General features: G+C 69.8%; 52 protein-coding genes, 2 tRNA genes, 1 pseudogene and 1 riboswitch (1 of these 56 only partly in view). Of the genes and pseudogenes, 33 read left to right on the top strand and 22 right to left on the bottom strand.

The features are described 5' to 3' along the window. Positions 1–548, top strand: partial view of a DUF4185 domain-containing protein gene (locus FPZ12_RS26155; protein ID WP_144757543.1) — the 3' portion only. Its footprint begins 433 nt before the window's first position; only the last 548 of its 981 coding nucleotides appear in the window; its start codon lies beyond the left edge, outside the window; its stop codon occupies positions 546–548. On the opposite strand, the gene FPZ12_RS26150 is transcribed toward FPZ12_RS26155, so the two are convergent. After that, the gene (locus FPZ12_RS26150; RefSeq protein ID WP_144757544.1) at positions 545–1,159 is read right to left on the bottom strand and encodes a GH25 family lysozyme; all 615 of its coding nucleotides are present in this window, start codon (positions 1,157–1,159) and stop codon (positions 545–547) included. The genes FPZ12_RS26155 and FPZ12_RS26150 overlap by 4 nt on opposite strands. Positions 1,160–1,317: 158 nt before the next feature. Here FPZ12_RS26150 and FPZ12_RS26145 point away from each other — a divergent pair, with 158 nt between their 5' ends. The 4 genes from FPZ12_RS26145 to FPZ12_RS46070 are packed head-to-tail and all read left to right on the top strand — an operon-like array spanning position 1,318 to position 4,694. Next, positions 1,318–2,496 carry an efflux RND transporter periplasmic adaptor subunit gene (locus FPZ12_RS26145; protein ID WP_144757545.1) on the top strand — a complete coding sequence of 393 codons (1,179 nt, stop codon included), beginning with the start codon at positions 1,318–1,320 and terminating at the stop codon, positions 2,494–2,496. Further along, the gene (locus FPZ12_RS26140; protein WP_144757546.1) at positions 2,493–3,185 is read left to right on the top strand and encodes an ABC transporter ATP-binding protein; all 693 of its coding nucleotides are present in this window, start codon (positions 2,493–2,495) and stop codon (positions 3,183–3,185) included. Before FPZ12_RS26145 ends, FPZ12_RS26140 begins: the two co-directional genes overlap by 4 nt. After that, the gene (locus tag FPZ12_RS26135; protein ID WP_144757547.1) at positions 3,182–4,375 is read left to right on the top strand and encodes an ABC transporter permease; all 1,194 of its coding nucleotides are present in this window, start codon (positions 3,182–3,184) and stop codon (positions 4,373–4,375) included. The genes FPZ12_RS26140 and FPZ12_RS26135 overlap by 4 nt, the downstream gene beginning before the upstream one ends. Positions 4,376–4,385: 10 nt before the next feature. After that, on the top strand, positions 4,386–4,694 hold the full coding sequence (locus FPZ12_RS46070) for a hypothetical protein (RefSeq protein WP_208026009.1): 309 nt from the start codon (positions 4,386–4,388) through the stop codon (positions 4,692–4,694). Positions 4,695–4,738: 44 nt separating this feature from the next. Here the strand turns inward: FPZ12_RS46070 and FPZ12_RS26125 are convergent, their stop codons facing one another. The 3 genes from FPZ12_RS26125 to FPZ12_RS26115 all read right to left on the bottom strand — a co-directional run bounded on the left by FPZ12_RS26125 (position 4,739) and on the right by FPZ12_RS26115 (position 7,204). Then, positions 4,739–5,506: an ABC transporter permease gene (locus tag FPZ12_RS26125; protein WP_144757548.1), complete on the bottom strand. Its 768-nt coding sequence runs from the start codon at positions 5,504–5,506 to the stop codon at positions 4,739–4,741. Continuing rightward, the gene (locus FPZ12_RS26120) at positions 5,496–6,485 is read right to left on the bottom strand and encodes an ATP-binding cassette domain-containing protein (protein WP_144757549.1); all 990 of its coding nucleotides are present in this window, start codon (positions 6,483–6,485) and stop codon (positions 5,496–5,498) included. Before FPZ12_RS26120 ends, FPZ12_RS26125 begins: the two co-directional genes overlap by 11 nt. An 83-nt stretch (positions 6,486–6,568) precedes the next feature. Further along, positions 6,569–7,204 carry a PadR family transcriptional regulator gene (locus tag FPZ12_RS26115; protein WP_144757550.1) on the bottom strand — a complete coding sequence of 212 codons (636 nt, stop codon included), beginning with the start codon at positions 7,202–7,204 and terminating at the stop codon, positions 6,569–6,571. A gap of 48 nt (positions 7,205–7,252) precedes the next feature. On the opposite strand from FPZ12_RS26115, the gene metG reads away from it, so the two are divergent. The 6 genes from metG to FPZ12_RS26085 all read left to right on the top strand — a co-directional run bounded on the left by metG (position 7,253) and on the right by FPZ12_RS26085 (position 15,312). Beyond that, positions 7,253–9,052 carry a methionine--tRNA ligase gene (metG, locus tag FPZ12_RS26110; protein ID WP_208026008.1) on the top strand — a complete coding sequence of 600 codons (1,800 nt, stop codon included), beginning with the start codon at positions 7,253–7,255 and terminating at the stop codon, positions 9,050–9,052. Beyond that, entirely contained in the window at positions 9,042–9,875 is an 834-nt protein-coding gene (locus FPZ12_RS26105; protein ID WP_144757551.1) for a TatD family hydrolase, read from the top strand. The genes metG and FPZ12_RS26105 overlap by 11 nt, the downstream gene beginning before the upstream one ends. Before the next feature lie 220 nt (positions 9,876–10,095). Then, on the top strand, positions 10,096–11,544 hold the full coding sequence (locus FPZ12_RS26100) for a resuscitation-promoting factor (RefSeq protein WP_243770032.1): 1,449 nt from the start codon (positions 10,096–10,098) through the stop codon (positions 11,542–11,544). Positions 11,545–11,943: 399 nt separating this feature from the next. Then, positions 11,944–12,804 (top strand): 16S rRNA (adenine(1518)-N(6)/adenine(1519)-N(6))-dimethyltransferase RsmA, encoded by an 861-nt coding sequence (rsmA, locus tag FPZ12_RS26095; protein WP_144759304.1) that lies wholly within the window; start codon positions 11,944–11,946, stop codon positions 12,802–12,804. 66 nt (positions 12,805–12,870) lie between these two features. Continuing rightward, a riboswitch (SAM riboswitch) is annotated at positions 12,871–12,958 on the top strand. A 203-nt stretch (positions 12,959–13,161) separates the two neighbouring features. Further along, the gene (locus tag FPZ12_RS26090) at positions 13,162–14,172 is read left to right on the top strand and encodes a methionine ABC transporter ATP-binding protein (RefSeq protein ID WP_144759307.1); all 1,011 of its coding nucleotides are present in this window, start codon (positions 13,162–13,164) and stop codon (positions 14,170–14,172) included. Positions 14,173–14,238: 66 nt separating this feature from the next. Further along, complete coding sequence (locus tag FPZ12_RS26085) at positions 14,239–15,312, top strand: MBL fold metallo-hydrolase (RefSeq protein WP_144759310.1); 1,074 nt, start codon at positions 14,239–14,241, stop codon at positions 15,310–15,312. Here the strand turns inward: FPZ12_RS26085 and FPZ12_RS26080 are convergent. Then, complete coding sequence (locus tag FPZ12_RS26080; RefSeq protein ID WP_144759313.1) at positions 15,297–16,733, bottom strand: MFS transporter; 1,437 nt, start codon at positions 16,731–16,733, stop codon at positions 15,297–15,299. The two genes, FPZ12_RS26085 and FPZ12_RS26080, sit on opposite strands and share 16 nt — an antisense overlap. A 134-nt stretch (positions 16,734–16,867) precedes the next feature. On the opposite strand from FPZ12_RS26080, the gene FPZ12_RS26075 reads away from it, so the two are divergent. Genes FPZ12_RS26075 through FPZ12_RS26060 form a run of 4 tightly spaced genes read left to right on the top strand, consistent with a single transcriptional unit; the run spans position 16,868 to position 21,885 of the window. Beyond that, entirely contained in the window at positions 16,868–17,446 is a 579-nt protein-coding gene (locus tag FPZ12_RS26075; protein WP_144759316.1) for a TetR/AcrR family transcriptional regulator, read from the top strand. A 9-nt stretch (positions 17,447–17,455) separates the two neighbouring features. Continuing rightward, positions 17,456–18,418, top strand: a complete 963-nt coding sequence (locus tag FPZ12_RS26070) for a 4-(cytidine 5'-diphospho)-2-C-methyl-D-erythritol kinase (protein WP_144759319.1) — start codon at positions 17,456–17,458, stop codon at positions 18,416–18,418. Beyond that, on the top strand, positions 18,418–20,181 hold the full coding sequence (locus FPZ12_RS26065) for an ABC-F family ATP-binding cassette domain-containing protein (protein ID WP_144759322.1): 1,764 nt from the start codon (positions 18,418–18,420) through the stop codon (positions 20,179–20,181). Before FPZ12_RS26070 ends, FPZ12_RS26065 begins: the two co-directional genes overlap by 1 nt. A gap of 18 nt (positions 20,182–20,199) precedes the next feature. Beyond that, entirely contained in the window at positions 20,200–21,885 is a 1,686-nt protein-coding gene (locus tag FPZ12_RS26060; protein ID WP_144759325.1) for a fatty acyl-AMP ligase, read from the top strand. A 299-nt stretch (positions 21,886–22,184) separates the two neighbouring features. On the opposite strand, the gene FPZ12_RS26055 is transcribed toward FPZ12_RS26060, so the two are convergent. The 3 genes from FPZ12_RS26055 to FPZ12_RS26045 form a co-directional block, all read right to left on the bottom strand. Continuing rightward, a complete protein-coding gene (locus FPZ12_RS26055; RefSeq protein ID WP_144759328.1) occupies positions 22,185–22,562 on the bottom strand; it encodes a DivIVA domain-containing protein in 378 nt (125 codons plus the stop codon). Between the two features lie 135 nt (positions 22,563–22,697). Further along, the gene (pth, locus tag FPZ12_RS26050; RefSeq protein ID WP_144759331.1) at positions 22,698–23,291 is read right to left on the bottom strand and encodes an aminoacyl-tRNA hydrolase; all 594 of its coding nucleotides are present in this window, start codon (positions 23,289–23,291) and stop codon (positions 22,698–22,700) included. Then, complete coding sequence (locus FPZ12_RS26045) at positions 23,288–23,896, bottom strand: 50S ribosomal protein L25/general stress protein Ctc (protein ID WP_144759335.1); 609 nt, start codon at positions 23,894–23,896, stop codon at positions 23,288–23,290. The genes pth and FPZ12_RS26045 overlap by 4 nt, the downstream gene beginning before the upstream one ends. A gap of 257 nt (positions 23,897–24,153) precedes the next feature. Between FPZ12_RS26045 and FPZ12_RS26040 the strand changes: the two genes are divergently transcribed. After that, positions 24,154–25,176 (top strand): hypothetical protein, encoded by a 1,023-nt coding sequence (locus FPZ12_RS26040; protein ID WP_144759338.1) that lies wholly within the window; start codon positions 24,154–24,156, stop codon positions 25,174–25,176. A gap of 546 nt (positions 25,177–25,722) precedes the next feature. Here the strand turns inward: FPZ12_RS26040 and FPZ12_RS26035 are convergent. The 5 genes from FPZ12_RS26035 to FPZ12_RS26015 all read right to left on the bottom strand — a co-directional run bounded on the left by FPZ12_RS26035 (position 25,723) and on the right by FPZ12_RS26015 (position 30,972). Beyond that, on the bottom strand, positions 25,723–26,565 hold the full coding sequence (locus FPZ12_RS26035; protein WP_144756311.1) for a TIGR03621 family F420-dependent LLM class oxidoreductase: 843 nt from the start codon (positions 26,563–26,565) through the stop codon (positions 25,723–25,725). A gap of 60 nt (positions 26,566–26,625) precedes the next feature. Beyond that, a complete protein-coding gene (locus FPZ12_RS26030) occupies positions 26,626–27,606 on the bottom strand; it encodes a ribose-phosphate diphosphokinase (protein ID WP_144756314.1) in 981 nt (326 codons plus the stop codon). Continuing rightward, complete coding sequence (gene glmU / locus FPZ12_RS26025; protein ID WP_144756317.1) at positions 27,596–29,077, bottom strand: bifunctional UDP-N-acetylglucosamine diphosphorylase/glucosamine-1-phosphate N-acetyltransferase GlmU; 1,482 nt, start codon at positions 29,075–29,077, stop codon at positions 27,596–27,598. The genes FPZ12_RS26030 and glmU overlap by 11 nt, the downstream gene beginning before the upstream one ends. Before the next feature lie 44 nt (positions 29,078–29,121). Continuing rightward, the gene (locus FPZ12_RS26020; protein ID WP_144756320.1) at positions 29,122–30,798 is read right to left on the bottom strand and encodes a GGDEF domain-containing protein; all 1,677 of its coding nucleotides are present in this window, start codon (positions 30,796–30,798) and stop codon (positions 29,122–29,124) included. A gap of 102 nt (positions 30,799–30,900) precedes the next feature. Then, positions 30,901–30,972, bottom strand: a tRNA-Gln gene (locus FPZ12_RS26015). A 165-nt stretch (positions 30,973–31,137) separates the two neighbouring features. On the opposite strand from FPZ12_RS26015, the gene FPZ12_RS26010 reads away from it, so the two are divergent. Next, positions 31,138–32,082: an acyl-CoA desaturase gene (locus FPZ12_RS26010; protein WP_144756323.1), complete on the top strand. Its 945-nt coding sequence runs from the start codon at positions 31,138–31,140 to the stop codon at positions 32,080–32,082. Between the two features lie 92 nt (positions 32,083–32,174). After that, entirely contained in the window at positions 32,175–32,768 is a 594-nt protein-coding gene (locus FPZ12_RS26005) for a TetR/AcrR family transcriptional regulator (RefSeq protein WP_144756351.1), read from the top strand. Here FPZ12_RS26005 and FPZ12_RS26000 read toward each other — a convergent pair. The 7 genes and pseudogenes from FPZ12_RS26000 to FPZ12_RS25975 form a co-directional block, all read right to left on the bottom strand. Continuing rightward, positions 32,754–33,698, bottom strand: coding sequence for an SDR family oxidoreductase (locus FPZ12_RS26000; RefSeq protein ID WP_144756326.1), 945 nt, complete (start codon positions 33,696–33,698; stop codon positions 32,754–32,756). The genes FPZ12_RS26005 and FPZ12_RS26000 overlap by 15 nt on opposite strands. A 20-nt stretch (positions 33,699–33,718) precedes the next feature. Further along, on the bottom strand, positions 33,719–34,162 hold the full coding sequence (locus FPZ12_RS25995) for a MerR family transcriptional regulator (RefSeq protein WP_144756327.1): 444 nt from the start codon (positions 34,160–34,162) through the stop codon (positions 33,719–33,721). 19 nt (positions 34,163–34,181) lie between these two features. Then, positions 34,182–34,694, bottom strand: a complete 513-nt coding sequence (locus FPZ12_RS25990) for a helix-turn-helix transcriptional regulator (protein ID WP_279537834.1) — start codon at positions 34,692–34,694, stop codon at positions 34,182–34,184. Between the two features lie 133 nt (positions 34,695–34,827). Beyond that, positions 34,828–35,028: pseudogene (locus tag FPZ12_RS47135) on the bottom strand (hypothetical protein); the annotation flags it as partial. Positions 35,029–35,048: 20 nt separating this feature from the next. After that, complete coding sequence (locus FPZ12_RS46065; RefSeq protein ID WP_208026007.1) at positions 35,049–35,381, bottom strand: alpha/beta hydrolase fold domain-containing protein; 333 nt, start codon at positions 35,379–35,381, stop codon at positions 35,049–35,051. 87 nt (positions 35,382–35,468) lie between these two features. Beyond that, positions 35,469–36,641 (bottom strand): PQQ-dependent sugar dehydrogenase, encoded by a 1,173-nt coding sequence (locus tag FPZ12_RS25980; RefSeq protein WP_144756329.1) that lies wholly within the window; start codon positions 36,639–36,641, stop codon positions 35,469–35,471. A gap of 4 nt (positions 36,642–36,645) precedes the next feature. Then, on the bottom strand, positions 36,646–37,413 hold the full coding sequence (locus FPZ12_RS25975) for a helix-turn-helix domain-containing protein (protein ID WP_144756331.1): 768 nt from the start codon (positions 37,411–37,413) through the stop codon (positions 36,646–36,648). 75 nt (positions 37,414–37,488) lie between these two features. Between FPZ12_RS25975 and FPZ12_RS25970 the strand changes: the two genes are divergently transcribed. From FPZ12_RS25970 to FPZ12_RS25950, 5 genes are all read left to right on the top strand, one after another. Next, positions 37,489–38,430 (top strand): LLM class flavin-dependent oxidoreductase, encoded by a 942-nt coding sequence (locus FPZ12_RS25970; RefSeq protein ID WP_144756333.1) that lies wholly within the window; start codon positions 37,489–37,491, stop codon positions 38,428–38,430. 68 nt (positions 38,431–38,498) lie between these two features. After that, complete coding sequence (gene mfd, locus FPZ12_RS25965; protein WP_144756353.1) at positions 38,499–42,053, top strand: transcription-repair coupling factor; 3,555 nt, start codon at positions 38,499–38,501, stop codon at positions 42,051–42,053. Positions 42,054–42,495: 442 nt separating this feature from the next. Further along, positions 42,496–43,446, top strand: a complete 951-nt coding sequence (locus FPZ12_RS25960; protein WP_243770029.1) for a hypothetical protein — start codon at positions 42,496–42,498, stop codon at positions 43,444–43,446. Next, positions 43,443–44,396, top strand: coding sequence for a nucleoside triphosphate pyrophosphohydrolase (locus FPZ12_RS25955; protein WP_144758950.1), 954 nt, complete (start codon positions 43,443–43,445; stop codon positions 44,394–44,396). The genes FPZ12_RS25960 and FPZ12_RS25955 overlap by 4 nt, the downstream gene beginning before the upstream one ends. A 767-nt stretch (positions 44,397–45,163) precedes the next feature. Beyond that, positions 45,164–45,829: a lytic transglycosylase domain-containing protein gene (locus FPZ12_RS25950; RefSeq protein ID WP_144758953.1), complete on the top strand. Its 666-nt coding sequence runs from the start codon at positions 45,164–45,166 to the stop codon at positions 45,827–45,829. 16 nt (positions 45,830–45,845) lie between these two features. On the opposite strand, the gene FPZ12_RS25945 is transcribed toward FPZ12_RS25950, so the two are convergent. Then, positions 45,846–46,250 carry a tetratricopeptide repeat protein gene (locus FPZ12_RS25945; protein WP_144758956.1) on the bottom strand — a complete coding sequence of 135 codons (405 nt, stop codon included), beginning with the start codon at positions 46,248–46,250 and terminating at the stop codon, positions 45,846–45,848. A gap of 86 nt (positions 46,251–46,336) precedes the next feature. Between FPZ12_RS25945 and FPZ12_RS25940 the strand changes: the two genes are divergently transcribed. From FPZ12_RS25940 to FPZ12_RS25910, 7 genes are all read left to right on the top strand, one after another. Further along, positions 46,337–46,786, top strand: a complete 450-nt coding sequence (locus FPZ12_RS25940; protein ID WP_144758958.1) for a VOC family protein — start codon at positions 46,337–46,339, stop codon at positions 46,784–46,786. Positions 46,787–46,881: 95 nt separating this feature from the next. Beyond that, positions 46,882–48,168 (top strand): phosphopyruvate hydratase, encoded by a 1,287-nt coding sequence (eno, locus tag FPZ12_RS25935; protein ID WP_144758961.1) that lies wholly within the window; start codon positions 46,882–46,884, stop codon positions 48,166–48,168. Between the two features lie 8 nt (positions 48,169–48,176). Beyond that, on the top strand, positions 48,177–48,746 hold the full coding sequence (locus FPZ12_RS25930; protein ID WP_144758964.1) for an FtsB family cell division protein: 570 nt from the start codon (positions 48,177–48,179) through the stop codon (positions 48,744–48,746). Positions 48,747–48,770: 24 nt separating this feature from the next. Next, on the top strand, positions 48,771–49,277 hold the full coding sequence (locus FPZ12_RS25925) for a DUF501 domain-containing protein (protein WP_144758968.1): 507 nt from the start codon (positions 48,771–48,773) through the stop codon (positions 49,275–49,277). A gap of 105 nt (positions 49,278–49,382) precedes the next feature. Beyond that, the gene (locus FPZ12_RS25920; RefSeq protein WP_144758971.1) at positions 49,383–50,525 is read left to right on the top strand and encodes a lytic transglycosylase domain-containing protein; all 1,143 of its coding nucleotides are present in this window, start codon (positions 49,383–49,385) and stop codon (positions 50,523–50,525) included. Between the two features lie 9 nt (positions 50,526–50,534). Beyond that, positions 50,535–51,488, top strand: coding sequence for a Ppx/GppA phosphatase family protein (locus tag FPZ12_RS25915; RefSeq protein ID WP_144758974.1), 954 nt, complete (start codon positions 50,535–50,537; stop codon positions 51,486–51,488). Positions 51,489–51,594: 106 nt separating this feature from the next. Next, on the top strand, positions 51,595–53,316 hold the full coding sequence (locus FPZ12_RS25910) for a S8 family serine peptidase (RefSeq protein WP_243770028.1): 1,722 nt from the start codon (positions 51,595–51,597) through the stop codon (positions 53,314–53,316). 62 nt (positions 53,317–53,378) lie between these two features. Here the strand turns inward: FPZ12_RS25910 and FPZ12_RS25905 are convergent, their stop codons facing one another. Further along, positions 53,379–54,854, bottom strand: a complete 1,476-nt coding sequence (locus FPZ12_RS25905; RefSeq protein ID WP_144758977.1) for a S10 family peptidase — start codon at positions 54,852–54,854, stop codon at positions 53,379–53,381. A 40-nt stretch (positions 54,855–54,894) separates the two neighbouring features. Here FPZ12_RS25905 and FPZ12_RS25900 point away from each other — a divergent pair, with 40 nt between their 5' ends. From FPZ12_RS25900 to FPZ12_RS25890, 3 genes are all read left to right on the top strand, one after another. Then, positions 54,895–55,587, top strand: coding sequence for a uracil-DNA glycosylase (locus tag FPZ12_RS25900; protein WP_144758980.1), 693 nt, complete (start codon positions 54,895–54,897; stop codon positions 55,585–55,587). Positions 55,588–55,685: 98 nt separating this feature from the next. Further along, positions 55,686–57,011, top strand: coding sequence for an NAD(P)/FAD-dependent oxidoreductase (locus FPZ12_RS25895; RefSeq protein ID WP_144758983.1), 1,326 nt, complete (start codon positions 55,686–55,688; stop codon positions 57,009–57,011). Between the two features lie 31 nt (positions 57,012–57,042). Continuing rightward, positions 57,043–57,116: transfer RNA gene (locus tag FPZ12_RS25890), tRNA-Leu, on the top strand. Positions 57,117–57,162 lie beyond the last annotated feature (46 nt).

Genomic DNA, 57,162 nt, shown 5'->3' with positions numbered 1-57,162 from the left:
TCGCGGTTTCCGGCGACGGCGGGGTCACGTGGGAGAAACCGTGGGGAGCGCGCTGGATCAACCGCGCCGAGCGCGACGATCCGTTCCAGATGGCCGCGCTCGCCCGCGAGGGTGAGTACGCCTATCTTTTCGGTACCACGAACGGACGACACGGTGACGCCTATCTGGCCCGCGCGCCGATCGGCCGGATGCTGGACGCCTCCGCATACGAATACCGCACCGAAAGCGGTTGGTCGCCGGACGAATTCGCCGCCACGCCCGTGCTTCGCGGCCCCGTCGGCGAGTTGTCCGTCGCGTACAACACGTATCTCGGCAAGTGGCTCGCCCTGCACCTCGACGACCCGGGCGGCGCGATCCTGCTGCACACCGCGGACAACATCGACGGACCGTGGTCTCCCGGCCACATCGCCGTGCCCGGCAGGGAGTTTCCCGGTCTGTACGGCGGTTATCTGCACCCGTGGGCGCTCGACGGCCCGGACATCTACTACCTCATGTCGCAGTGGGGTCCGTACAACGTCTTCCTCATGCGCACGAGGCTGAATCTTTAGAGCACCACGTCGCCCATGGTGAACGGGTAGACGAGTGAATCGAACCCGATCGGTCCGTCCAGGCCGGGTTTGTCGTCCGCCGCGTTGTGCTGGTGCAGGCCCAGCCGCGGGTGGAACCAGCCCGGCCTGCCCGGGATCCCGTTGTGCCGGTTCACCCACAGCACCACTTCGGCGTCGGCCCACTTGTCCGGGCGCAGGGTGTGCAGCCAGTGTTCGTACGGCGCGTAGACGAGCACGCGGCGAATTCCGGCGGCCTGGCGCACGGCCTTGATCCACGCCTTGATGAAGCGATCGCCGACGCCGGGCACTTCCACCTCCAGCGCCGGGGCCAGCGCGCCGGGGCCGAACACACCGAGCTGTTTACCCAACCGGACGCAGTGCTCTGCCTGGTCGTGCGGCGCTCCGGGGCGCGCGTAGTGCCGGATGCCCGCGCGCACCCCCGCGCGCTGCGCGGCGAGGATCTGCTGTTCGGCTCCGGCGTCGCTCCAATTGACGTTTTCGGTGACCGTGATGGAGGCGAAAAGGACGGAGTCCGCCCGGACCGCGTCCCAATCGGCCACGGTCGCATGCAGCGACAGGTTGATCCCGCGCTCGTTTCCGTCCTCGGTCAAACCTCAGCCTTCGCACTCCCCGTGAACACTGTCCCGCCACTCTAGGTGGGAAAAGCCCTGGATGCGGGATTGACGCACCCGATGAACCGGACACACCCACAGCAAGTACACAGGTTGGCCAAAGCTGGCCCCTATGAAACTGCCGGAATCTTTCCCGCATGACACGGCGTCGAACGTGGATCATCAATGGCGGGCTCGTACTGTTGCTGGTCGGTGCGGGTTACGGGATCTACGCGGGGTTCGCCCCGGCAGCAGAAGAAGCGAGCTCCACGCAGGCCCGCACAACACCAGTCAGCCTCGGGAACGTCACGGAGACGGTTTCCGCCTCCGGCACCGTCGCGAGCAGTTACACCGCGAACGCCGACTTCAGCACTTCGGGCAAGGTCGCCACGATCAAGGTCGCTGTCGGCGACGTCGTGAAGAAGGGCCAGAAGCTCGCGACGCTGGATGCGACGGAGGCCAACGCGCAGTTGAAGGTCGCCCAGAGCAATCTCGATGTGGCGGAAGAAAACCTCGACAACGCGGAGTCCAGTTCCAGCAGCAGCGCGCAAGGCGGCCAGACGGAGAGCACGACCTCGTTGCAGTCGAAGGTCGATCAGGCCGAACTTTCCCTGGAACAGGCGCAGGAAGCCGTCGACGCGACGGTGCTGACCGCGCCCGGTGACGGCACGGTCACCGCGATCAACGGCGCCGTCGGTCAGCAGACCGGAAGCAGCAGTGGTTCCGCCGCGTCCGGATCCAGCGACACCAGTTCCAGCAGTAGCAGCAGCGGGTTCATCGTGCTGACCAACATGTCGAGCATGGTCGTCACGACCTCCGTCGCCGAGGTCGACGTGAGCAAGGTGCGAGCGGGCCAGTCCGCGACCGTGACCGTGAACGCGCTGCCGGACACGGAAATCAAGGCCACTGTGGCGAGCGTCGATCTGACGCCGACGACGAGCAACTCCGTCACCTCCTACGGCGCGAGCCTGACCCTCAACGACGTGGCCCAGGGCCTGCGCCCCGGCCAGTCGGCGAGCGTGGTCATCACCATCGCCGAGGCGAGCAACGTGCTCACCGTTCCCGCCGCGGCAGTGCAGACCACCGGCACCACGAGCACCGTGACCGTGCAGCAGAACGGGCAGCAGGTGAAGAAGCGGGTCGAACTCGGGGTGCAGGGCGAGTCGACCGTGGAGATCAAGTCCGGGCTCAGCCAGGGCGACCAGGTGGTGCTCACCGCGACCTCCACGCAGAGCACGAGCAGCAACACCGCCGGCAACCGCAGCGGTGGCCAGGGCGGTTTCCCTGGCGGCGGCAGCGGCGGCTTCCCCGGCGGCGGCGCCGGAGGCGGGCAATGACCCCTGTCCTGCAGGTCTCCGGACTGCGGAAGTCCTACGGCGAAGGGGAAACCGCCGTGCACGCGCTGCGCGGCGTCAGCCTCACGGTGGAACCGGGCGAGTACGTGGCGATCATGGGCGCGTCCGGCTCCGGCAAGTCGACGATGCTGAACATTCTCGGCTGCCTGGACGCCCCCACCGCGGGCAGCTACCGCCTCGACGGGTTCGCCGTCGGTTCGCTCAACGAGCGGCAGCTCTGCCTGCTGCGCAACCGCAAGATCGGCTTCGTCTTCCAGTCGTTCAACCTGCTCGGGCGGACCACGGCACTGTCCAATGTGGAGCTTCCGCTGATCTACGCCGGGCTGCGCAAGCGCACGCGGCGGGCCCGCGCGATGGCGGCGCTGGAAACGGTCGGGCTCGCCGACCGCGCCGGACACCGCCCCAACGAACTCTCCGGCGGTCAGCAGCAGCGCGTCGCGGTGGCACGTGCCCTCGTCACCGCGCCCGCGCTGCTGCTGGCGGACGAACCGACCGGGAACCTCGACCACGCCAGCACCGCCGAGGTGCTCGCGGTGTTCGACCGCCTGCACGCGCAGGGCAAGACGATCGTGGTGATCACGCACGAGGACGAGGTGGCCGCGCACGCCGGACGCGTGGTGCGGTTCAGCGACGGGCGCATCGTCGGGGACGATCGGCTGGTGCCGGCGTGAATTTCCTCGAAACGCTGCGGTTCGCCGCGGCGGGCCTCTCCGCGAACAAGATGCGTTCGGCGCTCACCACGCTGGGCATCACGATCGGTGTGGGCGCGGTGATCCTGCTCGTCGCGGTCGGCAACGGGGCGTCGGCCTCGGTCTCGCAGAGCATCCAGGGGCTGGGCACGAACGTGCTCACGGTCAGCCAGTCCCGCGGTGGGGCGATGGGCAGCGTCACCACGTCGCTGACGAAGCAGGACGCGGAGGCGATCGTCGACCCCGTCGGCGCTCCCGACGTGGAAGCCGCTTCGCCCGTCGCGAGCACTTCGGTGACCGCGACGTACGAGCGCACCACATATTCGGTTTCGGTGGTGGGCACGGATCCCGACTACTTCGAGACGGAGAACTACGAGCTCTCCCAGGGATCCTTGTTCACCGACTCGGACAACACGGTGGCGCGCAAGGTCGTCGTGCTCGGTTCTTCGGCCGCGGAAGGGATCTTCGGCACCGCCAACGCCGCGGTCGGCAAACAGGTGCTGCTCGACGGGATCCAGTTCACCGTGGTCGGGGTGCTGAAATCCGAGGGCACCAGCGGTTCGTCCGACAACGACGACACCGCCATCGCCCCGCTCTCGTCCGTGCAAGCCTCGCTCACCGGCTACGGCTCGATCAACCAGATCGTGGTCCGCTCGCCGCAGGTTTCGCTGGCGGAGTCGGAGATCTACGCGATCCTCGACGCGCGGCACGGCATCAAGGACACCAGCAACCGCGACTACCAGATCTCCAGCGCCACCCAGCTGCTCGAAGCCAGCAGCGAAACCGACGACACCTTCACCGTGCTGCTCGCGGCCGTCGCCGGGATCTCCCTGCTGGTGGGCGGAATCGGGGTCACCAACATCATGCTGGTGACGGTCACCGAGCGGATCAGGGAGATCGGCATCCGCAAGGCGCTCGGCGCGCCGCGGTGGGCGATCCTCGGCCAGTTCCTCGCCGAGGCGACGATGCTGTCCCTGCTCGGCGGGGTGCTCGGGGTGGCGGCCGGGGTGATCGGGAGCCGGTTCACCATCGTCGGGATCACCCCGGTGCTGGTGCCTTCCTCGATCGTGCTCGCGTTCGCCGTTTCCGTGCTGATCGGCCTCTTCTTCGGCAGCTACCCCGCCAACCGCGCCGCCTCGCTGCGCCCGATCGCCGCACTGCGCCATGAATAAGGAGCCTCGTGTGACCGACACCCAGGAGCTGCTCACCGAACCCGTCTCCGGTGAGGATCTCGCGGCCGAGATCGAGCGGGCGGGGAAGCCGGTCGGCAAGCTCACCCTCTTGCTGATCGCTGTCCTGCTCGTGGCCGTGGGATTCGCCGGCGGGGTGTGGGCGGGCCGGTCATCGTCGACCGGCAGCGGCCCGGCCTCCGTTCAACCATCCCAGAACGGAGGCCGGACCGGTCAGCAGGGCGGCTACGGCGGTCTTCCCAGCGGCGGTCAGGGCGGCTTCCCCGGCGGGGGCCAGGGCGGCGGTTTCCCGGCCGGCTGAGCGGTTTCTCCGGCGGCTGTCGTGGCCGCCGGAGAAGCCGCTTTCTACGCGTTCTCGCGCTGGAACGTCCTGGCGCCCCAGAACACCGCGAGCGCGGCCATCACGAGCAGGATGATCCCGCCGAAGACCAGCCCGTCGAACGTGTAGTCGCCGCGGAAGCTGGCGCGTTCGGCGTCGACCACGTGCGTGAACGGGTTGATCCGCGAAATCGTGTACAACCAGTTCGGAGCCAGGATGCTGGTGATCGGCAGCAGGATCCCCGACAACAGCAGTACCGGCATCAGCACCGCGTTCAGCAACGCCGGGAAAGCCTGCTCGCTCTTGATCGTCAGCGCCACGGCGTAGGACGCCGAGGAAAGCGTGATCGCTGTCAGCGCCACGATCACCAGGCTCAGCAGCACCCCGCCGATCGGCGCGTCCAGGCCGAACACCAGATACGCCAGCACGGTGATCAGGATCGCCTGCACCACCGCCTGGATCGAGTTGTTCAGCACCTTGCCCAGCAGCAGCGCGACGCGGCTGGCTGGCGTGACGCGCAGCCGCTCCAGCACTCCGCTGCGATAGTCCACCAGCAGCGAGAAACCGGCGAAGGACGAGCTGAACAACGCCAGCTGGATGATCAGCGCCGGGGTCAGGATGGTCCAGCTGCTGCCCGGCGGGAAGCCCGGCGTGGAGTTCACGACCTTCTCCATCAGCGGGCCGAACAGCACCAGGTACAGCACCGGCTGCATGATGCCGATCATGATCCAGGCGGGATTCCGCAGCGACAGCGCGAGATCACGCCGGAAGATCAGCCAGGTGTCACGCAACATTGGCGGCCTCCGGTTGCTGGGGCGCGCCCGCTTCGGCGTCGCGCAGACTGCGGCCGGTCAGGTTCAGGAACACGTCGTCCAGTGTGGGGCGGCGAACCTCCATCGCGGTCATCGCGATGCCCGCTCCGTCCAGCGCGCGCAGCAGTTCCGGCATCGCGGTGTCCCCGCGCGGCACCCGGAACGAAACGGAACTGTCCACTGTGGTCACTTCGTGCGCGCCGGGCAGCTGCCCGGCGATCTCCGCAGCCCGCGCCACGAACTCCGCCTCGACGCCGACGGTCACGCCGTCGCCGGAGACCCGCGCCTTGAGTGAGTCCGGGCTGCCCTCGGCCACGATCTCCCCGTTGTCGATCACGAGGATCCGGTCGCACAGCGAGTCGGCCTCGTCGAGGTAGTGCGTGGTGAGGAACAGCGTCACCCCGTGTTCGGTGCGCAGCCTGCGGATGTGCTCCCACAGGTTCGCCCGGCTCTGCGGGTCGAGCCCGGTCGTCGGCTCGTCGAAGAACAGCAGCTTCGGGTCGTGGATCAGGCTCAGCGCGATGTCCAGCCGCCGTTTCTGGCCGCCGGAAAGCGTTTTCGTGAGCCGCTGGTCCAGGCCCGTCAGGTCGAGTTGCTGGGTCAGCTCCGCGCCACGCTTGCGCGCTGCCGTCTTCGACAACCGGTAGAGCTGGCCCTGCAGCTCGATTTCCTCGATCACCTTGCATTCGTCGGCCGTGCCGCCGCCCTGCGCGACGTACCCGATCCGGCGGCGGACACCGAGCGGGTCCTTCAGCAGATCGCAACCCCCGACGGTCGCTTCACCCGCCGTCGGCCGGAGCAGCGTGGTGAGCATGCGCAGCGTCGTCGTCTTCCCTGCCCCGTTCGGGCCCAAGAAGCCGACGAGCTCCCCCTCCGCGACATCGAGGTCGACGCCTTTGACGGCCTCGACCGTGCGGCCGCGCGCGGTGAACTTCCGCGCGAGACCGCGTGCCTTGATCATGGGATCCCCTTTCCCTGTAGTCAAGTTTGACTAGCGAGTCCACGCACCTTTATCCCGAAGTATCGGCGTGTAGTCAAATTTGATCAGAGAGGTTGGTGGCGCGAAGCGTCTCGATCAGGGGTGGTGGTCGGGCGACGGGTGGGCGGTTTGCCGAATGACTGTCCGGCGTCATCCGCCATCCGGTACTCCCCGGCTTCGAGCCGGGAGATGAGGTCGCGCAGCCAGCGCACGCTCGCGCCCGCGTGCACCTGCCACAGCCGGAACAGCTCGCGCACGTGCTCGGGCTCTTCGGTGTCCTTGCCTTCTTCGGTCAGCAGTTCCGCCGTGCGCTCGTCGGCTTCCAGCTTCACCAGCTGCTGCTTCAGCAGCCCGATCACCCTGTCCCTGGGGAGCGCGGGCATCAGCACGATCGCGGCCGAACGCTCGTGGCCGTTCGGGTCGGGGTCGGCCAGCGCCTGCCCGAGCAGCCGGCGGAACTCCGTCTCGCCGTCGGCGGTCAGCTGGTAGGCGACCCGGTCCGGGCCCGCGCCCTGTTCCGTGTCCACCTGTTCGAGCAGTTGCTCGGCCGTCATCTTCTTCAGCGCGTGGTAGATCGAACCGGGCTGCACGTTGGCCCATTTGTCGGCCGACCACGTGAGCAGGTCGCGGCGCACCTGGTAGCCGTGTGCCTTGCCGTGCATCCGCACGACGCCGAGCACGAGCAGCCTGGTGGCCGACACCTGCACCTCCGGATAACGGGTACGAGTACCCCCGTACGCTAATAAAGCATGAGCACCCCTGTGTTGACGGCGGTGGCCTGGCCCTATGCCAACGGGCCCCGTCACATCGGCCACGTTTCCGGTTTCGGAGTCCCGTCGGACGTCTTCTCGCGCTACCAGCGAATGATCGGCAACCGGGTGCTCATGGTCTCCGGTACCGACGAACACGGCACCCCGATCACCGTCCAGGCGGACAACGAGGGCCTCACCCCGCAGCAGACGGTGGACAAGTACGCCCTCCAGATCGGCTCGGACCTCCAAGGCCTCGGGCTCAGCTACGACCTGTTCACCCGGACCACCACGGGCAACCACGCCGACGTGGTGCAGCAGATCTTCCTGTCGCTGTACCGGAACGGCTACGTCGTGCCGAGGACCACCACGGGCGCGATCAGCCCGTCCACCGGGCGCACCCTGCCCGACCGCTACATCGAGGGCACCTGCCCGATCTGCGGGTACGACGGCGCGCGCGGCGACCAGTGCGACAACTGCGGCAACCAGCTCGACCCGACCGACCTGATCAACCCGAGGTCGCGGGTCAACGGTGAGAAGCCGGAGTTCGTCGAGACCGAGCACCTCTTCCTCGACCTGCCCGCGTTCACCGACACGCTGGGCAAATGGCTCTCCACCCGCACCGACTGGCGGCCCAACGTCCTCAAGTTCACCAAGAACCTTGTCGACGACATGCGGCCGCGGGCGATCACCCGTGACCTGGACTGGGGCGTGAAGGTGCCGCTGGACGGCTGGCGCGACCAGCCGCTCAAGCGGTTCTACGTCTGGTTCGACGCGGTGATCGGCTACTTCTCGGCGAGCGTGGAATGGGCGCGCCGCAGCGGGAACCCGGACGCCTGGCAGGAGTGGTGGACCAACCCCGACGCGCGGGGCTACTACTTCATGGGCAAGGACAACATCACCTTCCACGCCCAGATCTGGCCCGCGCTGCTGCTCGGGCACAACGGCGCGGGGGACCGCGGCGGCGAGATCGGCACCTACGGCACGCTGAACCTGCCGGACGAGATCGTCTCCAGCGAGTTCCTCACCATGAGCGGCTCGAAGTTCTCCACCTCGCGCGGCACCGTGATCTACGTGCACGACTTCCTGCGCGAGTTCGGGCCGGACACGTTGCGGTACTTCATCTCCGTGGCGGGCCCGGAAACCCAGGACACCGACTTCACCTGGGACGAGTTCGTCCGCCGGACCAACTTCGAGCTGGCCAACGAGTGGGGCAACCTCGTGAACCGGTCCATCTCGATGGCACACAAGAACAACGGGGCGATCCCGGCGCCGACCAAGCCCGCCGCGGCGGACGAGGAGCTGAAGGCGCTGTCCCGCAAGGCTTTCGAGACCGCGGGCGGGCATCTGCAGCGTTCGCGGTTCAAGCTGGCGGCCGCGGAGGCGATGCGTGTCGTCACGGCGGCGAACAGGTACCTCTCGGACCAGGAGCCGTGGAAGCTCAAGGAGGACCCGGAAAGGCGCGACGCGGTGCTGCACACCGCGCTGCAGGTGGTGTCCGACGCGAACACGCTGCTGACGCCGTTCCTGCCGCATTCGGCGCAGAAGGTGCACGAGGCGCTGGGCGGCACGGGCGTGTGGGCGGCGCAGCCGGAGCTGCAGGAGGTCGAGGACCTCGACATCGCCGGCCGCACCAACCCGATCCTCACCGGGGACTACGCGCGCGAGCAGGCGCGCTGGGAGTCCACGCCGATCGAGGTCGGCAGGCCGCTGGCCAAGCCGAGCCCGCTGTTCGCGAAGCTGGACCCGAAGCTCGGCGAGACCGGGCCGGAGTGGGCCCCGATCGAAAGTGCCGAATAAGAAGGAACGACCGCCGGTGCCGGAGCGGCTTCCGGCGCCGGTGGTCGACGCGCACACCCATCTCGACGCCTGCGGGGCGGGCACCGCGGCCGAAGTGACCGAGATGGTGGACAGGGCGGAAGCGGCGGGGGTGACCCGCGTCGTGACGGTCGCGGACGACCTCGACGCCGCCCGCTGGGCCGCCGAGGCGTCCACATGGGACAGCCGGGTGTTCGCCGCGGTGGCGATACATCCCACGCGTACCAAGGATTTCGGCGCCGCGGAACAGTCCGAAGTGGAGCGTCTGGCCCGCGCCGAGCGCGTCGTGGCCGTCGGCGAGACCGGGCTGGACTACTACTGGGACTACTCGCCGCACGACGCCCAGCAGGAGGCGTTCCGCTGGCACATCGACCTCGCCAAGCGGGTCGGCAAGCCGCTGATGATCCACGACCGCGACGCGCACGAGGACGTACTCCGCATCCTGGACGAGGAGGGCGCGCCCGATGAGGTCGTCTTCCACTGTTTCTCCGGGGATGCCGGGATTGCCCGCAGGTGCATAGCAGCGGGCTACGTTCTGTCCTTCGCGGGCACAGTGACCTTTCGCAACGCGCGCGAGTTGCAGGAGGCCGCGAAGTTGGTCCCTTCGGAGCAGTTCCTGGTGGAAACGGACGCGCCGTTCCTGACGCCGCATCCGTACCGCGGCAGGCCGAACGAGCCGTACTGCACCGCGTACACCGTCCGCTACCTCGCTGAGCTGCGTGAACAGGAGACGGAAGAAATCGCTTCGGCGGCTTGCCTCAATGCGGAGCGTGTGTTCCGACTCCCTTCCGTCACAACGAGTTGAACGGATTGCGACATTCGTGAAAGCGCTTGCACCACACGGCCGAGTGATGGACGTCACGAGATTCCAGGGGGTGTTTGCGCAACCCCCCGTGACCCGTTACTGTCCCGTGATCGTGCCGCTCGATTAATCGGTCAGCACATCCCGCAGCTGAAGTCAGTGCAGGTCGATCGGGGATGACTTCAGGTGTGGATGCCGCTAGTGCGAAAGGGAACGACCTGCTGTGACTGCTGGTAGTAGACACGCCGACACGCGCCTCGACGACACGAACTGGTTCGGTTCTCCGGCGGGTGGTGTCGGAACGCTCGACTGGCCGACGCCGGAAGAGGACTGGGACTTCTCCGACGAGCTGTCCATCACCGAGCACGACGTGCGAACGGTCCTCGGGCCCGGCGCCGACGACATGATGGCCGAGGCCGAGCTCGACGTGGACGAGCTCATCCGGCTGATCAACGCCGAGACCACCATGCTGCCCCCGATCGCCATCCCGGATGCTGCCTCGCAGGACCGGACGGCGACGGCCGAGGCGCAGGAGGAGCCCGAGCGGGCCCTCGTATCCGCGGTCAAGACCTGGAAGCGGCGGTTCCTCCGCGGCTCGGTCCTGGCCCTGCTCATCAGCATCACCGGCGGCGGCGCGGCCGCGCTGGCGATGAACAAGAGCGTCACCGTCGACGTCGACGGCCACGAGCAGACCGTGCACAGCTACGGCAAGACGGTCGGCGAGGTCCTCGAGGACGCCGGCATCTCCGTCGGCGACCACGACGCGCTCTCCCCGTCCCCGCAGGCTCCGGTCGGCGACGGCGGGACGATCAAGCTCGACCGCGGCCGCCACCTGAACCTGATCGTCGACGGCGTCGCCAGGGACTCCTGGGTCCGCGCCGAGACGGTGCAGGAGGCGCTGGACCAGCTGGGCGTGTCCGACCAGCTCGCGCCCGGCGCATGGACGTCGATGGCGCCGAACGCCGAGCTGCCGCTGCAGGGGTCGACCCTGGAGGTCAAGACCCTCAAGACCGTCACCGTGTTCGACGGCGACAGCGCGCCGCACCAGGTGACCACCACCGCGGTCACCGCGGGCGAGTTCCTCAAGGACCAGAACCTCTCCCTCGGTCCGGACGACCAGGTCGAGGGCGGGCTGGACTTCAAGATCGCCAACAACGCCGAGGTGCACATCAGCCGCACCGGTGTCTCGGTGATCAACCAGCAGGAGAGCATCGACCCGCCGGTTCAGCAGATCAAGGACGACACGCTCGATTCGGGCAAGACGGTCGTGCAGGACCCGGGTACGCCGGGGACCCAGCTGGTCACCTACCGGATCACCAAGAAGAACGGCCAGGAGACCAACCGCGAGCAGCTCTCGGTCAAGGTCCTCACCGAGGCCAAGCCGAAGATCATCCGGATCGGCACCAAGGAGCCGGAGATCAGCGGCTCCGCGATCTGGGACAAGATCGCGCAGTGCGAGTCCACCGGCAACTGGGCCGCCAACACCGGCAACGGTTTCGAGGGTGGCCTGCAGTTCACCAACAGCACCTGGCTCGCCTACGGCGGCGGCGCCTACGCGCAGCACGCCTACCAGGCCAGCCGCACGGAACAGATCGCGATCGCCGAAAAGGTCCAAGCCGGTCAGGGCTGGGGCGCATGGCCCGTCTGCTCCAAGAAGGCCGGCGCGGCCTAAAGCTGTGGTTGAACACGGTTTGCGTGGCGGTGCGGGTAGGGGCCCCTCCCGTCACCCGCCACCACCCTCAACGGACGCGCTGCGCGCGGCTAGCCACATTCAAGGCGGCCCCTGGCTGTGGGATCGCCTCATCATGAATTCCCACCCGCCAGCCCGACCACCACCCCTGATGGACGCGCTCCGCGCGACAGTGTCCCCACCACTTCGGCGCTGTCCTCGCCAGGAACCGCCCACCCGTCTCCCACCGCCACCCTCAACGGACGCGCGCCGCGCGGCTCCGCCGATTCAAACCCCCGGCGGTGCCAGCGCACGGCCCACAGCAAGCGGCTCCGCCGCTTTTAAAAAGAAGCGGTTCGTGCTCGCGGGGAACCTTTCCCGGCGTTGGGTAGAGTTCCCCGCGTGGCACAACTGCTCGGTCCGGCCGAGATCCGTGGGCTGGCCGCCGAGTTGGACGTGCGGCCCACCAAGAAGCTCGGCCAGAACTTCGTGCACGACCCCAACACGGTCCGGCGCATCGTCGAACTGTCCGGGGTCGGTGCCGGGGACTCCGTGCTGGAGGTCGGCCCCGGGCTCGGTTCGCTGACGCTCGGGTTGCTGGCTTCGGGCGCCGAAGTGGCCGCCGTGGAGATCGACCCGGTGCTCGCGGCGCGGTTGCCCGCCACGGTCGAGGAGCGGGCGCCTGAGGCGGTTTCCCGTTTCACCGTGCTGACCCGGGACGCGTTGAAGCTCCGTGCCGACGAATTGCCTGCGCCGCCGTCCACGTTGGTCGCGAATCTCCCGTACAACGTCGCGGTTCCGGTGGTGCTGCATCTGCTGGCCGAGCTGCCCTCGCTCGAGCGGGCGCTCGTGATGGTGCAGACCGAGGTGGCCGACCGGATGGCCGCAGGCCCCGGCAGCCGCACTTACGGCGTGCCGAGCGTGAAGATCGCGTGGTACGGCCGCGCCCGCAAGGTGGCGCCCGTGCCGCGGTCGGTGTTCTGGCCGGTGCCGAACGTCGATTCGGCGCTGGTTTCCTTCGAGCGGGCCGAAAAGCCCGCGTCCTCCGTCGATCGTGACAGCGTGTTCGCGGTCGTTGACGCTGCGTTCGCCCAGCGGCGCAAGACTTTGCGCGCGGCGCTCGCCGGCTGGGCCGGATCGGCTGACAGGGCGGGCAAGTTGTTGCGTGCAGCGGGTATCGACCCGGCTACGCGTGGTGAGCAGTTGACTGTCACGGACTTCGCGGCGATCGCAGAATGTGAAGGAGTGCCGCCTTCCGTGTGATTCCAGGGTGTGATCTGCACCCCGGGGCTTGCGCCCGACGCAGTACATCCGTTCTACTTCTTGAGGTATCCATCCCGAGCGACTGAGAGACCTGGCTCGCCGAAGTCGCAGCAACCACCCACCGGGCAGGTGCTACCGCCAGGATCGATGGAGGATTCTGTGTACCGCACGCGAATGCTCACGAGGCGCCGAGTCGTCGATGAGTGCCGCCGCGCCGTCAGTGCGTGTCGTCGCTGAACTGTTCACTCCTTCCGAGCTGAGCTTTTCCCACTCTCGCTGACCGTCCATTTCGGATGGTCCACTCGCTGACGCCCCGGCGTGCCGCAACCCCGGCCGCGCCCGTTCTGTGGAGCCTTCGTGATCACTGTCGAAAACCTGACCAAATCCTTCCCTGGCAAGCAAAACCCCGTGCTCGCGCTGCGCGACGTGAGTCTGGAAGTCGGCGCCGGTTCGCTGTACGGCGTCGTCGGCCCCGGCAAGAGCGGCAAGTCCACTCTCGCCCGCGTCGTCGCGCTGCAGGAGAAGCCCGACCGCGGCACCGTGCGGCTGGACGGACTCAACACCGCCGGACTGGACGGGCGCCGATTGCGCGAGGTGCGCCGGCAGCTCGCGGTGCTGGACGCCAACCAGCCGCTGCACGCCGAGCGCACCGCCGCCGGGAACGTCGCGGCGCCGCTCGAGCAGCTCGGCGTCGAGGGTCCGCAGCGGCGCAGCCGGGTCGGCCGCCTGCTCGACCTGGCGGGTCTCACCCAGCGCGCCGCGCAGCGGCCGAGCGAGCTGACCGAGGGGCAGCGTCGCCGGGTCGCGATCGGGCGCGCGCTGGCCGCCGGCCCCGCCGTGCTGCTGGCCGACGACCCGACGGCGGGCATCGACGCCGACGAGGCCGGTGCCGTGCTGACCGTGCTCGACCGGGCGCGCGCCGAGCTCGGCGTGACGATCCTGCTGACCACGCAGGACGCCTCCGTGGTGCGCCGGGTCTGCGACGACGTCGCGGTGCTGGACTCGGGCCGCGTCGTCGAGCACGGCAGCGTGCTGGACCTGCTGGCGAGCCCGGGCAGCCGCACCGCCGAGACGCTGCTCCCGGCGATCGACACCCCGCGCGCCCAGTCCGCCCGCTACGACCGCTTCGCCGACGTCGTGCTGGTCGGCTTCGCCGCTGTCGGCGCGTTGCTGCCGGAGGCGGGCAGCCGCTTCGGCGTCGACCTCGCCACCATCGGCGGCGGGCTGACCCGCGTCGGTGACACGCCGGTCGCGCGGTTCCGCGTCGGGGTCAACGGCAAGCAGGCCGACTCCGCGCTGGCGTGGATCGCGGACCGGGGCGCGCACGTCACGCACCCCATCGAGGGCCCGAAGAGCGTCGCCGCCTAGATTCAGCGCTGACCAAGCCGGTTCCGCTTCGGTGGAACCGGCTTTAGGCGTTGATCGGAGGGCGTGGTGGCCGGACGCAGGGTGGCCGCGGTGCTGGCTGTCGCGGCGGTGATGCTGGTGGCGTGCGGTTCCGGCGGGGACCAGGAGGCGGGAGAAACCACTGTCCCCGCAACGGTTTCCCAGGCGCAGGTGCCGTCCGGGTTCGACAACGGCAAGGGCTGGTCTGTCGAAGGCACCGAGACGACCGCGTACGCGTTCCCGTCCCTCGCGCCGCAGGCCGGGCTGATCCTGTTGCTGGCCAACGAAAACGACTCCGCGCACATCGTGGCGCGCGAAACGAAGACCGGCGCCACGCGCTGGACCGGCGCGGCCGTGCCCGAGCCCGACGCGCGCTTGTTCGTGACGAGCGAGAACGGCAAGGAGTACGCGGTGCTCGTCGGTCAGCGCCACGCCTATGTCTACGACGCCGCGTCCACCGGTGATTCCGTTGCGGCGCAACGAGATTTCGCGATCCCCGGCAGGAACGATGTCACCGCGCAAGGCGACGGGCACCTGCTGATCGACTATGCCGGCGGCGTCGCGGTGCTCGACGCCGCGAGCGGGCAGGTCACCCGATACGGCCCGAAAGTGGTGGCGGTGACCGCGAAAGGCCCCGTGGAGCGAGACGATCCCGCGCTCCCAGCGCCCGCGGGTGCCACCGGTGCCGCGCAAGTGCTCGGTTCGCCGGACGGCAAAACCCTGGTGGCGCAATGGGGTTCCGCGGCCGACCGGGTCTGGTCGGTGCACGACGGCACGAGCGGACAGGTGCTCGCCTCGGTCACGTGCCGCGGCGAAGACGGCGCGACCCCATCGGTGTCGGTCGGCGGGCGGTATCTCATCGCGGGCCCGGTGGCCTTCGACCTCCAGGCGCGGAAGGGATTCTGCTTCGGGGACAAGGGAACCGACCTCATCTCGGCCGACCCTGACGGCACCGTCTACGGCGCGAACGACACCGAGCCGGTGACCGCCTCCACGGTCACCGGCTCGGTTTCCCAACTCGACGAGGACGAACGCGTTCCCGATCTGATCGCCGCCGATGTCGCCCTGTTCGGCACCGCGACCGACGGTGGGGAAGCGATCCTCGTCTACCCCCGGTCCTGAGCCTGCCGCTTGCCCCCGACCAACAGGCCCACCCCGATTCCGGCCGCGGCGAGGATCGCACCGGCCCAGCCGTTCGCCACCGCGTAGCCGTGCACCGTCGCCCCGGCGACCCCGAGCCCGGCCGCGGAAGCCGTTGCGCTGGAAGCGATCGTGTTCAGCGACGCCGTGCCCAGCGAAGCGCCGACCTGCTGCGAGGTGGTGATGAAGGCCGACGCCACCCCCGCGTCCGCCGGGTTGACCCGCGCCGTGGCGATGTTCATGACCGTCGGCATCGCGAGCCCGGCCCCGGCGCCCAGCACCAGTTCCACCGGCAGGATCAGGCCCCAGTACGAGGAACCCGTGCTCAGCTGGGTCAGCAGCGCCAGCCCGGCGGCCATCAGCAGCAACCCCGTCACCAGCAGCGGCCGCGGACCCGTGCGCGGCAGCAGCCGACGCGACAGCAACGTGGACACCAGCACGTTGCCCAGCAGGAACGGCAGGAACGCCACCCCGGCCTGGAACGCGCCGTAGTGCATGGTCCCCTGCAGCTGGTACGTCAGGAACAGGAACATCCCGAACATCCCGAACGACGCCGCGCCGATGGACAGGTACGCGGAGGCGCGGGTGCGGTCGGTCAGGATGCGGATCGGCAGCAACGGGTTGGGGACGCGCGTCTGCCGGAACACGAACGCGGCCAGCAACACGATCGCGACGCCGAGGACGCTCATCACCAGCGAGGAACCCCAGCCGCGCGTCGCCGCTTCGGACAGCGCGTAGACCAGGCCGACGATGCCGCCGCTGCCCAGGATCGCGCTGATCCAGTCCAGCCGGGTTTCGCGGTGCCCTTCGACCTTCGGCAGCACGAACCAGGCGCCGACGGACGCGATGATCGCGAACGGCAGGTTCACGTACAGGCACCAGCGCCAGTCCAGGTACTCGGCGAGCGCGCCGCCGGCGACCAGGCCGAGCGCCCCGCCGGACATCATGATCGCGCTGAAGATGCCGAACGCCTTCGCGCGTTCCTTGGCTTCGGTGAAGGTGATCGTGAGCAGCGACAGCGTGGACGGGGCGAGCAGCGCGGCGAAGACCCCCTGCGCCGCACGAGCGCCGATCAGCATGGCCGGTCCGGTGGCGGCGCCCCCGACCGCCGACGCGATGGCGAAGCCGAGTGCCCCGATGATCAGCGTGTTCTTGCGGCCGAGCCGGTCGGCCAGCCTGCCCCCGAGCAGCAGGAGGCCGCCGAAGGCCAGCGTGTAGGCGCTGATCGTCCACTGTCTGGCGACGTCGGACATGCCCAGCTCGCGCTGCGCCGAGGGCAGCGCGATGTTGACGATCGTGGTGTCGATGATGACCAGCAGCTGGGCCATCCCGATCACCACCAGCGCCCACCACCGGTTCTGGGTTCGGCGGGTCGGCGCCGGCGCGGAAAGTGTGGTTGTCATGGTCGATCCCCTGGGTCAGTAAGCTGGAGAAGATCCAACTTGTCGGGCGACAAGTAAACTGGCTAGTCGTAAGGTAAGCTCTAACTTGTCGGGCGTCAAGTAAGGCTGAGAGATTCTTCAGGGAAGGAAGGGCGATGGCGGGGCGTCGCAGCGACACGAGGGAGCGGATCCAGCAGATCGCGCTCGAACTGTTCGTGGAGCAGGGGTACGAGAAGACGTCACTCCGTGAGATCGCGGAGCGGCTCGACGTCACCAAGGCCGCGCTCTACTACCACTTCCGCACCAAGGAGGACATCGTCGCGAGCCTGCTCGACGACCTCGCCGAGTCGCTGGACGAGGTGCTGGAGTGGGGCAAGGCGCAGGAGGATCACGTGGGCGCGCGTCGGGAGCTGATCCGGCGGCTGGCCGAACTGGTCGAGGGCAAGTTCGGCCCGATCATGCGGTTCATGCAGGAGAACCAGCCCGCGCTGAAGACCACCTTCCACGAGCGCAACCCGCTGGTGAGCCGGATGAAGGACGTGTTCCAGCTGCTCGTCGCCGACGAGCAGGATCCGGCCGCGCAGCTGCGTGCCCGGCTTTCCCTCGTCGCGCTGGTCTTCGGGAACAGCCCGCAGTTCCGGGACGAGAACGGCGGGGTCCCGCCGGAGGTGGCGCTCGAGGTCGCGCTCGACCTAGTTTCTCCTCGCGGGCACCGACCCGGAGCGGCCACGTAGTCTTGACGCGTGCTAGCCGTCGTCCCGCCACCGGTCACCGTCCGGGTGCCGTCGAAGATCAACCTGCACCTTTCGGTCGGTGACCTGCGGTCCGACGGGTACCACGACCTGACCACGGTGTTCCACGCGCTCTCGCTGACCGACGAGGTCACCGTCGCGGCGGCCGAGGAGCCGGGCGTCGAGGTGTACGGCGAGGGTGAGGACGCGGTCCCGACTGGTGCGAACAACCTCGCCTGGCGCGCGGTGCAAGCGCTTGCGGCGCACGTCGGCAAGGACGATCCCAAGGTGCGCGTGGTGCTGCGCAAGGGAATTCCGGTCGCCGGCGGGATGGCGGGCGGCAGCGCGGACGCGGCGGCGACCCTCGTCGCGCTGACCGGACTGTGGAAACTGGACATCGGCCGCGACGAGCTGGCGGAGATCGCCGCGAAGATCGGCAGTGACGTCCCCTTCGCGCTCTACGGCGGCACGGCGCTCGGTACCGGTCGCGGCGAGCAGCTGGTGCCCGTGCTTTCGCGGCACACCTTCCACTGGGTGCTCGCGTTCGACCAACGTGGACTGTCCACTCCGCGCGTGTTCACCGAACTCGACCGGCTGCGCGAGGCAGGGAATCCGCCGCGCGTCGGCTCGCACGCCCCGGTCGTGGAAGCGCTTGCTTCTGGTGACCCGCGGCAGCTGGCTTTGTTGCTGGGCAACGATCTTCAGGCCGCCGCGGTCTCGCTGCGGCCGGGGCTCCGCCGCACGCTGCGCGCGGGCGTGAACGCGGGCGCGCTCGCCGGCACCGTGTCAGGTTCGGGGCCGACGTGCGCTTTCCTTTGCGTGGACGCGGAGTCCGCGCTCGAAGTGGCCGCCGAGCTCGCCGGTGCCGGGGTCTGCCGGACGGTGCGTGTGGCGCACGGCCCGGTGCCCGGTGCCCGGTTCGTCGGCGGCGAAGACCTCAACCGGCCCACTCCACCACCGCAGGTGCACGCCTAATGGCCAACTTGATCAACCTCGAGGCTGTCAGCAAGTCGTACGGGGTCAAACCGTTGCTGTCCGAGGTTTCCCTCGGCGTGGCCGAGGGCGAGCGGATCGGCGTCGTCGGCCTCAACGGCGGCGGCAAGACCACGCTGCTCGAGGTGCTTTCCGGGGTCGCCGAGCCGGATTCCGGCCGGGTGAGCCGGGTGCGCGATCTGCGGATGGCCGTGGTCACCCAGCGCACCGAGCTGCCCGAGGGCACGGTGCGTGACGCGGTGCTGGCGCACTACGCGGCCGATCACGAGTGGGCGGCCGACGCGCGCGTCCGGTCCATTGTGGACGGTTTGGGGCTGACCGCGCTGGGGCTGGAAAGCTCCACGGAGAACCTGTCGGGTGGCGAACGGCGGCGGGTCGCGCTGGCCGCGGCGCTCGTCGGCGAGCTGGATCTGATCGTGCTCGACGAGCCCACCAACCACCTCGACGTCGAAGGCGTGCGCTGGCTGGCCGACCACCTGCTGGCCAGGCGAGCCTCGGTCGTGGTCGTCACGCACGACCGGTGGTTCCTCGACACCGTCTGCGGGCGCACCTGGGAGGTCGTCGGCGGGAACGTCGAACAGTACGAAGGTGGTTACGCGGACTGGGTTTTCGCCCGCGCGGAGCGGGCGCGGCTCGCGGCCACGATGGAGGAGAAGCGGCGCAACCTCGCGCGCAAGGAGCTCGCCTGGCTGCAGCGCGGCGCAAAGGCGCGCACGTCCAAGCCGCGGTACCGCATCGAGGCGGCCGAGGCGCTCATCTCCGACGTGCCCGCGCCGCGGGATTCGGTGGAGCTGCTGACCTTCGCCAGGCGCCGGCTCGGGAAAACCGTGCTGGAGCTGGAAGACGTGACGTTGCGGGCGGGGGACAAACCCGTGCTGGACGACGTCACGTGGCGGATCGGGCCTGGCGACCGGATCGGTCTGGTCGGGGTCAACGGCTCGGGCAAGACCACCCTGCTGAAGCTGCTGGCCGGTGAGGCCGAACCGGGTTCGGGGCGGCGGATCGAGGGCAAGACGGTCCGGCTCGCGCATCTTTCGCAGGAGCTGGAAGGGCTGCCGGGGCAGCTGCGGGTGCTCGAAGCGGTCGAGGAGATCGCGGGCCGGGTGGTGCTCGGCAAGCAGGAGATGTCCGCTTCGCAGCTCGCCGAACGGCTCGGATTCCCGGCGGCGCGGCAATGGACGCCGGTCGAGGATCTCTCGGGCGGCGAGCGGCGCCGGCTGCAGCTGGCGCGGTTGCTGATGGCCGAGCCGAACGTGCTGCTGCTCGACGAGCCGACGAACGATCTGGACATCGACACCCTGCAGCAGCTGGAAGATCTGCTCGACTCCTGGCCCGGCACGCTCGTCGTCGTCTCGCACGACCGGTATCTCGTGGAGCGCGTGTGCGACGCCGTGTACGCGTTGCTCGGTGACGGCCGGATCACGCACCTGCCCGGCGGCATCGACGAGTACCTCGACCGTCGCTCGCGCAGTCAGCAGGCGGCTCCGGCGCCGCAGCGCAAGGAATCCGCGCCGTCGGGCAAGCCCAGCGCGGCCGAACACCGCACCGCGATGAAGGAACTGGGCAGGCTCGAGCGCCGTCTCGACGTGCTGACCAAGCGCGAAGGCGAGTTGCACGAGCAGCTGGCCGCGAACGCGACGAACCCGGACAAACTCGTGGATCTCAACGCCGAGCTGAAATCGGTGTTGACGGAAAAGGACGACGTGGAAGCCCGCTGGCTGGAGACGTCCGAACTCGTCGAGTGACCGGATAGGCTCCCGAACATGAGTCGGTTCGTGGACACGCTCGTCGCCACCGCGGCGGGTGGCGGTCAGCAGCGCGGAATGGTCACCGGTGAGCCGAAGGAGCCGGTTCGCCGGACCTGGGCCGAGGTGCATGAGCAGGCGAAGTGCCTGGCAGGCGGGCTTGTCGAGGGTGGGCTGAAGCCGGGCAGCGCGGTCGCCGTGCTCGCCGCGGCGCCGTCGTTGATCGCGCCGACGGTGCAGGGCGTCTGGCTTGCCGGCGGCAGCGTGACGATGCTGCACCAGCCGACTCCGCGCACCGATCTGGCGCTCTGGGCCGAGGACACGGTGAAGGTGCTCGGCATGATCGACTCCGGGCTCGTGTTGTTGGGCGAACCGTTCGACGCGCTCGCGCCGGTGCTCGAAGAACGCGGCATCGCCTACCGGAACATCACCGATCTGCTGGACTCCGAGCCGCTCGCCGAGGCGGTGCCCGTCGGCGAGGACGAGCTCGCGCTGTTGCAGCTCACCAGTGGCTCCACCGCCGAGCCGAAGGCCGTCCGGATCACCCACGGCAACCTGTACACCAACGTCAAGGCGATGGTGGACCGCGCGGAGTTCGTGTTCGACAAGGACATCATGGTGTCCTGGCTGCCGACCTTCCACGACATGGGCATGGTCGGTTTCCTCACCGTGCCGATGACCTTCGGCGTGGAGCTGGTCAAGATCACGCCCGTCGAGTTCCTGTCCGGGCCGCTGGTCTGGCCGGAGCTGATCAGCAAGTACCGCGCCACCACCACGGCGGCGCCGAACTTCGCGTACGCGATCGTCGGCCGCAGGCTGGCCCGCGTCGAGGACGACAACGCCTATGACCTGTCCACGCTGCGGATCGCGCTGAACGGCGCGGAGCCGATCGACGAGTCGGCGGTCAAGGCGTTCACCGATGCCGGTGCCCGGTTCAAGATGCCTGCCGAATGCGTTTTCCCGGCCTACGGCATGGCGGAGGCGACGCTCGCGGTTTCGTTCGCGCCGCTGTTCACCGGGCTGACCCTCGACGTGGTGGAGGCCGAAGCGCTCGAGGCGGAGAACCGCGCGGTGCCCGTGCCGGAGGGCGACGCGCGCCGCGGCACCGACGACGTCCGTTCGTTCGCCGTCCTCGGCAGGCCGCTGGACGGGCTCGAAGCCGAGATCGTGGACGAGCACGGGGCGAAGCTCGGTGAGCGGCAGGTCGGCGAGATCCGGTTGCGCGGCGAGGCCGTGACCCCGGGCTACCTCACGGTCGACGGCCCGGTGGCGACGCAGGACGCCGACGGCTGGCTGAACACCGGCGACCTCGGCTACCTGATCGACGGGCAGATCGTGATCTGCGGCCGCGCCAAGGATGTGATCATCATGGGCGGCCGCAACATCTACCCGACCGACATCGAGCGGGCGGCCACCTCGGTCGACGGGGTCCGGGCCGGGAACGCGGTGGCGGTGCGGATCGACGCCGGGACGCGGCGCGAGCGGTTCGCAGTGGTGCTGGAGTCGAAGCTGGCCGGTGACCCGGACGCCGAGCGGACCCTGGTGAAGGAGGTCTCGGCGCGCGTCCGCGACGCCGTGGACCTGCGCCCCTACGCCGTGGTGGTGCTTCCGGCCGGGAGCCTCCCGAAGACGCCTTCGGGCAAGGTGAAACGCGCCGCGACGGCGACCCAGTTCGCCGACCGCATCGAGAAGTCGAGCTCCTGACCTCGCCCGTCGCCCCGCGCCCGCCCCGCGCGCGTGTTTGCCACCCGTGCGGGCGTGTTGGCCCCTCCCGTCGGTGTCTTGGCCCCTGGCGTTGGCGTGTTGGCCCCTGGCGTTGGTGTGGTGGCTTGACCCGGTGGGGTGTTTGGCCACCGGGCCAGCGCCACCCCGCGGGAGGGGCCAACATGCGTGCGGGAGGGGCCAACACGCGGCCGCGGCGAGCCAAGACGCGCGCGGGAGGGGCCAAGACACGCGGAACGGCCCGCGCCATGCGTGGCGCGGGCCGTTTCCGGGTCTGTGGTTCAGAAGGTGCCCGGGTGTGCCTGCGGCTGCGGAGCGGGCTCCGGCGTGTGCGCGGGCTTCTCCCAGCGGGAGTCCGTGGCCTGCGAGGCCTCGCGTGCCGTCGGCATCGGGAACGCCTTGAAGGTGCGCTCCGCCAGCTGGTCCTCGACCTTGTCGAGGAACACGTCCACTTCCTTCTCGTCGTAGCCCCGCTTGCCCAGCAGCGGCTTGAAGAATTCGACGTGGTGGACTTCGGCCGCGGTCAGGTCGTCCTCGTCGGCCAGTGTCTTCGCGATCCGCCGGACGAACGCGTCCACCTCCGGCTTCGCGTAGCCGCGCCGGCCGACCGCCGCGTTCGAGAACTCCACGCGGAGGACGTCTTCGGGGGTGAGGGACATGAAGAGTCTCCAGTTTCAGCTAGGACGGGGCGGTTCCCGCATTCAGTCCTAGCCGCGCCCGAACGCGGTGGGAAGTCCCGTCCACCGCATCGACTCCATCGAGCGGACATATCCGACGCCTGTGAGTGAAAGCCGCTACAGAGCGTGGAAGGTGTTCTGGGCTGCAGCGAGGCCCTTGCCGATGAGCTCTTCGACGGCGTCGGCGCACCTGTCGACCTCCAGCGGGAGCTCCTTGCGCTCTACCGTCGAGAAGTCCTTCAGCACGTAGTCGGCGGGGTCCATCCGGCCGGGCGGGCGGCCGATGCCGAACCGCACCCGGTAGTACTCCTTGGTGCCCAGCGATTTGGTGATCGATCGCAGCCCGTTGTGGCCGTTGTCCCCGCCGCCGAGCTTGAGCTTGAGCGCGCCGAACTCCAGGTCCAGCTCGTCGTGCACGACGACGATCCCGCCCGGTTCGGTCTTGTAGAACTTGGCTGTGCCGGCGACGGGGCCGCCGGAGAGGTTCATGAACGAGCGCGGCTTGGCCAGCACGACCCGGCGGCCGGCCAGCCGCCCCTCGAGCACTTCGGCGCCGCCCTTGTGTGCCTTGAACTTCCCGCCTACTCGCGCGGCCAGTTCGTCGAGCACCATGAAGCCCACGTTGTGCCGGTTGCCGGCATAACGTGGGCCAGGGTTACCGAGGCCGACGAGCAACACCTGCTCGCCGGCCCCAGGCACATCCGCGGTCACTCCGCGGCGGCCTCGGACTCACCCTCGGCTTCGCCGGCAGCGGCCTCTTCCTCGGGGGCTTCGGCCTGCGGCTCGGCGACGGCGACGACGAGCGCCTCCGGGTCGGTCAGCAGCTCGGCGCCGGCGGGCAGCGTGAGCTGGCCCGCGGTGATCTGCGAGCCTGCCTCGAGCCCCTCGACGGAGACCTCGACCTGCTCGGGGATGTGCAGCGCCTCGACCTCGACCGACACCGCGTCCATGTCCTGGTGGACCAGGGTGCCGGGGGCCGCGTCGCCGGTGACGACGACGTGCACGTCGACGGTGACCTTCTCGCCGCGCTTGACGACGAGCAGGTCGACGTGCTCGATGTAGTTCTTCAGCGGGTGGACCGTGATGGTCTTGGTGAGCGCCAGCTCGGTGTTGCTCTCCACGTCCAGGGTGAGCACGGCGTTGCTGCCGTTCTCACGGATGACGCGGGCGAACTCGATCGCCGGCAGCGCGAGGTGCCGGGGGTCGGTGCCGTGGCCGTACAGCACGGCCGGGATCTTTCCGGCGCGACGGGTGCGGCGCGCGGCGCCCTTGCCGAACTCGGTGCGCGGCTCGACGGACAGACGTACCTCGGACACGGTGTTGCACTCCTTCAAAAACACTGGCGGTGCGCGAAACTGGGGGCGTCGGTCGTTGTCCACGGCGGCGAGTTCCACTCAACGTGCAAACGTGCACAGCGCGGGGCCACTCAAGCCGCCGCGTCGATCACGTCGGGCACCGGGTACTTAAGAGCCCGCCTCGCCGAGACAACCTGTTCAGTGTAAGCGCCCCATCGGTCCGGGGTTGCGGTGGGTCGCCGGGACAAGTAGGAAGCTGGTTGTCAGGGGGTGGCGAGATGGCGCACAGGGGTGTTTGGGGGCTGCTCTTGCTCGTCGTCGCACTGGTGCTCGTCGGGTGCGAATCGGGGAAGCCCGCGGCGGCGAAGGCCGATCCCGGTGCGGCTGTGGACGGCGCGCTGACTTCGCTCGGACAGCAGGCGGCGGTCGCCTACCGGATCGGCGAGGAGACCCTGAACGTCACGCGCACCGGGCTCGCGCAGGGCACGCTTTCCTTGAAGGATCAGCAGGTCAAGGTGTTGCGTGCGGGTGGCGTTCTGTACCTGCGGGCGCCCGCGGAGTACTGGCAGGCGCAGGGAATGCAGCAAGATCGCGCCACCGAGTACGGCTCACGCTGGGCCCGCTCCGTGCTCGCCTTCGAGCTCGGCGGGACTCTCGCACCGGCCGACGTGGCGCGCACGTTGCGGGCCGCTGTCACCACGTCCACGCCCGCCGAGCGCACGATGCTCGCGGACGGGACGGACGTTTTCGATGTCGGTGGCCTGCGGGTGACCGCGACGCAGCCCTACCGCGTGGTGAGCATCGACCCGGCGCTGCTCGGCCCCGCCGTCGTCAATGCGCTGGGCACCGGGCCCCTGAACGTCGATGCGCTCGACGCCGCGAAGCTCACGGCGCTGCACGAGGCTTTCGGGCAGTCGGTGCAGGATCTCGCGCAGCCGTTCGTCGCCGGGCCGGTGATCGCGACCACGGTTTCGTCGAACGACCTGAAATGTGCGGCGGCCGGTTCCTGTATCGACACGGTGCAGGTGGAGAACAAACTGATCGGCGACGCCCCCGACGCGGCCGCGCGGCTGGTGCTCAAGTCCTCGGTGACCTCGGCACAACTGGGCGCGAAAGACTGCGGGCAGGAACTGGTCACACCACTGAACGGTTCCGCGACGATGACCTGTTCCGTGCAATTCGCCCTACCGAAGCTGACGGGCTCGGCCAAGGTAGAGGCCGTGCCGACCGTCGCCGCAGAGCCAGTGGCGGTGGTCGATCCGGCAGCGCTGGATCGTGAGGTAGCCGCGGACCTGGGTTGAGGATGGCAGCAACAAGAACCGCCACCCACCACCACAAAACCGCAACCCGGCAACGCGAAGCGAGCCGTCCCGACGACCACACCCCTCCGCCGCTCCGATCCCCAGCCTGCTTTTGCGATCTTGGGGCTGGGTCAAGGTACTCTTTCCCGCCTTGACGCAGCCTCAAGATCGCAAACACTCACAGATCGGGGCGGCGGAGGGGTGCACACAGCGCGGCCACGCGCGTCCGTTGCTGCCCCAAGCCGAGCAACCACAAGCCGAGAGAAAAAGACCAAAGATCCCCTCGCCGGGGAGGCAGGCTCCAGGATGGGCACGGCCCGTAGCTCAGCCGCCGCTTGAGAGGGTGGTTGAGGGAAGAGGTGGGTGCTCATCCCGTCGCCTGCGAAAGCGCTATCACTTTCCCCTGAGCCCGCAAGCTTTGTGCAGTCGGGCGCGCGTCGTGTAGAGGGGTTGCGGGCCCAGGGCAAAGTGATGTGGGCCTGGGCAGGCGACGGGATGAGCACCCACCTCAGGGCGGCCCGCCGGCGCGATCCGCCCTGAGGGTCGTCACCTTCCCGACAGGGCCCTGGCTACCGGGGCGAAGTCCTCCAGGAAGGGCTCGAAGACTGTCACGTAACTGAACCCGAAGCGCTCCCTGCGTTCCAGGAGGGTGTCGACGATCTGTGGGACCGTGCCCGCGAGGACTTGTGGCGTGGCAAGCAAATCGTCCACGGTCTGGGGCGCGTCGGGGATTCGGGAGAGCCAGTCCTGCAGCTCGGGCCGGGGGTTTTCGGCTACCACGACTCGCTGCACCAGCAGGTTGAACTCCGGATCCACGCCCCGCTCCCGGACGAAACCCACCCGCTCCGCCAGCTCGTCGACGCCCGCCAGGTGAAAACTGCCGGGTGGGCGACCAGGGGCTTGCTTGAGTCCGGCGAAACCGATGGTGTCCGCCTGCTCCGCCGCAAGGCTCAGCACCCCGTCACTGTGTCCCGCGATCAGCAAGGGCGGCAAGGGATCCAGCCGCTTCCGCAGCTCGTCCAGTGTGCTCTCGAGATAGGCGATCCGCTTCCGCGCGGGCCACCACGGCAGACCCGCGTCGTCGAACTCCGCCTTCATGTGCCCGGCGCCGACGCCCAGTTCGAACCGGCCGCCGGCCACCGCCGACGTGGATTCGATGTCCCTGGCCAGCAGCACCGGGTTGTAGAACGGCACGTTCAGCACCATCGGGCCGACGTGCAGCCGCGACGTGGCCACCGCGGCGGCGGCCAGCGCGGGGAAGGGCGCGGGGGCACCCAGATGATCGGGGACGGTGACGACGTCGTAGCCGAGCTCCTCGAGCCGACGGCATTTCGCGACGAACCGGTCATCCACCGAAAGCAGGCTCACACCGAACCGGAATGCACGCATACCGGCAAGATATTGCCCCCGCGCCCGCCAGAGCACCCGCTTTCGCGGCGGGCGGAACGATCAGGCGTGGCCGTCGAACAGGCTGGTGACCGAACCGTCCTCGAACACCTGCTGAATCGCCTCGGCCAGCATCGGCGCGATCGACAGCACGGTCATCCCCGGGAAGATCTTCTCCTCCGGGATCGGCAGCGAGTTCGTGACGATGACCTCGCGGGCCTTGCAGTTCGACAGCCGCTCGGTCGCCGGGTCGGACAGGATGCCGTGCGTGGTGGCGATGACGACGTCCGCCGCGCCCTCGTTCAGCAGCGCGTCGGTGGCCTTCACGATCGTGCCGCCGGTGTCGATCATGTCGTCGACCAGGATGCACAGTTTGCCCTGCACGTTGCCGACCACGCGGTTGGCCACGGCCTGGTTGGGCTTGTCCGGGTCACGGGTCTTGTGGATGAACGCGATCGGCCGGTCGCCCAGCTGCTGCGCCCACTTCTCGGCCAGCCGCACGCGGCCCGAGTCCGGCGAGACGACCGCGATGTCGGCGTCCCCGTAGGTCTTCTTGATGTGCTCGGCCAGCAGGCTCTGCGCGAACAGGTGGTCCACCGGGCCGTCGAAGAAACCCTGGATCTGCGCGGTGTGCAGGTCCACGGTCATGATCCGGTCGGCACCCGCGGTCTTGAACAGGTCCGCGATCAGCCGCGCCGAGATCGGCTCGCGGCCCTTGTGCTTCTTGTCCTGGCGGGCATACGGGTAGAACGGCATGACCACGGTGATCCGCTTGGCGCTGGCGCGCTTGAGCGCGTCCACCATGATCAGCTGCTCCATCACCCACTCGTTGATCGGAGTGGTGTGGCTCTGGATCACGAAGGCGTCGGTACCGCGCACCGACTCCTCGAACCGCACGAACAGCTCGCCGTTGGCGAACGTGTGCGCGGTCTGCGGGGTGATCGTCACGTTGAGGTTCTGCGCGACCTCTTCCGCGAGCTCCCGGTGTGCTCGGCCGGAGAAGAGCATCAGGTTCTTCTTCGGCGTGCCGGACTTAGGACTCATCTGACGACTCCCGCTCGGTTTGTGCATCCTGTTGTTCTCGGGCGAGCGCGGCTGCCGCCGCCTCGGCCGCGGGGGTACCCGCCCGGCGGCGGGCCACCCAGTCTTCAATGTTGCGCTGCGGCCCGGTGGACACCGCCAGCGCCCCGGGCGGCACGTTACGCCTGATCACCGTGCCCGCGCCGCTGTGTGCCCCGTCGCCGACCCGCACCGGGGCGACGAACGTGGTGTCCGAACCGGTCCGCACGTGCGAGCCGATCGTGGTGTGGTTCTTGCGCACGCCGTCGTAGTTGGCGAAGACGCTGCCCGCGCCGATGTTGCTGTGCTCGCCAATGGTCGCATCGCCGACATACGTCAGATGAGGCACCTTCGAACCGGGCCCGATGTCGGCCTTCTTCGTCTCCACGAAGGTGCCGATCTTGCCCTCGGCACCCAGCTTCGTTTCCGGTCGCAGATAAGCGAACGGACCCACGCTGGCGCCGGGCCCGATCTCCGAGTCCGACCCGTGCGTGCGCACCACGTGCGCGCCGGCGCCGATCTTGATGTTGGTCAGCGTGCTGTCCGGGCCGACCACCGCGCCTTCGCCGACGGAGGTCTCGCCGCGCAGCTGCACGCCCGGCTCGATCACCACGTCGCGGGCCAGGGTGACCCCCGCGTCGAGCCACGTGGTGGCCGGGTCGACCACGGTCACGCCCGAGAGCTGCCACTGCCGCACCAGCCTGCGGTTCAGCTCCGCGCCCAGCTTCGACAGCTGCACGCGGTCGTTGACGCCCTCGGTCAGCCACGGGTCGTCGGTGACCAGCGCGCCGACGCGGAGACCGTCCGCGCAGGCGTTGGTGAGCACGTCGGTGAGGTAGAGCTCGCCCTGCGAGTTGTTCGTGGACAGCCGCGTGAGGCCCTTGGTGAGCAGCGCCGCGTCGAAGGCGTAGACCCCGGAGTTGATCTCCGTGATGCGCAGCTGCTCCTCGTCGGCGTCACGCTGCTCGACGATGCCGCGGACCGCGCCGGCGGAGTCGCGGATGATGCGCCCGTAACCGGCCGGGTTCTCCAGGTCGGCCGTCAGCACCGTCACCACGTTGCCGCGGGAGTTGTGCTCCTCCAGCAGGTTCGCCAGCGTCTCGGTGTCCAGCAGGGGCACGTCGCCGTAGCTGACGAGCACGGTGCCGGTGAGCTCGCCCGGCAGCGTGGCCAGCGCGCACGACACCGCGTGGCCCGTGCCCTGCTGGGTCTCCTGCACCGCCACCTGAACGGGCCGCCGCAGCGCGTCACCGACGTGCTCCAGGTGGGCCGTCACGGCTTCCCGGCCGTGCCCCACGACGACGACCAGGTTGTCCGGCTTCAGTCCCGCCGCGGCGCGCACCGCATGCTCCACCAGCGGTCGCCCGGCGATCGGGTGCAGCACCTTCGGGGTGGCGGAACGCATTCGGGTGCCCTCGCCCGCGGCGAGGACCAACGTAGTGAGCGGGCCGGTCACGGCACTCCCAACCTGCAGACGGCTTCCCTTACCGGCAGACGATCCTACGGGTGCTCTTCGAGCGTCGGCGCCGGGTCGGCGTGCAGGTCCACCTCGGCCCATCCGGAGACGCCGTCGGTGGGGATCGTGCTGGCCGTCGCCACCTGGTTCCCGCCACCGCGTTTTGCCTGGTACATGGCGGCATCCGCGCGGGAGAGCACCTGATCCGCGCGCTCCTGCGGGCGCAGCGACACCAGCCCGACGGACAGGGTTACCCCGTGCGAAAGGTGGTGTGGCAGGGATGACACGGCGTTCACCGCGCGGCCGAGCGCCTGCTTCGCGGCCGAGACGGGAGCGCCGGGCAGTAGCGCGATGAACTCGTCACCGCCGTAGCGCGCCACGATGTCGTCCCCTCGCAGCGCGTCGCGCAGCGTGGAGGCGACTACGCGCAACACGTCGTCACCCTCCGCGTGGGAGTGCTCGTCGTTCACGCCCTTGAAGCCGTCGAGGTCGACCAGCGCCACCGCGAGCGGCTGTGCCGTGGTGGACGCCGACAGCGTGCGCAGGTGCTCGTCGAGCGCGCGCCTGTTCGGCAGGCCCGTCAACGGATCCTGCAACGCCTGCTGGCTGATCGCGCCGTGCTGCGCGGACAGTCGCTCGTGCTCGCGGCGCGTGTCGAGGGTGGCCATCTGCGACTCGCGCAGCGACCACAGCTCCATCTCCAGCGCCGTGGAGTACTCGAGCAGCGGGCCGAGCTTGTCGGACTCGCTGTGCGAGAGGTAGTCCAGCCGCGCCAGCTCGCGGGCGAGGTTGAGCCGCATCGAGGGCTGGGAGTGGTCCTCCTCCAGGTTCAGCCGCGTGGCCTGCAGAACCTTGAGCGCCTCCTCGCGCCTGCCGTCCGCGTCGAGGCAGCGGCCCAGGGCGATCGCGATGATGACCTGGTCGTGCGGATACCCGGGCTCGGTCAGCAGTCGTTGCAGCCGCTCGATGTGCGACGGGTCCGGGTCGGCCAGCGCGAGCGCGGCGGCCAGCACGCCGACCTGCTCCACCGCCGGAACCCCGATGCGGCGCGGGAAAAGCGACTCGGCGAACGGCGCTTCGACCGCGACCGCCATCGACGCCGCGGTCTCGAACTTGTTGGCAGCCTTGGAATGCCGCTCCACGCGCTCCAGCCGCAGCGCCCAGCCGAGCAGCATCTTGACCCGGTTCATCAGCTGCAGGGTGATCTCGTGCGGGCCCGCCGTCTCGCGGACCGCCTGATGCGCCCTGGCGATGACCTCTTCGGCGGCTTCGTACACGCCGAGCTGGTTCAGCACGAGCCAGCAGTCGATGAACGCGCTCGACTGCATCTTGGCCCACTCGCGGCGGGGCAGCTGCATGTCCGGCGTTCCGGAGTCGTCGAGGATGGCCAGCGCGCGGGCGATCTCGGTGAGCGCCGCGTCCTCCTGGCCCGCGAGCACCAGCCGCCGCCCGCGCAGCGCGTGCGCGTCGGCTCGGTACAGGGAAAGGCCGTGCCGCCGGGTGTGCGCGAGCATCTCGTCCAGCAGCGGTTCGGCCTCGGCGGCGGCGCCGCGCGTGACCAGCCTCGCGACGGCCGCGGCGCGCAGGAGATACGCGACCAGCACCGGCTCCCCGCGACGCTGTGTCTCGTCGAGGAGTTCGGCGATGGTGCGGATGATCTCCAGCTGTTCGTCGTGATCCGTGTGCTGGACCGCCGCGATGAGCTCCCGGGCGCGCCCCATCAGCCAGGCGTCCGACAGCTCAGCCAGGGCCGGTCGTCTGTTCTGCTCGGTCTCGCCTTCCAGCGCGGCACCCCCTTCTCGTCGCCGGGGCCGGGACGGCAGCTCCGCCGCCAGGATTCGAACCTGAACTGTCAGAACCAAAATCTGAAGTGCTGCCAATTACACTACGGCGGATCGTGCCTGGTCAGAATACCGACGTGGGAAACCCGTCCGGGGACAGGGGTTGGGCTGGGTTTTCGGCTCTCCACAGCCGGGAAAACCTCCTGTACCGTAACTTACGGAAACGTAGGTAAGGTGACCCTTCGCAAGGGCGCTGAGCAGGAAGAAGTGTGGTTGCGCATGACGGCTACCCTCGAACCCCCGGCTACCAAAGGGCCCAAACCGGTCATCAGCGGGCAGCGGCCCTTCAGTATCCAGTTCTCGGTCTACCTCGGCGTGATCCTGCCGCTGGTGGCGATCGCGGTGGCGGTGCCCTTCGCCTGGGGGTGGGGGCTGAGCTGGATCGACGTGGCGCTGTTCGCGGTCTTCTACTGCATCAGCGGGCTCGGCATCACGGTGTCGTACCACCGCTACTTCACGCACGGTTCCTTCAAGGCCAAGCGCTGGCTGCGGGTCGCGCTCGCCATCGCGGGCAGCCTCGCGGTACAGGGGCCGGTGATCACCTGGGTCGCCGACCACCGCAGGCACCACGCCTTCTCCGACCGCGACGGCGACCCGCATTCGCCGTGGGCGTTCGGCACCTCGCCGTGGGCGATCACCAAGGGTTTCTGGCACGCGCACATGGGCTGGCTGTTCGAGCGCGACCAGAGCAACGCCGAGCGCTTCGCCCCGGACCTGCTCAAGGACCCGGCGATCAAGAAGGTCGACGAGCTGTTCTGGCTGTGGACCCTGCTGACGCTGACCGTGCCGGCGCTGATCGGTGGACTCGTCACGTGGTCGTTCTGGGGCGCGGTGACCGCCTTCTTCTGGGCCGGGCTGGTCCGGGTGTGCGTGCTGCACCACGTGACCTGGTCGGTCAACTCGATCTGCCACATGATCGGCGAGCGGCCGTTCGCGGCGCGTGACAAGTCGGCGAACTTCTGGCCGCTGGCGATCCTGTCCTTCGGCGAGTCCTGGCACAACCTGCACCACGCGGACCCGACCTCGGCCCGCCACGGCGTCAAACGCGGCCAGATCGACATCTCGGCGCGGGTGATCTGGGCGTTCGAGAAGTTCGGCTGGGTGGACAACGTTCGCTGGCCGACCCCGACCCGGCTCGCCCGCTTGGCCGCCGAGTCCAAGTAGCACCCTAAGCTGCTGCGGTGGCGGCTCGAAAAAGGCAGAAACGAGAAGTGGTCACCGGGGCGCGGCCCCCGGCCCCGGTGGCCCGCGTCCGGATGACCGGTGCCGAACGCCGCCAGCAGCTGCTCAACGTGGCTCGCGCGCTGTTCGCCGAGAAGGGTTTCGACGGCACCTCCATCGAGGAGATCGCGCATCGCGCGAACGTGTCGAAACCCGTGGTGTACGAACATTTCGGTGGCAAGGAAGGCATCTACGCGGTCGTCGTGGACCGCGAAACCCAGATCCTCCTGGACAGGATGGTTTCCACGCTCCACGGCGGCCACCCCCGCGCCATGCTGGAGCAGGCGGCGAGCGCCCTGCTCGGATACGTCGAGGATTCCCACGACGGGTTCCGGATACTGGTGCGGGATTCGCCGGTGGCCTCGTCCACCGGCACGTTTTCCACGCTGCTGAACGACATCGCCAGCCAGGTCGAGCACATCCTCGCCCAGCAGTTCGCGGTCCGCGGCTACGACGAGAAGCTCGCGGCGCTGTACGCGCAGGCGCTCGTCGGGATGGTCGCGCTGACCGGACAGTGGTGGCTCGACGCCCGCAAACCCAAACGCGACGAAGTGGCCGCGCATTTGGTGAACCTGGCTTGGAACGGGCTGTCCCATTTGGAGCACAAACCGAAGCTACGGCTGCATTAGCAGGCTGTCGGCGGTGTCCGCGATGGTCGTTTCGACGGCGCGGGGCATCCAGCCGAGCACCGTCCTGGCCTTGGTGTTGTCGATGACCGGGATCCGGGGCTGTTCGGCGGGCGACTCCTCCGGGAGCTTGGCGATCCGCTCGCCGAGCAGCTGGGCCAGCTCCAGGAGGCTGATCGATTTCCCTGCCACGGCAAGGAAACGCCGGCCTGCCGCCGCCGGCTCCGTCATCGCCAGCACGTGCAGGTCCGCGACATCGCGGACGTCCACCACGCCGAAGTACCTGCGCGGCACGACCGGCATCGCCCCGGTGAGCAGCCCCTGCACCAGCCGCACCGAGGACGACAGGTGCCCGTCGAGCACCGGGCCGAAGATCCCCGTCGGGTTGATCACGGTCAGCTCCGGGCCGCCGTTTTCCCTTACGTGGTCCCAAGCCGCGCGCTCGGCGATGGCCTTCGAGCGGATGTAGGCCTCGTTGGGGTCGGCCGGGTCGGTCCAGTCGGCCTCGGTGTAGACCTCGCGCGGCTCGGCGCTGTAACCGACCGCGGCGAACGACGAGGTCATGACGACGCGCCGCACCTTCGCCTCGCGCGCGGCGGTCAGCACCCGGAGCGTGCCTTCCACAGCCGGGCGGATGACGTCGTCGTCGTTCTCGGGCGCCTCGGCGGGGAACGGCGAAGCGAGGTGCAGCACGTAGTCCGCGCCTTCGAGCGCCGCGGCCCAGCCGTCGTCGGCGGACAGATCGGCCGCCACCACTTCGAGTCCGGCCGGATCGGCGCCGCCCGTGGCCACCGCCGCCCGCACCTGCGCGTCGCGTTCCAGCGAGCGCACGGTGGTGCGGACGCGGTAGCCGTCCCGTAGCAGCCGCACGATGGTGTGGCCGCCGAGATGGCCGGTGCCACCGGTGACCACGACCAGTGTGTTCCCGTTCATTGCCCGTCCTTTGTGGATAGTCAGAAGCGTTCGGTGAGCGCGACGATGCGCGGCAGCACGCGCTCCTCGGCCTCGCTGTCGCCGCGCTCGCGGGCGTCCCACAGCTCAGCCTTGAGGCGCAGGTACTCCAGGCGCAGCTGCATGAGTTCGAGCTGCGCCGACAGGCGATCGGCGTGTTCGGTGAACAGCTCCCGCTGCTCGGCGGCGGCTTCGCGGCCGCGGGTCAGCAGCTGCAGGTAGCGGCGCAGCCCGTCGACTCGCATCCCGGCCGAGCGGAGGCAGGCCAGCGACTCGATCGTGCTCATCGCCGCCGCGTCGTACCGCCGGTGCCCGCTGCTGGGGTCCCGCGGCACGGGCCCGATCAGGCCGATCTGCTCGTAGTAGCGCAGCGTCGGCTCACTCAGCCCGCTGCGCCGGGAGGCTTCCTGGATCGTGAACCACGCCTGTGCCGTTCCTGCTGCCATGACACCAGCATGCGGAACTTCAAGTGCTTGAAGTCAAGTCCTGGCTCAGCGTGCCGGGCCGGACGGCGCGTTCGGCGGCCGAGCCGCGCAGGAGCTCGGCCAGGTCGCGGGGCTGTATCCGGTCCGTGGTCGCGGCAGCGGCCGTGATGCGGTCGAGGCGGAAACCGCGCCCTGCCTGCCGCGTCCGGCACCACGCGATGAGGTACCACCGGCCGGCCGCGGTGAGCAGGCCTGCCGGTTCGACCACGCGGTCACTTTCGTGCCCCGCGGCGTCCAGATAGGACAGTCGCAGCGCCGTGTCGGTCGCGAGGGCTAGTTCCACCGCGTCACGCACCGGAGAGCTGGACGACGAGGGCAGCGCGACGATCCGTGCGGAGAGTTCTCGCGCCGCAGCCGCGGCGCGCACCGGAACGCCGGCCTTCAGCAGCGCTTGGAGATCGCGCTGCACCGTGCGCTTGCTCATCTCGAACCGTGCGGCGAGCGCCGCGACCGTCAGCGCCCGTGGCGCCGACGCGCGCAACTCCTCCACCAGGGCGTAGAGCCGGGCAGTGCGTCCCCCTGCTCGACGACTCGCTGTTCCTCGCCCAGCGCTGGCAGGCGCCCGTGCAGTCCTCGGTGCCCACGACGATCCGGGCGGGCGGCAGGCCCGCGAGGTCGGCGTACAGCGGGGAAATCCCGGGATCGCGGCGTTGTTCCGCGCTCAGGCCGGGGGTGCACAGGTCGTAGGTCCGCCGCAGCGTGTCGGTGTTGCTCAGCAGCCGCCGGGAGCCGAACGACCGCTGGCTCGGCGTCATCGACAGGTCGTAGGGGCCGAACGTCAGCTGCGCCGCACGGAACGCGCCGACGATGCCGTGCCGGTCGCGCAGGCGCAGCAGCGTCAGGACACTCAGGTGCGCCCCGGCCGACTCGCCCCGATCAGCAGTCGTTCGGTGCCGAACTCGGCCGCGGCGTTCGCGACGAGCCAGCGCGCGGCCGCCTCGCAGTCGTCGGGCCCGGCGGGGAAGGGGTGTTCCGGCGCGAGGCGGTAGTCGACGCTGACCACGGCCAGTCGTGCCTGTTCGGCGAGCCGCCAGAGCTTTTCGTCCTGTCCGGCCGCGGAACCGAGCATCCACCCGCCTCCGTGCAGATGCAGGTACACGCCGTCGACGCGGCCGGGCACGAACCCACGGACCGGCACTCCGCCCGCGACGACACGATCCCGGCCTTGCGCCAGCCGCACCGGTGGCGTGTCGCCGCCGAGCCGGTTTCGCCTTCGCCCGGACAGCGTTTCTTCGGGCGCCGTGTCACCGTTTTCCGGTGAGCTGTGTCACGCGGGAGTGACTCGCAGCAGTTTGTCGTCGTCGCCGTCGGACGTGGTCACGTACAGCGAGCCGTCGGGCGCGGAGCGGACCGCGCGCAGCCTGCCGTAGGTCTCGTCGAACTCCTCGGGCAGGGTGACCTTGGTGATCCGGCCAGCCGCGTCCACGTCGAACAGCAGCATCTTCTGCCCCTTCAACGCGACGACGGCCAGCTTGCCCTCCAGCGCGCCCCACTGCGAGCCGGTCAGGAAGGCCGCGCCGCAGATCGCTTCGGTGATCCGCCCCGACGTCCACAGTGGACTGACCGCGTCCGGGAAGCGCTGGGTGTCGGTCATCGACACGTCTTCGTCGTAGTCGGTGGTGTTGGTGCCGCCACGCGACGGGTCCCAGCCGTAGTTGCCGCCCCGCCGCTCCAAGTTGATCTCGTCGTCGAACGTCGGGCCGTGCTCGGCGGTGAACACCTGCCCGCTGCCGGGGCGGACGGTGATGCCCTGCACGTTGCGGTGCCCGTAGCTGTCGATCCGCTGCTCGTTCGGGTCCGCGGACGTGATGAACGGGTTGTCCGGCAAGGGTTTCCCGGTGTTCAGGTCGATCCGCAGCACCTTGCCGCCGAGGCTGTGGCGGTCCTGCGCGATGGTGGGCCGCGCGGTGTCGCCGGTGCCGACCATGAGCGCCCCGTCGGCCGCGATCGCCGGGCGGCAGCCGGAATGCCTGCCGCTGCTGTTCACCGGCAGCCCGGTCAGCAGCTCGCCGACGCGGGTCGCGGTGCGGTCGTCGGGCGAGAGGGTCCACGTGACGAGCCGGATGTCCACCGCCTTGCCCGCCTCCTGGTGCGTCTGGCAGGTGACGAACCGGCGCGACCGCGCGAAGTCCGGGTGCAGCACCATGCCCATCAGGCCGCCCTCGCCCTTGGCGTACACGTCGGACAGGTCCGCCGCCACGTCGGTGACCGTGCCGTCCGGATCGATCAGCGCGAGCCTGCCCGGCCGTTCGGTGACGAGGAACTTCCCGTCCGGCAGGAACCCGATGTCCCAGCCGTGCTCCAGCCCGTGCGCGACGACGTCCACGTGCAGCTTCTGCTCGCCGGGCACCGTGCTCGGCTGCTGCGGCAGCTCCTGGGCAGGCGAGCTCGTGCACGCCGTGGCGAGCAAGGCAAAAAGGACGATTCCGAACCTGCGCATGCGGTCATTGTGGCCGAGAAAGCGCCGCCGCGGTGGCTTCGTCGGCGGGCAGGAAGGTTTCCAGGCGCAGTTCGGAAACCGTGACGTCCACGGCGGTCGCGAACGTGGTGATCGCGGTGATCAGGCGCAGTTCCCCGAGCGCGGACCGTAACCGCAGCGGCACCGCGAAACCGAGGTGTTCGGCGCCCGGCGTCGGCGGCGCGGGCAGGTAACCCTCCAGTTCGGCCAGTAGCGAGGAATGGCGTTCGTGCGGGGCGCGCGCGATTTCCTGACGCGGGCGCTCCAGAACGTGTTGCGCCCAGTCGTCGAAATTGACGATGCGCGGCGCCATTCCGCGCGGGTGCAGCGCCAGCCGCAGCACGTTCATCGGCGGTTCGAGCAGTTCGGGCGCGGCGCCTTCGGTGAGCACCCCGATCCCGTCGTTGGCCGCGACGAGATCCCCGAAGCGGTCGACCACGATCGCCGGGTACGGGCGGTGGCCGTCGAGGAGCCTGCCGAGGCTGTCGAGCACCGGCTTCAGCGCGGGGTCGTCGAGGCTGGTCTCGGGATAGCTCGGCGCGTAGCCCGCTGTCAGCAGCAACGCGTTCCGTTCGCGCAGCGGCAGTTGCAGCGATTCGGCGACCCGCACGACCATGCCGCGCCCCGGCGTGGACCGGCCGCTTTCCATGAAGCTCACGTGCCGTTGCGTGGTGCCCGCGCGCAGAGCCAGCTCCAGCTGGGACAACCGCCGCCGCCCACGCCATTCCCGCAGCGCGCTGCCGAATCCGCTCACGGATCCATCTTCCCCTGGCGCGCCATTCCCAGGAGGGAATTGAGGGCATGCCCGCGCGCGACGACCGTTGCCCTCATGGAAATCGGACTTCTCCTCCCCGCCGGACAGGCCCAGCTGCAGGCCGGTGGCTCCGCCGCCGCGCTCGTCGACATGGCCGTGAACGCCGAGCGCACCGGCTTCGACTCCGTGTGGGTCGGCGACTCGCTCTCGCGCGCCCGCGTCGAGCCGCTGACGTTGCTCACCGCCGTCGCGCAGGCCACCGAACACATCACGCTCGGCACGGCCGCGCTCATCCCCGCCTACCGGAATCCCGCGCACGCGGCGGTCACGATCTCTTCGCTCGACCTGATCTCCGGCGGCCGCGTGGTGCTCGGCGTCGGCGCCGGGTTCCCCGGGTTCAGTGAGCAGGAGTTCGAACTGGTCGGCGTGCACTTCAAGACCCGGTTCTCCCAACTGGACGACACCGTGACGCTGTGGCGGGAACTGTGGACCGGCAACCCGTCCTCGTTCCACGGCAAGGTTCTCCACTACGACTGGCTCCCCGAAGTCCCGCGTCCGGCGCGGGCGGGCGGGCCGCCGGTCTGGCTCGCCGGAATCACCCCCGCCGCGCTCAGCCGCGCCGGCCGCCTCTACGACGGCTGGCTCCCGTACCCGCCCGACGTCGCGGACTACGCCCAGGGCCTCGCCACGATCCGCGAGGTCGCGGGCGCCCGGCCGGTCACGCCCGCGCTGTTCGCCACGGTTTTCGTGGACGACGACGCCGAGCGCGGCCGGAAGGCGCTCGACGAATACTGCCGCGCCACATACGCGCGCCCACTCGACGTCATCGGCCGGATCCAGGTGATGCTCACCGGCGAGGACCTCCTCACCCGGCTGGGGCAATTCGCCGCGGCCGGGGCCGAGCACGTCCTGCTGCGGATCGCCGCGGTCGACCCGGCCCTCGTCGCCGAGCAGCTGGCGAAGGTGGCCGAATTGGTGCCGGTCCTCCGACGTACGCTAGGTACCGAGGGCCCCTGACCCCTCTCGACCCGGGCAGGGGTGTGTCCACGGGTCTGCGCAGGGGAGTTTTCGTGACAGACGGGGTGTTGTCCGGTCTGCTGTCTTCGGTTCTCGACCACCCGGCGCTGGGCGGCGTGGTCGAACGCGCCTGCGCGCCGCTGCTCGATCTCCAGGGCCCGACCACCGCGCGGCAACTGGTGGTCTCGGCGCTGGCGGCCGACGAGGGCGCGGGTGTCCCGGTGCTGGCGGTCACGGCCACCGGCCGGGAGGCCGAGGAGCTGACGGCCGCGCTGACGAGCCTGCTCGGGGCGGACGCGGTCGCGGATTTCCCGTCGTGGGAAACGCTCCCGCACGAACGCCTCTCCCCGCGCGCCGACACGGTCGGCAGGCGGCTCGATGTGCTGCACCAGCTGCGTGGGGAGAACCCGCCGCGGGTCGTGGTGGCCACCGTGCGCAGCCTCATCCAGCCGATGGCGCCCGGGCTGGGCGCGCTCGCGCCGGTCGAGTTCACCGTGGGCGAGGAGAACGAGTTCGAGGGCGTGCTGGACAGGCTCGTCGAGCTGGCCTACACCCGCGTGGACATGGTCGAGAAGCGCGGCGAGTTCGCCGTCCGCGGCGGGATTCTCGACGTCTTCCCGCCGACGGCGGGCCACCCGTACCGCGTCGAGTTCTGGGGCGACGAGGTCAGCGAGATCCGCGCCTTCGCGGTGTCGGACCAGCGTTCCCTGCAGGGCGAAATCCAGCACTTCCACGCCCCGCCGTGCCGCGAGCTGCTGCTCACGCCGGACGTCAAGGCGCGCGCCGGCGAGCTGGCCGAGCAGTACGAGGCGGACGCGCAGCTGGCCGAGATGCTGGCCAAGCTCGCCGACGGGATCCCGTCCGAGGGCATGGAGGCGCTGATCCCGGTGCTCTGCGACGGCGAGCTGGACCTGCTCACCGACGCGATGCCCGAGGGCACCCACGTGGTGCTCGCCGACCCGGAGAAGATCCGCGCCAGGGCACACGATCTGGTGCGCACCGGGCAGGAGTTCCTGGAGGCGTCGTGGATGGCCGCGGCCGGTGGCGGGCAGGCGCCGATCGACCTCGGCGCGTCGGCGTACCGGGATCTGGCGGAGGTGGCCAAGCACGCCGGGGAGACCAACCGCCGGTGGTGGACGCTGTCGCAGCTGACCACCGAGGACGCCGACGTCTACCAGGTGGCGGTCGAAGCGTCCCCGGCTTATCGCGGTGACCTCGAGCGGGCGGTCACCGACCTGCGCGCCCACCTCGCGGCCGAGGGCACCGCGGTGCTCGTCGTCGCGGGGCACGGCACGGCAAGCCGTGCCGTCGAACAACTTTCCGGCGCCGAGGTACCCGCCACGCTCGCGGGCGAGGGCATCACCGGCGCGCTCCCGCAGGGTGTCGTGACCGTCGCGTGCGGCGGGCTCGCCGAAGGCTTCGTCGTGCCGGAGCTGCGGCTCGTGGTGCTCACCGAAGCCGATCTCACCGGCCGCGGCGCCACCGGCGGAACGTCCACAAAGGACCTCGGCGCGAAGATGCCGTCCCGGCGGCGCAATGCGGTGGACCCGCTGGCGCTCAAAAAGGGCGACTACGTCGTGCACGACCAGCACGGCATCGGGCGCTTCGTGGAGATGGTGCAGCGCACGATCGCCGGTGCCACCCGCGAGTACCTGGTGCTGGAGTACGCCTCGTCCAAACGCGGGCATCCCGGCGACAGGCTGTACGTCCCGACCGACCAGCTCGACGAGGTCTCCCGCTATGTCGGCGGTGAGCTGCCGTCGCTGAACAAGCTCGGCGGCTCGGACTGGAAGAACACGAAAGCCAAGGCGCGCAAGGCGGTCAAGGAGATCGCGGCCGAGCTGGTGCAGCTCTACGCCGCCCGCCAGGCCGCGCCGGGGCACCCGTTCGGCCAGGACAGCCCGTGGCAGCGGGAGCTGGAGGACGCCTTCCCGTTCACCGAGACCAACGACCAGCTGGCCGCGATCGACGAGGTCAAGGCCGACATGGAGCGCGGCGTCCCGATGGACCGCGTGATCTGCGGCGACGTCGGCTACGGCAAGACGGAGATCGCCGTGCGCGCTGCGTTCAAGGCGGTGCAGGACGGCAAGCAGGTCGCGGTGCTCGTGCCGACGACACTGCTGGCGCAACAGCATCTGAACACCTTCTCCGAGCGGATGCAGTCGTTCCCGGTGAAGATCAAGGGCCTGTCCCGGTTCACCAACAAGTCCGAAGTGGACGGTGTGCTGGCCGGGCTCGCCGACGGTGAGATCGACATCGTGATCGGCACGCACCGGCTGCTGCAGACCGGCGTCCGCTACAAGGACCTCGGACTGGTCATCGTGGACGAGGAGCAGCGCTTCGGCGTCGAGCACAAGGAACACATCAAGGCGCTGCGCACGCACGTCGACGTGCTGACCATGTCGGCGACGCCGATCCCGCGGACGCTGGAGATGTCACTGGCCGGCATCCGCGAGATGTCGACCATCCTCACCCCGCCCGAGGACAGGCACCCGATCCTGACCTACGTCGGCGCGTACGACGACAAGCAGGTCGGCGCCGCGATCCGCCGCGAGCTGCTGCGCGACGGGCAGGTTTTCTATGTGCACAACAGGGTTTCCTCGATCGAGAAGGCCGCGAAGCGGTTGCGGGAGCTGGTGCCGGAGGCCCGCGTCGTGACCGCGCACGGGCAGATGAACGAGGAGCGGCTGGAGAAGATCATCCAGGGCTTCTGGGAGCGCGAGTTCGACGTGCTCGTGTGCACGACGATCGTCGAGACCGGGCTGGACATCTCCAACGCCAACACGCTGATCGTCGAGCGAGGGGACCTGCTCGGGCTGGCGCAGCTGCACCAGCTGCGCGGTCGCGTCGGCCGTGGCCGCGAGCGTGGCTACGCGTACTTCCTGTACCCGGGGGAGTCGCCGCTGACGGAGACGGCGCACGACAGGCTCGCCACCATCGCGCAGAACACCGAACTCGGCGCGGGTATGGCGGTCGCGATGAAGGACCTGGAGATCCGCGGCGCCGGGAACATCCTGGGCGCCGAGCAGTCCGGGCACATCGCGGGCGTCGGCTTCGACCTCTACGTCCGGTTGGTCGGGGAAGCGGTCGACGTGTTCCGCCGCAGCGCCGGCGCGGAGCCGATCGAGGACGAGGAGCTCGGCGAGGTCCGGGTGGATCTGCCCGTGGACGCGCACATCCCGCACGACTACGTGCCGGGCGAGCGGCTGCGGCTGGAGGCGTACCGCAAGATCGCCGCGGCCCCGGACGCCGAGGCGCTGCACGCGGTCGAAGAGGAGCTGATCGACCGCTACGGGCAGCCGCCGGCACCGGTGCGCAGGCTGCTTGCTGTCGCGTCTTTCCGGCACGCGTGCCGCGAGGCCGGGGTCACCGAGGTGACCTTGCAGGGCAACACCATCCGGTTCGCGCCGCTGCCGCTGCCGGACTCGAAACTGGTGCGGCTCAAGCGGTTGTACCCGAAGGCGACGTTCAAGGCGGTGACGAACACCGTCGCCGTGCCGAAGCCCACCGAGGGCCCGGCCGGCGGCCGCATCGGCGCCCCGCCGCTCCGCGACGACGCGTTGCTGGAGTGGTGCACCAAGCTGCTGCACAACCTGACGAAAGCCCCCGCGCCCGTCGGTTAGGCATCGCGGGGTCCGGCGGCATGTTGGTCGTTCCGGTTGGTGTGTTGGCGGTTCTCGCGGGCGTGTTGGCCGTTCCCGTTGATGTGTTGGCCGTTCCGGAGGCGGCCAACACAACAGTCGGGCGGGGATGTGCGTGGAGGGCGAACACGCCCGCGGGAGGGGCCAACATGCCGACGGGAGGGGCCAACACGCCGACGGGGGCGGCCAATACGTTGACCGGGGCGGCCAACACGCCGACGGGGGCGCCACCCCAGTGTCGAGGGCGAACACATCGCCGTGGCGTGGGGGGCCAACACACCGACGGGGGCGGCCAATACGCCGGCGTGGGGGGCGAACACGCCCGCGGGAGGGGCCAACACGGCAACCCGGGGAGCCGGATGTGGGGAGGCGCGGGGTCCCGAAATCCCGGGCGCTGTGAGAGGGTACGCGTGTGATGCGGATCATGGGTCGCCCTCGGGCGCTGGTCACCGTCCTCGCCGCGTGTCTGCTCGTTGCCGGGTGCGGCGCGGGGCCTAGTCAGGTCCGGGCCGCCATCCTGTTCTCGGACAACGAGGTCTCGACGGACCAGGTGCAGTTCCTGATCGACAAGGCGGTGCAGGAACAGCCCGCCGCGCAACAGCTTTCCCAGCAGCACAAGCTGGATCAGCTGGGCCGCGCGATCGTCGGCCAGTACATGCTGCACGACGCGGTGCGCCGGGCCGCGCAGCGCGAAGGGCTCGTGGCGGACGAGAACGCGGTCAGCAAGACGCTCGAGCAGGACCCGCTGGCGCAGCCGGTGTCCACGACCGGCGTCGACCCGTCGCAGATCGCCACGCAGATCGCGTACCGGGCGCGGGACCACCGCGAGGTGATCGTCGACAACGTGCTGATGCAGGAACTGGGCGCGAAGTACGTCTCGAACCTCAGCGTCACCTTCGACTACACCACCGTGACGGACCGGGACCAGGCTGTCGCCAAGGCGAACCAGATGGCGGCCGACCCCGGCGCGGCCACGCGGCTGATCCAGTCCGACGCGGCCACCGGCAAGGACGCCAGCTTCGGGTTCAAGGTGCCCGCGGTGCAGAGCCCGGACCTCGCCGCCACCGTCCTGTACGGGGTGCAGCCGGGCACGGTCGTGGCCTTCCAGCCGAGCAGCCAGTACGCCACCTGGGTCGTGGGCGTCGTGCGCGCGCGCGACCTGAGCACCCCGCAGTCGGTGGACAACACGAGCGAGCCGACGGCCAACCAGCTCGTCGCGATCGGGGCGAGGCTGCTGCAGCCGTACGTCGACGCGTCGGGCGCGAAAATCAACCCGCGTTACGGTGTGTGGGACCCGGTCGCGATGAACGTCGCGGCCAGCGAGGCCGAGACCACCGGCCTCGTGTTGTCCACGAAGGGATCCACCCAGCCTTGACCGCCACGGTCGTCCTCCTGCCCTACCCCGGCGCGGGGGTGCCGCCTGCCGCTTTCCCGTTCCTTCGCGGCGCGCGGATCGTCTACGCGGCCGGGCTCACGGCCGAGGTCGCGGACCAGCTGGGCGCGAAGCCCGTCCCGGACAGCGCGACATTGGCGGCGGAGGCGGCCGACGTGCCGCTCGTGCTTTTCGCCACGCATCGGGAAGACGCGGCGGTACGCGCGTTGCCCGGCGCGCGCGTGATCGCGCAGCCCGCCGGTTCCGGCCTCGTCGAGGCGGCGCAGGTGATGGACACGCTCCGCTCGCCGGGCGGCTGCCCGTGGGACGCGGCGCAGACGCACGACTCGCTCCGGCAGTACCTGGTCGAGGAGACCTACGAACTGTTGGAGGCGATCGAGGAGCGCGACAGGCCTGCGCTGCGCGAGGAGCTCGGAGACGTGTTGCTGCAGGTGCTTTTCCACGCGAGGGTGGCGGCTGAGGACGCGGGCGAACCGTTCGGTATCGACGACGTTGCCGGTGAGCTGGTGGACAAGCTCGTCGGTAGGCATCCGCACATCTTCGCCGACGGCGAGCACGTGCACAGCCCCGAACACCAGGAACTGAAGTGGGAGGAGCTGAAGCAGGCCGAGAAGCGCCGGCTGTCCATTGTGGATGGTGTGGCGCTCGGGCAGCCCGCGGCGGCGCTCGCCGGGAAGCTCGGCCAGCGCAGCGGCCGGGCCGGGATCCCGCTCGACCTGTTCCCGGCCGGTTCCGGCGCGGGCGTGGAGTTGTTCCGCTCGGCGGCGACGGCGCGGCGCGCGGGAGTGGACCCCGAGGGCGAGTTGCGCACTGTGGCGAAGCAGTTCGCCGCGGACGTGCGAGCGGCGGAGGCGAACGCGCGCGCGGCGGGCGTCGACCCGGCCACCCTCGAGGCCGACGGCTGGCGCGCCTACTGGCCGAAGCCCCGGTAGCGGCTTCCGAGCTCCGGGCGGCGCGAACCCTGGCGGCGCGAATCCCGGGCGGCGCGAATCCCGGGCGGCGGGAACCCCGGGCAGGGTGGCGCGAATCCTGGGCGGGGCGGCGCGAATCCCGGGCGGCGGGAACCCCTGGCAGCGCGGCACGAATCCCGGGCAGGGCGGCGCGAACCTCTGGTGGCGCGAACCCGAGCCCCGGGCGGCGCGAACCTTGGTGGCGCGGACCTCTGGTGGCGCGAATCTTGGCGCCGCGAAACCCTGGCGCCGCGAAACCACGGGCGGTGCGAACCCTGCCCACCGCGGCGCGAGCCCCGGGCGGCGCGGCGCGAATCCCTGGCAGCGCGAACATCGGGCGGCGCGAACCTTTGGCGGCGGGAACCCCGGGCGGCGCGAACCCTGGCGGCGCGGCGCGAGCCCGGGCGGCGGGAGCCCCTGGGCGGCGCGAACAGCGGGCGGCGCGAACCTTTGGCGGCACGAACCCCCGGCGGGCGGGAACCCCTGGCGGCGCGGCGCGAACCCTGAGCGGCGCGAGCCCCGGGCAGCGCGACGACCAGCGCCGAACCGTTGCGCTGCACCGACTCCATCACCGAATCCTTTGTGGACAGAGCGCGCCGCCTGCGCACGACCGCTCCTCCGTCCCCGTGACCGACACACCCAGCCAAACCCGCCGCCGGGGAGGGACCGCCTGGGCGCCGCGACCCGGCGCGAAGGGTTTAGAGCGAATTGCGCGTCACCACCCGTGAGGGGCGGGCTAACCTGTTCGGGTGGATGAGTCCACCCAACCTGGGGACGTCGCGGCATCGCGCCGCTCGCCGTCGTCGCTTCTGCTCGCCCTCGGCGTGGTCGCGACCGGGCTGATCCTGATCTTCACCGTCGGCACCACCCGCCCCGAGACACCGGCCACGCCGACACCCGCGGCGCCCGCGACGACTCAGCCGCTCGCGCCCCCGCCGGGGGCGACGGCGCCGCACGCCGCTGTCGCGGCTCCGGCCGACCGCCCGCGCGCGTCGGACATCGCCGAGCTCGACACGTGGGCCAAGAACCTCGCGCCCGCCACGAAACTCGCGCGGCCCGTGCTCGTCGCCTATGGCCGAGCGGAGATGTGGCTGCGGGACGAAGCGCCCGGCTGCCACCTCTCGTGGGCGACGCTGGCCGGAATCGGACAGGCCGAAGCCGCCGGAGCCGGCCCGTTGCCGGTGCGGCAGGATATCTGGCAGCACTACGGCGCGCGTGCCGTGGCCGACGGAAAACCCGCCGACACCACCAGCCCGGACGACGCGGCCTACACGATGGGCCGCTACCTCTGCTCGTCCGGCGCGGACCTCGCCACGGCCGACGGCTGGTGGCCGACGATCCTGAACTACACCCAGTCCGTCCCGGACGCGCGGGAGATCTTCGACGACGCCGACCGCTTCGCCACCGCACGGTAAGCGCTTTCCGGCGGCGCTACCCCTCCTGCAGCCGCACTCGCGCGTTGACCTCGGACAGGGCGTCCTGGTACTCGGGCACCGGGTTCATCGCCCACGCCATCCGTAGTTGACCGAGCGCCTCGACCAACCGGCCGAGGCGCTGCAGTGTGCGTCCGAGTACGAATCGGGCGTAGTGGTCGGACGGATCGAGCTCCAGCACCTTCGTGAACGCCTGCTCGGCGTGCTTGAGCTGGGCCGAATGAAAATACGCGCGGCCGGCGAGCAGCTGCACGCTCGGTTTGTCGGCATCGGCCTCGAGAACCGGCTCGAGCGCCTTGAGCGCGTCGAGCGGCCGTCTGTTCTCCACCAACGCTTCGGCCTGACGGAACGCTTCGAACCGGTGCTCGCCGGTGTCCGCCCGGCCCAGGTCCTCGTCATCCATAGTCAGCTCTAGATTACCCGCCGCGCGCCCCGTTGGGCAGGGGTGCGATCACGGGCACCCGGCCCGGCATGATGCACTAACCGGCTATGAGCGAAGAACCGCGATATCTCGGCCTCTCGCCTTACCTGTACTACACCGACGCCACGGAGGCACTGGACTGGCTGGTCCGGGTTTTCGGGTTCACCGAACGCGTGCGGTACGTGGACGGGTCCGGGGTGGTGTTCCAGGCCACGCTGTCCGCGGGTGACGCCGACATCGTGCTCGCGAGCGTCGGTGAGGACTACTGGGAGTCCAAGGGGGTGGACCGCCCGGTCGGCCAGCTGAACGTGATCTTCGTCCCGGACGCGGACGCGCAGTACGAGCTGGTCTGCGAGGCACTCGGCGAGGGCTGTGACGTCGCTCCGCCGCAGGACCAGCCCTACGGGGCAAGGGTGTTCACGGTGGCCGACATCGGTGGCAACAGCTGGACGTTCTGGCAGCAGATCTCCGATACCGCCGACCTTCCGTCGGGGTGGCAGGAGATCCGCCCGGAGTAAGTCCCGGCGAAGTGGCGTGAGCCTCCACCGGGTGATCACGACCTGCCGTTACGCTGGTGCCGTCATCGCCGGCACAACCGATCAAGGAGCGACGAGTGGCGGTCATCGAGCAGGTAGGCGCCCGCGAAATCCTGGATTCGCGTGGCAACCCGACCGTCGAGGTGGAGGTGGCACTCGACGACGGGACGCTGGCGCGCGCCGCCGTGCCCTCGGGGGCGTCCACCGGTGAGCACGAGGCCGTCGAGCTTCGCGACGGCGACACCCAGCGCTACAACGGCAAGGGCGTGGAGCGCGCGGTCGCCGCGGTGCTCGACGAGATCGGCCCGGAACTGACCGGGGTCGAGGCCGTGGAGCAGCGCATCGTCGACCAGAAGCTGGTCGACCTCGACGGCACCCCGGACAAGTCCCGCCTCGGCGCGAACGCGCTGCTCGGGGTTTCGCTGGCGGTCGCGAAGGCCGCCGCGGAGTCGGCCGAGCTGGAGCTGTTCCGCTACCTCGGCGGCCCGAACGCGCACGTGCTGCCGGTGCCGATGCTGAACATCCTCAACGGTGGCGCGCACGCCGACACCGACGTGGACATCCAGGAGTTCATGATCGCGCCGATCGGCGCCGAGTCCTTCCGCGAGGCGCTGCGCTGGGGCGTGGAGGTCTACCACTCGCTCAAGTCCGTGCTCAAGGGCCGCGGGCTGGCCACCGGCCTCGGTGACGAGGGCGGCTTCGCGCCGAGCCTGTCCAGCAACCGCGAGGCGCTGGACCTGATCACCACGGCGATCGAGAAGGCGGGCTACGTCCCGGGTCGTGACGTGGCGCTGGCGCTGGACGTGGCGGCCACGGAGTTCTACGCCGACGGCGCGTACAGCTTCGAGGGCGCGAAGAAGTCCGCCGAGCAGCTGGGCGCGTACTACGCCGAACTGCTGGACAACTACCCGCTGGTCTCGATCGAGGACCCGCTGTCCGAGGACGACTGGGACGGCTGGGTCTCGCTGACCGGCAAGATCGGTGAGCGCGTGCAGCTGGTGGGCGACGACCTGTTCGTCACCAACCCGGACCGCCTCGAGACCGGGATCGAGCGCGGCGCGGCGAACGCGCTGCTGGTGAAGGTCAACCAGATCGGCACCCTGTCCGAGACGCTCGACGCGATCTCGCTCGCCACCTCGTACGGCTACAAGAGCATGATGAGCCACCGCTCCGGCGAGACCGAGGACACCACGATCGCCGACCTCGCCGTCGCCACCGGCGTCGGCCAGATCAAGACCGGTGCCCCGGCCCGCAGCGAGCGCGTGGCGAAGTACAACCAGCTGCTGCGCATCGAGGAAACCCTCGGGGACGCCGCCCGCTACGCGGGTGACCTGGCCTTCCCGCGGTTCGCCACGGAGAGCTGACGCCCTCCATGCGAGAGCGGGGCAGGGAGCGCACGGGCAGGGGAGGTCGTCGCGGTGACGGCCTCCCGTCCCGGCGCGCGGAGGGTTCGGCCCGCCGCGCCGAGGGGGCTCCCGCCCGGCGGCCGCGGCAGGTGCGCCGGGAGCCGGTGAAGGCGCGGCTGCGCCGTGGCCTCGGCGCGAATCCGGCCGGTGGCGCCGCCAAGGTGCTGGGCATGTCCACCACCCGGCGCGCGGCGGTGCTCGCGATCGTGGTGTGCGCGCTGGCGTTCACGCTCGCCGTGCCGTTGCGCACGTATCTGAGCCAGCGGTCGGAGATCGCGGAGCAGGAGCAGCGGCAGGCCGGGCTGAAGCGCGAGGTCGCGGAGCTGCAGTCCCGCCAGGCCGCGGCGAGCGATCCGGCCCAGGTGCAGGCCGAGGCCCGGCGTCGGCTGCGGTACGTGATGCCGGGCGAAACGCCGTACCTCGTGCAGCTGCCGGAGGACAATCCGCAGCCGCAGGAGCAACAGCACGTCCAGAAGCAGGCCGGCCCCGGTGACGCCGCCTGGTACGACCAACTCTGGTCCACGCTCGGCGGCTGAGCACGCGGTTGCGACAATGGGGGCGTGAACAGCACGGAACTGCCCTCGTTCGAGCCGGTGACCGAAGCGGACCGCGAGATCATCGCCGTCCAGCTCGGCCGCCCGCCGCGGGCGCTGCGCGCGGTCGCCGCGCGCTGCCCCGGCGGCCACCCCTCGGTGGTCCAGACCAGTCCGAGGCTGGAGAACGGGACGCCGTTTCCCACCCTGTACTACCTGACCTGCCCGCGACTGGCTTCGCTGGTCGGACGGCTGGAAGCGTCCGGGATCATGAAGGAGATGACCGCGCGGCTGGAGACCGACGAGGAGCTGGCCGCGGCGTACCTGCGGGCGCACGAGTCGTACCTCGCGCAGCGCGACGCGATCGAGCCGCTCGGCCACCAGGTCACCGCGGGCGGTATGCCGGGCAGGGTCAAATGCCTCCACGTCCACCTCGCGCACACGCTCGCCTGCGGCCCCGGCGTGAACCCCTTCGGCGACGAGACCCTCGAACTGCTGCGCCCCGACTGGCCTTCCGGGGATTGCGCGAAGTAACGACTCCGGCCCCTGTGCGGATAGCCCTACTGGTTACCCGGGCTTAACACTGCCCGGGCAAGGATCGACCCAGGGCAGGGTTCCGGACAGGAGGGGTCTGGGGTTGTGCGGTTGACGCGGGTTCGCATCGCCCGGCGCAAGATCCGAAGACTCGGCTTGCGCCACAAGACCTTCGTCGCGGCGGTCGGTGGCGTACTGGCGATCCTCCCTGCCGTCGCGGCCAGCGGCGGCACCCAGAACTGGACGGCCACCCCGGCCGCCGAGCACACCCGCGACGTTCCCTTGGTGGAGGGCTTCGACCCGAAACTGGTGGCGGTCAACGTGGACGGAAGTCTGCCGAAGCCCGCCGCCGTGCAGGAACCCCTTCCAGCGTATGAACTCCCGAGCGGCCCGCTCGGCATTCCCGGCACGGCGCTGGCGGCGTACCGCAACGCGGCCGACATCATGGGCAAGGAACTCCCGGACTGCCACATCGACTGGGCGCTGATCGCGAGCATCGGCCGCATCGAGTCGAACCACGCGCGCGGCGGTTACGTCGACAAGGCGGGCAACACCCTCGAGCCCATCCTCGGCCCGGAACTCAACGGCACCAACAACACCGCGCCGATCCCGGACACCGACGGCGGCCGCTGGGACCACGACACGGTGTGGGACAGGGCGGTCGGGCCCACCCAGTTCATCCCGTCCACGTGGGGCTTCTACGGCGCGGACGGCAACAACGACGGCGTGTCCGACCCGAACAACATCTTCGACGCGACGCTGGCCACCGGCCGCTACCTGTGCTCGGGCGGTCTGGACCTGGCGAACCCCGACCAGCTGCGGTCGGCGATCTACCGCTACAACAACTCCGATGTCTATGTGGACACAGTGATCCTGTGGGCGGAGGCGTACCGCAAGGGTGTCCTGCAGCTGCCGGACAGTACGGTCCCGATCGGCGCGCCGTCGATGCCCGCCGAGCCCGCGCCCGCCCCGATCACCACCACGACAACGCCGGTGGCGCCGCCCGCCGCGACGGCCGCGCAGGCGCCCACGTCCGTCGCACCCACCACGACGGGCTCGAACCCGGTCACGGTCACCACGCCGCCGACAACGACGACCACGCCGTCCACAACGCCGACGTGTCCGAGCTCCACCACGACGACCACAACGACCACCACGACGACGACCACTACGTCGTCGGGTACCCCGGACCCGTGCGCGCCCACGACCACCACGACCACGACTAGCGGGACGAGCCCCAACCCTTAGGCTGGCCGCATGCCCCGTGTTGCCGCGATCGACTGTGGAACCAACTCAATCCGACTGCTCGTCGCCGAGCTGACGCACCGCCATGACGGCACGGTCGACCTGCGCGACCTGCACCGCGAGATGCGGATCGTCCGGCTCGGCCAGGGAGTGGACGCGACAGGCAGGCTGGCGCCCGAAGCGTTGGAGCGCACGCGCGCCGCGCTCGCGGACTACACCATCGCCGCGCGGCGGAAGGGTGCCGAGCGCGTGCGCATGGTCGCCACGTCGGCCACCCGCGACGCGAGCAACCGCGACGAGTTCTTCGCGATGACGCGGGAGGTCCTCGGCGTGGAGGCCGAGGTGATCAGCGGTGACGAAGAGGCGCGGCTGTCCTTCACCGGCGCGGTCGGCGAGCAGGACCCGGACGACGGCCCGTTCCTCGTGGTCGACGTCGGCGGCGGCTCCACCGAGCTGGTGCTCGGGGACTGGGACGGGCAGCGCGCCACGGTCACCGCCGCGAAGTCCGTGGACATCGGCTGCGTGCGCATCACCGAGCGCGCGCTGAAGTCCGACCCGCCCACCGGCGAGGAGATCGCCGCCGGGCGCGAGTTCGCGGCGAGCGTGCTGGAGCAGGCGTTCGAGGTCGTCGACGTGTCGAAGGCGAAGACGTGGATCGGCGTCGCGGGCACCGTCACCACGCTTTCCGCGGTGTCGCAAGGGCTTCCGGAGTACGACTCGGAGCGCACGCACCTGTCGAAGCTGTCGCCGGAGACGATCTCCCGCGTGGCCGACGAGCTGCTGTCCGCCGACCACGCCACCCGCGGCGCGAACCCGGTGATCCACCCCGGCCGCGTCGACGTGATCGGCGGCGGCGCGCTGATCGTCCGCCTGCTCGCCGAGCAGCTGGCCGAGCGGGGCGGCCCCACCGAGCTGATCGTGAGCGAGCACGACATCCTCGACGGGATCGCGCTTTCCCTGGTCTGAGTGGCCGCGTCCGGATCGTGACCACTGACTTTCGTCGGGTTTTCGTTCCGATTCGGCGGTTTGCCGGGTAGGTTCCTCTCACCTTTATGGTGAGGAGGAGTTTGCCTTGAGAAGAACCAGGTTGCTCGTCACCGCGCTCGCGCTCCCGCTGATCGGCGGGCTGGCAGTCGCGGGCCCGCAGGCCGCCGCGCAGCCGCAGCTTTCCGGCGCGGCCACGGAGTTCACGGTGCTGACCGAAGCCGGTCAGCGCGTCTCCGCCGCCGAGCAGGCGATCCGGGACGCCGGCGGGACGGTCCTGCACAGCAACACCGCGGTCGGCCTGATCACCGCGAGCGCACCGGCCAACGGGTTCGTCGAGCGGGTCTCGTCGAGCGGGGCGGTCTACGGCGCGGCCAAGGCCACCTCGATCGGCAAGGCGCCCAAGGACAAGGCGGTCAGCAAACCGGACGCCGTCGAGAAGGAATCCGGTGGCACGGCAGGCAAATCGCAGGTTTCCAAGAAGCCGGCGGGCACCGATCCGCTGGACGACGAGCTGTGGGGCCTCAAGTCCGTGCGCTCGGACCTGGCGCGCACGGTGCAGCCCGGCGACAAGCGGGTCAAGGTCGGCGTGATCGACACCGGGATCGACGGTTCGCACCCGGACATCGCGCCCAACTTCGACGCCGCCGACTCCCGCAACTTCACCCGCGACATCCCCACCGACGAGACCGGCGCGGTCGTGGACGGGCCGTGCGAGTACCGCGGCTGCGTCGACCCGGTGGACCACGACGACGACGGGCACGGCACGCACGTCGCGGGCACGATCGCCGCTGCCGCCAACGGTTTCGGCATCTCCGGCGTGGCACCGGGCGTGACGCTCGTGAACATCCGCGCGGGACAGGACTCGGGCTACTTCTTCCTCCAGCCGACCGTCGACGCGCTCACGTACGCGGGTGACGCCGGCATCGACGTGGTCAACATGAGCTTCTACGTCGACCCGTGGCTGTACAACTGCGCGAACAACCCGGCCGACAGCGCCGAGCAGCGGCTCGAACAGCGCACCATCGTCGAGGCCGTGACGCGCGCGCTGGACTACGCGCACAACAAGGGCGTCACCTCCGTCGTCGCGCTCGGCAACGAGCACACCGACCTCAGTGCCCCGCAGCCGGACGCGACGAGCCCGGACTACCCGGCCGACGCGGCGTACGACCGCACGATCGACAACGCGACCTGCCTGTCCATGCCCACCGAGGGCCCGCACACGATCGGCGTCGGCGCGTTCGGTCCTTCGGGCGCCAAGGCGGACTACTCCAACTACGGCACGGAGCAGATCTCGGTGTCCGCGCCCGGCGGGTACTACCGCGACGGGTTCGGCACGGATTGGTACCGCACCAACGAGAACGAGATCCTGTCCGCGTACCCGCGCAACGTCGGTGTGGCGGAAGGGAACATCGACGCGGACGGCAACGTGACCCCCGAAGGCGCCGCGCTCGGCGTGCAGAAGGCCGTCGCGGCGGATGGTCGCGTGGGCTATTACCAGTACCTGCAAGGGACTTCGATGGCCACGCCGCACGCCACGGGTGTGGCGGCGCTGATCGTTTCCCAGTACGGCAAGCCGGGCAAGGGCGGTTTCGGGCTCAGCCCGGACGCCGTGCAGCGGGTGATCGAGGGGACGGCCGCGCACGTCGCGTGCCCGGTGCCGCGCACCGTGGACTACCTCGATGAGGGCCGCGACGCGTCGTACACCGCCACTTGCACGGGTTCGCCGTCGTTCAACGGCTTCTACGGACACGGTGCCGTGGACGCCTACGCGGCTGTGACACACGGGTCGGAATACGTGAGAAGCTGAGTTTTCCCCGGCCGTGAGAAAAGACCGGGGGTTTCGCCTGACGCGGCGAAACCCCCGGTTTCTCAGCGATTGCTGGTGTTCGCCACGAACGCGCCGAGATCCTTCGACTGCTGTACTCGTGACGGCTCGTGGACGTACATCATGTGCCCGGCCGGGTAGTACGCCGATTCGATGTTTTCGCGCAATTCCTCGGGAATCACCAGCCGCGCCAGCACGTGCTCGGCGGCGTAATACGGCGTCGCACCGTCGTAGTAGCCCAGCGCCACGTGCACCTTCAGATGCGGGTTCGCGCGCATCGCGGAGCTGAGCGTGTCCACCGCCGAAACCGAGCGGCCCTCGAACTCCGAATACGACCAGTTCCGCACCACGTCCATCGCCAGCAGTTCGTACGGCAGGTCGTTTTCGTATTCCAGTTCGTGCCGCACGTAATGGTTGAAGGCGGCCGAATAGGCCCCGATGATCCGCGAAATCGAGGCGTCGTCGCTCATCTGCTCGCGGCCGCCGTCCGGTTCCCAGGTGGTGAACCGGCCGTCCATCCGGCCGGTCGCCAGCCCCTGGTCCCGCAGCAGTTCGGTGAAGAACCGGACGTGCTCGATCCGCAGGTTCACCCTGTCCACATAGGACTCTTCGAGCCCGGTGAGCGAGGCCAGCGTCTGCACCGCTTGGGTGCGTTCCTCCGGCGAGAGGCGGGCGCCGCGTTCCAGCGCCCACGGCAGCTCGCGCGAGGCGAACTCCTCGGCGTCGGCGAGGACGTCGTCGAGCGGGCGGTCACCGTGCCTGCCGTGGTAGTGCGCGATCGCCGCGTACGTCGGCACGTAGAGGGAGTACGGCTTGTCGTTGCCCTCGCTGAAAACGATCGTGCCCATGTCGAGCACGCTGCTGATCAGCATCAGCCCGTTGAGGAACAGCCCGTGCCGCTCCTGCAGGTGCCCGGCCAGCGCGGCCGCGCGGAGCGTGCCGTACGACTCGCCGGCGAGGTACTTGGGGGAGAGCCACCGGCCGTTGCGCGAGGTCCAGAGCCGGATGATCTCGCCGACGGACTCGATGTCGGGCGTGAACCCCAGGTAGTCCTTGGACTTCTCGCCGGTGGCCGCGCGCGAGTAACCGGTGGAGACCGGGTCGATGAACACGAGATCGCTGTGCGCCAGCAGGGTTTCCGGGTTGTCCACCAGGCGGTACGGCGGCGGTTCGGGGGCGTCGACGTCGCCGGAGACCACGCGGCGCGGCCCGAGCAGGCCCAGGTGCAGCCAGACGCTCGCCGAGCCGGGCCCGCCGTTGAACGCGAACGTGACCGGCCGCGAGCCGGGGTCGGCGTCGTCGAGGGTGTACGCGGTCAGGAACACCTCGGCCTTCGCCTTGTGCCCCTCGAACTTCCCGTCGGTGGTCACTTCCTTGCGCAGCACGATGCGCCCCGTCTGCGCGGTGTACGCGAGCTTGCGGCGCTTGACGGTGATCGTGTGGCTGGTGGTGACCAGGTCGTCGGTCGGCTCGGCCGGGCGCTCTTCGCCGTTCTCCTCGGCTTTGGTGTCTTCGGGCATGCCTGGAATCTAGCGGCGAAGACCGTCCTAGGCTGGGCGGGTGAGTGGTTTGGCCGAGCTCGATCTCGCCGTCTCCGGATGCCGCCGGTGCCCGCGGCTCGTGGAGTGGCGCGAGCACGTCGCGGCCACCAAGCGCGCGGCCTTCGCGAACGAGACCTATTGGGGCCGCCCGGTTCCCGGGTTCGGCCCGGACGGCGCCGCGCTCGCGATCGTCGGCCTCGCCCCCGCCGCGCACGGCGGAAACCGCACGGGCCGGATGTTCACCGGCGACCGTTCCGGCGACGTGTTGTTCCAAGCGCTCTACGACGTGGGACTGGCGTCCCAACCGACGTCCGAACGCCTCGGCGACGGCCTCGAACTGCGGGGCACCCGGATCACCGCCCCGGTGCACTGCGCGCCGCCGGACAACAAACCGACCCCCGCCGAACGTGACGAATGTCGCCCCTGGCTCGTGCGCGAGCTGGAGCTGTTGCGTCCCACGTTGCGGGCGGTCGTGGTGCTCGGCGCGTTCGGCTGGCAGGCGCTGATGCCGGTGCTGAACGACGTCCGGCCGGTGCCGAAACCGCGCCCGAAATTCGGTCACGGGGCGGAAATCCTGCTTCACGGAGACCCGCCGCTGCACGTTTTCGGCTGTTTTCATCCGTCGCAGCAGAACACTTTCACGGGCAGGCTCACCCCGGCGATGCTGCGGGACGTTCTCGGCCGTGCCGCGAAGGTGGCCGGATTGGGCTGAAGCACCGTGTCTGAATCGTTTCGCCCTGCGACGCGACCGGGGTCACAGCTGGTTGGGGTGCACGAGCGGATGTCAAGGGAGAGTGGGAAGATACTGCTATGGCCGCAGCGAAGTCGGAACCGACCCGGATCTTGATTCTGGGCGGTGGTTACGTCGGGCTCTACACCGCGTTGGGACTCCAAAAGAAGCTCCGCGCCAATGAAGCGTCCGTCACCATTGTGGATCCTCAGCCCCACATGACGTACCAGCCGTTCCTCCCGGAGGCGGCGGCCGGCGCCATCGAACCGCGGCACGTGGTCGTGCCGCTGCGGCGGGTCCTGAAGCGTTGCCATGTGCTGACGGCGCGCGTGAACAAGATCGAGCACGATCGCAAGTCCGTCACGGTCGAGGCCGCCGACGGGCACATCGAGCAGCTGAACTACGACGTGCTCGTGGTCGCGCTCGGCGCCGTGGCGCGGTTGCTGCCCATCCCCGGTCTCGCCGAGGAAGGCATCGGCATCAAGACCATCGGTGAGGCGATCTATCTCCGCAACCACGTGCTGACGAAGCTCGACCAGGCGGCCAGCACGCTGGATCCGGAGCTGCGGAAGCGCTTGCTCACCTTCACCGTCGTCGGCGGTGGGTTCGCGGGCATCGAGGCGCTCGCCGAGCTCGAGGACATGACGCGCTTCGCCACGCGCTACTACGAAAACATCGAGCCGAAGGACATCCGCTGGGTGCTCGTCGAGGCCGCCGGGCGGATCCTGCCCGAGGTCCGCGAGACGCTCGGGGTGTGGACGGTCGAGCAGCTCGAGCGGCGGGGGATCGAGGTTTTCCTGTCCACCGCGGCGAAGTCGTTCGAGAACGGGCACGTCACGCTGTCGGACGGCACCGAGTTCGACAGCGACACGATCATCTGGACCGCCGGCGTGAAGGCCAACCCGGTGCTGACCAACTCGGATCTGCCGGTGGACAAGCGCGGTCGCGTGGAGGCCACCGCGGCGTTGCAGGTCGTCGGCCACCCCGACGTGTGGACCGCCGGTGACAACGCCGCCGTGCCGGACCTCGCGCGCACCGAGCAGGACCCGACGGCCACCTGCCCGCCGAACGCCCAGCACGCGGTGCGCCAGGCGCGCGTGCTGTCGGCGAACATCATCCGCGTGCTGCGCGGCGGGAAGCCGAAGGACTACTACCACAAGAACCTCGGTGCCGTGGCCGGTCTCGGCCTGCACAAGGGTGTGGCCGACGCGCTGAACCTGAAGATCAAGGGTTTCCCCGCCTGGGTGTTCCACCGCGCGTACCACCTCAAGGCGATGCCCACCTTCAACCGCAAGGCGCGGATCCTGCTGGACTGGACCCTCGGCGGCCTGTTCCGGCGCGAGGTCGTTTCGCTGGGGCAGATCAACAACCCGAAGGAAGAATTCGCCAGGGCGTCCAGGTCCTGACCGGGCGGGGCGCCGCAGTAGGGTGTGCGGTGCCCCGGTAGCCCAATCGGCAGAGGCAGTCGACTTAAAATCGATCAAGTGCGGGTTCGAGTCCCGTCCGGGGCACTGCGCTTTGTTCGAGGTCGCGCGACACCCTGCCGGAATCGAACCC

It is taken from the genome of Amycolatopsis acidicola, from assembly GCF_007713735.2.
Taxonomy (GTDB): domain Bacteria; phylum Actinomycetota; class Actinomycetes; order Mycobacteriales; family Pseudonocardiaceae; genus Amycolatopsis_E; species Amycolatopsis_E acidicola.
Note: the sequence above shows the minus strand (reverse complement) of the source record. Positions and strands in the feature narration are given on the sequence as shown.

Coding starts and splice junctions, on each gene's coding strand:
- FPZ12_RS26035 (WP_144756311.1), bottom strand. CDS start 26,565: ATGCGTGCATTCCGGTTCGGTGTGAGCCTGCTTTCGGTGGATGACCGG.
- FPZ12_RS25970 (WP_144756333.1), top strand. CDS start 37,489: ATGGAAATCGGACTTCTCCTCCCCGCCGGACAGGCCCAGCTGCAGGCC.
- FPZ12_RS26145 (WP_144757545.1), top strand. CDS start 1,318: ATGACACGGCGTCGAACGTGGATCATCAATGGCGGGCTCGTACTGTTG.
- FPZ12_RS26080 (WP_144759313.1), bottom strand. CDS start 16,733: ATGACAACCACACTTTCCGCGCCGGCGCCGACCCGCCGAACCCAGAAC.
- FPZ12_RS25980 (WP_144756329.1), bottom strand. CDS start 36,641: ATGCGCAGGTTCGGAATCGTCCTTTTTGCCTTGCTCGCCACGGCGTGC.
- FPZ12_RS26065 (WP_144759322.1), top strand. CDS start 18,418: ATGGCCAACTTGATCAACCTCGAGGCTGTCAGCAAGTCGTACGGGGTC.
- FPZ12_RS25930 (WP_144758964.1), top strand. CDS start 48,177: ATGCGAGAGCGGGGCAGGGAGCGCACGGGCAGGGGAGGTCGTCGCGGT.
- FPZ12_RS25895 (WP_144758983.1), top strand. CDS start 55,686: ATGGCCGCAGCGAAGTCGGAACCGACCCGGATCTTGATTCTGGGCGGT.
- metG (WP_208026008.1), top strand. CDS start 7,253: ATGAGCACCCCTGTGTTGACGGCGGTGGCCTGGCCCTATGCCAACGGG.
- FPZ12_RS26075 (WP_144759316.1), top strand. CDS start 16,868: ATGGCGGGGCGTCGCAGCGACACGAGGGAGCGGATCCAGCAGATCGCG.
- FPZ12_RS26125 (WP_144757548.1), bottom strand. CDS start 5,506: ATGTTGCGTGACACCTGGCTGATCTTCCGGCGTGATCTCGCGCTGTCG.
- FPZ12_RS25995 (WP_144756327.1), bottom strand. CDS start 34,162: ATGGCAGCAGGAACGGCACAGGCGTGGTTCACGATCCAGGAAGCCTCC.
- FPZ12_RS25945 (WP_144758956.1), bottom strand. CDS start 46,250: ATGGATGACGAGGACCTGGGCCGGGCGGACACCGGCGAGCACCGGTTC.
- FPZ12_RS26030 (WP_144756314.1), bottom strand. CDS start 27,606: ATGAGTCCTAAGTCCGGCACGCCGAAGAAGAACCTGATGCTCTTCTCC.
- FPZ12_RS26060 (WP_144759325.1), top strand. CDS start 20,200: ATGAGTCGGTTCGTGGACACGCTCGTCGCCACCGCGGCGGGTGGCGGT.
- FPZ12_RS25905 (WP_144758977.1), bottom strand. CDS start 54,854: ATGCCCGAAGACACCAAAGCCGAGGAGAACGGCGAAGAGCGCCCGGCC.
- FPZ12_RS26000 (WP_144756326.1), bottom strand. CDS start 33,698: ATGAACGGGAACACACTGGTCGTGGTCACCGGTGGCACCGGCCATCTC.
- FPZ12_RS25915 (WP_144758974.1), top strand. CDS start 50,535: ATGCCCCGTGTTGCCGCGATCGACTGTGGAACCAACTCAATCCGACTG.
- FPZ12_RS26005 (WP_144756351.1), top strand. CDS start 32,175: ATGACCGGTGCCGAACGCCGCCAGCAGCTGCTCAACGTGGCTCGCGCG.
- FPZ12_RS25940 (WP_144758958.1), top strand. CDS start 46,337: ATGAGCGAAGAACCGCGATATCTCGGCCTCTCGCCTTACCTGTACTAC.
- FPZ12_RS26055 (WP_144759328.1), bottom strand. CDS start 22,562: ATGTCCCTCACCCCCGAAGACGTCCTCCGCGTGGAGTTCTCGAACGCG.
- FPZ12_RS25960 (WP_243770029.1), top strand. CDS start 42,496: ATGGGTCGCCCTCGGGCGCTGGTCACCGTCCTCGCCGCGTGTCTGCTC.
- FPZ12_RS26010 (WP_144756323.1), top strand. CDS start 31,138: ATGACGGCTACCCTCGAACCCCCGGCTACCAAAGGGCCCAAACCGGTC.
- FPZ12_RS26040 (WP_144759338.1), top strand. CDS start 24,154: ATGGCGCACAGGGGTGTTTGGGGGCTGCTCTTGCTCGTCGTCGCACTG.
- FPZ12_RS26120 (WP_144757549.1), bottom strand. CDS start 6,485: ATGATCAAGGCACGCGGTCTCGCGCGGAAGTTCACCGCGCGCGGCCGC.
- FPZ12_RS26020 (WP_144756320.1), bottom strand. CDS start 30,798: ATGGGGCGCGCCCGGGAGCTCATCGCGGCGGTCCAGCACACGGATCAC.
- FPZ12_RS26140 (WP_144757546.1), top strand. CDS start 2,493: ATGACCCCTGTCCTGCAGGTCTCCGGACTGCGGAAGTCCTACGGCGAA.